The following is a 57,671-nucleotide window of genomic DNA, read 5'->3' on the forward strand; positions in this document are numbered from 1 at the left end:
CTGTGGGACGCCCCGCTCAAGGCCCGACTGCACGAGCGGCAGGGGGCCGGCATCGACCTGCCGCCCGAGAAGCTCGACGCCGCGTCCCTGCGCGAAGCGGTCGTACGGGCCCTCACCGACCCCTCGATCACCGCGGCCGCGCACCGGCTGCGCGACGAGGCCCTCGCCGACCCCGCGCCGGCCGAACTCGTCCCGGCCCTCGAACGCCTCGCGGCCCGACGGGGCCAACCGCACACCGCACACCCTAGCCAAGGAGAGACGACGTGACCACCACCGAAGCCCCCGCGGACAGCGGCTACGCGGACGGCATAGCCCGCCTCTACGACCTGGTCCACCAGGGCAAGGGCAAGGACTACGCGAGTGAGGCGGCCGACCTGGCCGCCCTGATCACCTCCCGCGCGCCCGGCGCCCACAGCCTCCTCGACGTGGCCTGCGGCACCGGCCTCCACCTGGAACACCTCACCCGGGCTTTCGACACCGTCGAGGGCGTCGAGATCTCCGCGGACATGCGGGACATCGCCGTACGCCGCAACCCGGGCGTTCCCGTCCACCTCGGCGACATGCGCGACTTCGCGACCGGCACCACCTTCTCCGCCGTCACCTGCATGTTCAGCTCCATCGGCCACATGCGCGACCAGGCCGAACTCGACGCGGCCCTGGCCCGCTTCGCGGCCCACCTCGAACCGGGCGGCGTCGTCCTGGTCGAACCCTGGTGGACCCCCGCCACGTTCACCCCGGGCTTCGTCGGCGCGTCCATCACCGAGGCCGAGGGCAAGACCGTCTCCCGCGTCTCGCACTCCCGGCTGGAGGGCGACGCCACCCGCATCGACGTGCACTACCTGATCGCCGAGCCCGGCCGGGACATCGCACACCTCTCCGAGACCCACCTCATCACCCTCTTCACGCGCGAGGCCTACGAGCGGGCCTTCGTCCGGGCCGGCCTCACCGTCGAGTTCCAGGAGGGCGGCCCGTCCGGGCGGGGCCTCTTCATCGGCGGCCGGACCTGACGACCGCGTGATCGAGGAGATCCTCCCGCCCGGGACGGTCTCGGCCGACACCTACGGGGAGTTCCCGCCGGAACTGCTCTTCGCGGGGGAGCGGGCCCTGATCCGCGACGCCGTCGTGGAGCGGCGCCGCGAGTTCGCCACGGCCCGCGTGTGCGCCCACCGGGCGCTGGCCGCCCTCGGGCGGGCCGCCGGACCGGTGCTCACCGGCCGCCGCGGCGAACCCCTGTGGCCCGACGGCACGACCGGCTCCCTCACCCACTGCGAGGGATACCGGGGCGCCGCCGTGGCGCCCACAGAGCGCTGGCGGGCGCTGGGCATCGACGCGGAACCGCACCTGGCGCTGGAACCGGGCGTGACCCGGGCGGTCGCCTCGGCCGTCGAACGCGAGCAGCTGCGCGAACTCGCCCGCCGCCACCCCGGCACCCACTGGGGCCGGTTGCTGTTCAGCGCCAAGGAGTCCCTGTTCAAGGCGTGGTCCCCGCTCACCCACCGGACCCTGGACTTCGACTCCGCGGAGCTCGAACTCGACCCGTCGGCACGGACGTTCACCGCCCGGATGCGGATCCCCGGACCGGTGCTCGACGGCCGGGCCCTGACCGGGCTGACCGGCCGGTGGACGGTGGCGGACGGAATCGTCCTGACCGCCGTGGCCGTCCCGGCCCCGCCCGGCACCGCTCGTGATCCGTTCGCGCCACGAGGCAGAACGGCTCGCGATCCGGCGGAGTAACGCCCCGCCCGGTCCCGGAACATCCCGCCCGGCGGGCCCGCCCACCCCTCCCACGACCCCCGCTCCGCGGCGAACCTGCCAGCGTAGGAGGGGGCGCGCCGCTGCTCAAGGTGTCCGGAGCACACCCCGGCGCCCCGGCACGGCCCTCCCGCGGTGGCCCGGTCACCGGGCCCGCCGTCGGCCGGGCCGCCGGAAGCCGGTTGACGCTCCGTCGGCAGGCCGGTTACGTTCCCCGGGTCGTCAGGATCAGGCCGATTCATCCGCTGGGGGGCGTGGGATGACAGAGGAGGACTCGCAGACCGGGACCGAGGTCCTGCACATACTCGAACTGCTCGCGGAGGAGGCACCGGCCCACGCGTACGAGCAGCTCGTCGCACGGGCCCGCCGCTCCGGCGCCGCGCCCCGGCGGATCGACCAGCTGACCCGCGCCAAGGGCCTCGCCCTGGAGGTCAACGCCCTCTTCGACCGGCGCCGCCAGCGCGAGGCCGAACTCGCCGCGCTCGTCGGCACCGCCCTCGATCTCACCGCACCCTCCCGGCTCGACGCCACCCTCCGTCTGATCACCCGCCGCGCCCGGCTGCTGCTCAACACGGACCTCGCCTGCACCGCCCTGGCCGACGAGACCACCGGGGACCTGATCGTCGGCACCGCCGACGGTGCCGTCAGCGTCCGTACCGCCGGCCACCGCATACCTGCGGCCGCGCTCGCCGACGGCACCCTGGGTGAACTGCCCGGCCCCTTCTGGACCGCGGACCACCTGGCCGACGACCGGGCCGGTCACACGGACGCCCTCGAAGACCTCCTGCAGGCCGAGTCCCTCCACGCCGTGCTCGGCGTCCCGCTGCGCGCCGGCGACCGCTGCCTGGGCTTCCTCTACGTCGCCGAGCGCAGGACACGGCACTTCACCCCCGACGACGTGTCGCTCATGTGCTCCCTCGCCGACCTGTCCGCCGTCGCCATCGAGACCGCCCGCCTGCTGGAGACCGTGCAGGCCGCCAACACCATCCTGGAGGACGCCGGGACCAGGGCCCGCGCCGGACTCAGCGACGCCCTGCAGGCCAAGAACATCCAGGACGACCTGGTCCGGCTCGTCCTTGAGGGCATCAGCATGGACGAACTCCTGGCCCGCGCCGCAGCCGAGCTCGGCGGCGGCCTCTCCGTCTGGGGCCAGGGCGGCGAACGCCTCGCCGGGCACGGCCACACCCCCCGCCCCGACAGTGCCGAACTGGAGCGGGTACGGCTCAACGCCGCGGCCACCGGCATCGCCTGCCCCCTGACCGGCGGCACCCTGCTCGTGCCGCTCTCCGTCCGTTCGGAGGACGTCGGCTCGCTCCTCTTCCACCCTGCGGAGCCGGCCACCGGCACCGACGCCTGGCCCGGCGAACAGGTCCTCTCCTACGCGCGCACCGTGTCCCTGCTGCTCGTCATGCAGCGCTCCACGGACGTCGGGGGACGGGCCGACGACGACCTCCTGGAGGACCTCGTCACCTGGGACGGGCCCGCCGAGGGCCTGGAGCGGCGCGCCCGCCGGCTGGCGGCCCGTCTGGAACGCCCCCACGTCATGGTCGTCGCCCGCCCCCGCAACGCGGCCGCCGAACTCGTCGAGAGCTGGGCCGCAGGGCACGCCCGCCGCCACCGGGGCATGAAGACCGTCCAGGGCGACCGGCTGGCCCTGCTGCTGCCCGGGGACGACCCGGCCGCCTGCGCCGCCCAGGTCCGCGCGGAACTGGCCGAAGCCACCGGCGCCCCCGTCACGGCCGGGGCGGCCCGGGTCGCCCGGGGCCCGGACGCGGTCCGCCGTGCCCACCAGGAGGCCGCCCGCTGCCTGGACGCCCTCACCGCGCTCGGCGGCGCCGGGCGCTCGGCCGCCGCCCGCGACCTCGGGTTCATCGGCATGCTGCTCGGCGAGGAGCACGACGCCCCCGGGTTCGTGGAACGCACCCTCGGCCCGCTCCTCGACCACGACGCCGAGCGGTTCGGCAACCTCGTCGAGACCCTCGACGGCTGGTTCACCGCCGCCGGCAGCCCCACCCGGGCCGGCGAGATCCTCTACGTACACCCCAACACGGTCTCCCGCCGCCTGGAGCGCATCACCCAGCTGCTCGGCCCGGACTGGCAGCAACCGGAACGTTCGCTGGAACTTCAGCTCGCCCTGCGCCTGCAGCGGGCGCGAATCTTCCAGAGTCCCGCACCCGACGGCCCCCGGTCATGGGAACCGGCGTGAGCGCACCGCGGCTGCGGCGCGCCTGCTGCGCCTCCGGGCCCAGCAGCCGCACCGCGTGCGCCAGCGACACCAGCGTCACGTGCCGGTGCCAGCCGTGGTACGAGCGCCCCTCGAAGTCCAGCGCCCCCACCGGCAGGCTCGTGCCCGTGAAATCGGCGTCGGCCCGTCCGATCAGCCTGCCAAGACCCAGCAGCGTGCTGCGGCTCGCACCGGCCAGGTTCGTCAGCCACAACTCCGATGCCGCACGGCTGTTCGGCGACCACACCCCCACCAGCGTCAGCGGCGCCTCCGCCGACGGCACCCCGCCGAACGCCTGACGCGGCCCCGGCAGCCGTACCGGCAGCAGGGACACCAGCGAGGTCTTCGGCAGCCCGTTACCCGCCGGCTCGAACCATTCCACCGGCCGGCGCTGGGAGCGCGCCAGCTCCGCGAGGTGCCCTGCGGAGGCCGACACGGAACGGCTCCCCCCGCCGGACAGGGCGGGGGCCAGCAGGCCCGTACTGCCGCCGATCCGCAGCAGGAAGGGCAGCCCGGCCCGGGAGAAGGCCCGCACCATCGACGGCACTGCCTCCTCGCGGGCGTCCGTCACCACGGGCAGCCGGGTGACCCCCCAGCCGGCCGTCTCCAGCGCCATGTCCAGGACGAGTCCCTCCGCGGAACCGGCGTCCACCGAGTCGGGTATCGCGGCCCGTTGGCGCATCTCGGTGTCCTCCAGCCAGTCGCCGGACAGCGACAGCCGCCAGTTCACCGGGGCCGAGGCGGCCCCGGAGGCCAGCCAGAGCCCGTACCCGTGCTGGCTGTTGACCACCTGCCCGAGCTGCGGGACGAACCGGCGCCCCACGCCCACCGAGTGCCGGCCCGTCTTCGGAATGACCAGCGGGCGCACCACCCATGCCTTGGGCGCGAGCAGTTGGTCCATCCGGGCCGCCAGCTCCGCCCGCAGCGGGGACCAGTCCCAGGTCGAGCAGCTGATGAAGTGGTGCAGGCTCTGCTCCGCCGAGCGTTCGTCGGTGCTCGCGGCCAGATTGCGCATGGTCTTGCGGCCCGGGGCGTGCAGGAGCCCGTTCACATACAGCTCGCCCTTGTGCCGCTGGTCGCGGCGGCGCAGCGAGGACAGTACCGATGCGACCAGGGCCCGTGGCGCGCCCGTCGCCGGACCGGGCGGCAGGCTCGGGGCTTCCACCGTTTGGAGAGTGGCACTCATGACGCTCCTCAAGGTCTCGGCGCCCGGAATCCGCCGGGCCCGGGGCTGCGATCGCTGGGACCCCTTAACCGTCCCCGGCGGCCCGGCCGCGGCCCAGGTCGGTCGGAAACACACTTTCCGGCCCGCCCCGCCCCGAGCCCCCTCGCGCCGGGGCGTACGCCCCGTACCGGCGGCGGGTGGTGGCCTCGCCACCACGTTCCGGCCCACGGGCCCCGCCGCCGTCCCTCCAGCGCCCCGGCCTCGCCGGGCTCAAGCGATCCTTGAGCGCCGGAGCCCCTGTGGCACGGAGAAAAAACCCCGAACTCCGTAGAGTGTGACGGGCCGACCTCGTCTCCCGCGGCCCGTTCCGTGAGCGTGGAGACACGCGCACCACGCGCGCGCACCCCTTGCCACGAGTGGCTGGGACCGCCCCTCGCCGGACATCCGCATCACCGGCCTTCCTCGCCCCCTGACCCCCACCCCAGTGAGAGGAAACGCATGACCGCGACAGATCACGAGTCCAACTCCGCCGCCGGCGGCCGCATCGCCGCCGCCGACGCCATCGACACCACCCAGGACACCGGCATGCGCCATGTCGCGGCCCTGTCCACCGAACTCCGGGACGTCGTCGAGGTCGAGCAGCGCAAGGTCCGCCTGGAGCGCGTGGTGCTCGTCGGCGTGTGGACCTCCGGCACGGTCGCGGAGGCCGAGAGCTCCCTCGCCGAGCTCGCCGCCCTCGCCGAGACCGCGGGCGCCCTGGTCCTCGACGGTGTCATCCAGCGCCGCGACAAGCCGGACCCGGCCACGTACATCGGCTCGGGCAAGGCCGGGGAGCTGCGCGATCTCGTCGAAGCCACCGGTGCGGACACCGTGGTCTGCGACGGCGAGCTGAGCCCCGCCCAGCTCGTCCGGCTGGAGGAGTTCGTCAAGGTCAAGGTGGTCGACCGGACCGCTCTGATCCTCGACATCTTCGCCCAGCGCGCCTCCTCCCGCGAGGGCAAGGCGCAGGTCGCACTCGCGCAGATGCAGTACATGCTGCCGAGGCTGCGCGGCTGGGGCGCCTCGCTGTCCCGGCAGATGGGCGGCGGTGGTGGCGCGGGCGGCGGCATGGCCACCCGCGGACCCGGCGAGACGAAGATCGAGACGGACCGGCGCCGGCTGCGCGACAAGATGGCCAAGATGCGCCGGGACATCGAGGAGATGAAGACCTCCCGCGACCTCAAGCGGCAGGAACGCCGCCGCAACCAGGTCCCGTCGGTCGCCCTCGCGGGTTACACCAACGCGGGCAAGTCCTCGCTCCTCAACCGCCTCACCGGCGCCGATGTCCACGTCCAGAACGCGCTGTTCGCCACCCTCGACCCGACCGTGCGCCGCAGCGAGACGCCCGGCGGGCGGGCCTACACCCTGGCCGACACCGTCGGCTTCGTGCGGCACCTGCCGCACCAGCTCGTCGACGCGTTCCGCTCCACCCTGGAAGAGGTCGCGGAGGCGGACCTCATCCTGCACGTGGTCGACGGCTCGCACCCCGACCCGGAGTCCCAGATCGAGGCCGTGCGCACGGTCATCGGCGAGATCGGTGGAGAGGGCGTGCCGGAGCTCGTCGTCATCAACAAGGCGGACGCGGCACCGGCCGACACGCTCGCGCGGCTCAAGCTCGCGGAGCCGACGGCGATCGCGGTGTCGGCCCGCACCGGCGAGGGCATCGAAGACCTCCTGTCCCGCATCGTGGATGAACTCCCGCACCCCGACATCGAGGTGGAGGTGCTCGTCCCCTACACGGAGGGGCAGCTGGTGGCCCGCGTCCATGACTCGGGGGAGGTGCTGGAGGAGTCGCACGAGGAGAACGGCACCCGGCTGAAGGCGAATGTCGACGCCCCCCTCGCCGCCGACCTGGAGGCCTACACCGCCTGACACGTCCGAAAGGCCGGCCCCCTCCCCTCGGTACCCGGGGAGGGGGCCGGCCCTTCGGCGTGACCCGGTGGGTCAGTGGGCGCGGGTGGTGAAGTCGCGGACCGAGGAGAGGACGTACTCGATCATCTCCTCCGTGATGCCCGGGTAGACGCCGATCCAGAACGTCTGGTCCGTGATCAGATCGCTGTTGGTCAGCGGCTCCGCGATCCGGTGCGGCCGCTCGGCGTACGCGGGGTGGCGGGTCAGGTTGCCCGCGAAGAAGCGGCGCGTGTGGATGCGCCGCGACTCCAGGAAGTCCACCAGCGCGGCCCGGGTGTAGGCCGCGTCCGGGTCCACCGTGATCAGGAAGCCGAACCAGCTCGGGTCGCTGTCCGGGGTCGGCTCCGGGAGCAGCAGACCCGGCAGCCCGTCGAGACCGGCGCGCAGCAGGGCCCAGTTGCGACGCCGGGCGGCGCTGAACTCCTCGATGCGGCCCAGCTGGCTCAGGCCCAGGGACGCCTGGAGGTCGGTCGCCTTCAGGTTGTACCCCACGTGGGAGAAGATGTACTTGTGGTCGTAGCCCTGCGGCAGCTTCCCCATCTGCTGGTCGAAGCGCTTCATGCAGCGGTTGTCCTCGCCCGGCTCGCACCAGCAGTCCCGGCCCCAGTCGCGGAACGACTCCACGATCCGCGCCAGCACCAGATTGCTCGTCAGTACGCAGCCGCCCTCGCCCATCGCGATGTGGTGCGCCGGGTAGAAGCTGGTGGTCGCCAGGTCACCGAAGGAGCCGGTGCGCTTGCCCCGGTAGGTGGAGTCGACCGCGTCGCAGTTGTCCTCGACGAAGAACAGGCCGTGCTGCTCCGCCAGTTGGGCGATCTCCTCGACCTGGAACGGGTTGCCCAGGGAGTGCGCGATCATGATCGCGCGGGTCTTCGGCCCGATGGCCGCGGCGATCCGCTCGGGGGTCGTGTTGTACGTCCCCAGCTCGACGTCCACGAAGACCGGCACCAGGCCGTTGTGCAGGATCGGGCTGACCGTGGTCGGGAAGCCCGCCGCCACGGTGATGACCTCGTCGCCCGGCTTCAGACGCTGCTCCTCCAGCTGCGGGGAGGTCAGTGAGCTCAGCGCCAGCAGGTTCGCGGAGGAGCCGGAGTTCGTCAGGTGGGCCTTGCGGGTGCCGATGAAGCGGGCGAAGTCCCGCTCGAAGCGCCGGGAGCTGACGCCGGCGGCGATCCGCATGTCGAGCGCCGCGGAGACCAGCGCCAGCCGGTCCTCCGCGCTGAGCACGGCGCCGGAGACCTGTACCGGGGAGATACCGGGCTCGAAGGGACCGGGAGCCTGCTCCTGGTGGTACTCACGGACGAGCTCCGCGATCCGGTCCTTGGTCTCGCCCATGGTCGTTCCCTTCCGATGGCACCGCTGACGGAACCGTGAGCCTAGGCCGGAATGCCCTTCGAATCGGCAGGGCTCCGGATGACTTCATCAGGTCGGGGAGGGAATACCGGCGAGTGGCGAAAAATATTCCATCGAGAGAGCAGGGGGCTCGCGGGTCGGCCGTTCGGATGGCACACTAAAACCGCTCTGGAACATGCTCAGGAGGTAATGCATGACTGATACGCCGGAAACCGAAGCGGCCGAGAACAACGCAGCTGAAATCGATGCCGTTGAAACCAGTGCGGTCGAGACCAATGCCGCCGAGACCGACGCCAAGCGCAAGTTCCAGGAGGCTCTGGAGCGCAAGTCCCGCAACGCCAGGTCCCAGCAGGCGCACCACGAGGCGCGGCTGAAGATCAATGGCGCCAGTGGTCTCAACCGCCAGCACCGGAATTTCCGGCGCAAGGCCGGCTGACTCCGGGCGGGATTTTCCGAAGGTCGCCGCGATTCCCCCTGGGGATCGCGGCGACCTTATTTATTGCACTCGGGAATCCCTCTTCTGCAATCCGGTCGGAGTTTCCCTGGAGTCTCGGTCGAGAACCACTCGAATATTTCCAGGAATGAGCTCTGCATTCAGCCGAAATGTGTTCCGCCGGGCATGCGGCGACGGTCTCTCACGCGAGCGCGTGAGAGACCGTCGGACGGGCTGTGGTGCGGTGCGGACCTCGCCGTGGAGGCGTACGCGGTGAAAGGGAGCGCGGGCCCGCGCTACGCGGCCAGCGCGGCCCGGTCCAGCTTGCCGTTGTGCGTCACCGGCAGCCGGTCCAGATAGCGGATCCGCTGCGGCAGCATGTGGGCCGGCAGCCGCGCCGCGAGCGCCCCGCGGACGGCGCTCGCCGGGACGGCCTCCCGTTCCGCCACGATGTACGCGGTGAGGGACTGGTCCCCATGAGGGCTCTCCGTCACCAGACAGGCCGCGCCCGAGACACCCGGCACCGCGCGCAGCGCCGACTCGATCTCGCCCAGCTCGATGCGGAAGCCCCGCAGTTTGACCTGGCCGTCCTGACGGCCCGCGTAGTACAGCAGTCCGTTTCCGTCGGCCACGGCCCAGTCACCGCTGCGGTAGTGCCGGCCGGAGCCGTCGCCCGGGTCGACGAAGCGCTGCTCCGTCAGTTCCGGGCGCCCCATGTAGCCGTTGCCGACGCCGCTCCCGCCGACCCACATCTCGCCGTGCTCCCCGGCCGGAACGGGCCGGCCCTCGGCGTCGCGCAGCGAGACCGACAGGTGCGGCAGCGGACGCCCGAGCGGTGTACGACCGGGCGCCGCGCCCTCCAGAACGGCGGGGGTGAGCGGGCAGTACGTGACATGGACCGTGGTCTCGGTGATCCCGTACATGTTGATCAGCTCGGCGTCCGGGGCGATCCCGGCCGCCCACCAGCGCCTCACATCGGCGGGGACCAGCGACTCGCCGCCGAAGACGACCCGGCGCAGCGCGGGCAGCTGGACCTTCTCCGCGATGGCCTCCGCGGTCAGGTTGTGGAAGGCGGAGGGCACCTGGTTGAGGACGGTGACGCACCGGCTCGCGAGCAGACGTGCGAACTCCAGGGGTTCCGTGGCGGTCTCACGGTCGACGACGACCGTGTGGCCGCCGTGCAGCAGCGGTCCCCACAGCTCCCACACACTGAAGTCGAAGCTGAGCGAGTGGAACAGCGTCCACACGTCGTCCGGGCCCGTGCCCAGCAGTGGCACGGCCGCATCCAGCAGGGCCAGCACCTGACCGTGTCCGACGACGCAGCCCTTGGGGGCACCGGTGGAACCGGACGTGTGGATGACGTACGCGGTGTCGTCCGGAACCCGCCGGCCGGCCGGTGCTCCGCCGGTCCCGGACACGGTCCGGGTCGCCAGGACGAACGGGCCCGCCTTCGCGACCGGGACCTCCCCGTCCAGCAGCCCGCTGTCGGAAACGACCAGTTCGCACCCCGAATCCTCCAAGAGGTACTCCTGGCGGGCGGCCGGGTAGCCGGGGTCGACGGGCACGTACGCGGCGCCGGAACGCAGAATGCCGAGGACGGCGCCGGGGGCGTAACGGGTCCGGGCGGCACGCAGCGCGACCAGCCGGCCGGGCCCGGTACGGCCCGCCAGCCGTTGCGCGACGGCGTCGGCCAGCCAGTCCAGTTCCAGGTAACTCACCTCGCCCCCGGCGTCGGACACGGCGGTACGGGCGGCGTTGCGGGCGGCCACCGAGGCGAAACGGGTGTCGATGCGGTCCGGGGCGGCGATGGTCATCGGACGTCCTGCAGAACAGCGGCGGAGACGGCGGCGGCCGGTGCCAGGGCGTGCACCAGGTAGCTGGCGACATCACCCGGCGTGGTGCCGCGGCCGAAGACCCGGTCCGCGCCCAGCGTCGCCGCCGCGTCCGGATCGAAGCGGGGACCGCCGACCACCAGCAGCGGCCGTTCGTGCTCGGCGAACTCGGCGCGCAGTTCTGCGCTGAGTTCCCGGACGTTGGTGAGGTGGGCGTCCCGCTGGGTGACGGCCTGCGAGACCAGGACGGCGTCGGCACGCTCGGAGCGGGCCCGGCGCACCAGATCACCGACCGGTACCTGCGCGCCCAGGTTCAGGACCCGCATCTGCTTGTAGTACTCCAGGCCCTTCTCGCCGGCGAAGCCCTTGATGTTGAGGATCGCGTCGATCCCCACGGTGTGCGCGTCCGTGCCGATGCAGGCGCCGAGGACCACGAGTCTGCGGCCGAGCCTGTCCCGTACCGCCGCGTCGGCGTCCTTGGCCGCCAGCAGGGGGTAGCCGCGCTCGGTGATCACGATCTGGTCGAGGTCCACGGCGTGCGTCACGGCCCCGTACACGACGAAGAAGCTGAAATCGGTGCCGCCGACCGCCTTGCTGTGCACGACCATCGGGCGCTCCATGCCCATACGCCGGGCCAGTTGCAGCGCGGCCCCCTCGGCGAGCGGGCCGTGCGGCAGCGGCAGGGTGTAGGACAGCTGCACCATGCCGTCGTCGGTGGTGTCGCCGTACGGGCGGACCTCGCCGCCGGGCCGCGTGTCGCCGTACGGGGGAGCGGTGTTGCTGGATTCGATGCTCATCCGCCCTTGTTTCCTTCCAGGAGATCGGCGGCCGGATTGCGGTAGCCGGGTGCGCGCCTCACGACGCCGTCGGAGCCCCGGCCGCCGTCCGAGGGGCGCCGCATCCCGCCGAACGTGCCCTGACCGATGGCGTGCAGCAGCCCCCGGTCGCAGATGTTCTCCAGCAGCTCCACGGCCTCGTCGAGCACCTGGTGGGCCCGCCCCGCGATGAACCCGCCCGGCGCGGGCCGGAAGTCCTCCGCCAGCGCACCCGCGGAGCCCAGGACGTAGCGGACGTTGCGCAACGCCAGGTCGCGGTCGGACAGGAACGGTGTGACGACGGCCTCGGTCATCATCCCGACCAGCAGGATGTTCTGCCCGGTCAGCGCGCCCGCGAGGTTGAAGAAGCCGTTGAGGAGATAGCCGCGGAAGACGTCACCGGTCATGTGCCTGGTCGGCGGCATCCACTTCAGCGGTGCGTCGGGGAACAGCTCCCGGGCCAGCATCGCGTGCGCCAGCTCCAGGCGGAACGAGTCCGGGCGGTCCGGGTCGATCTCGAAGGCGTGACCGAGACCGAGCTGCCCGTCCGGCAGCCCCGCCTCCTTGGCGAAGTACTCGTTGAGGAGCTGGCTCGCCGTCACCGTGTGGGCGGCGTCCACGGCGTCCGCGGTCGTGAGGTAGTTGTCCTCGCCGGTGTTGATGACGATCCCGGCACGGGCGTGCAGCTGCCGGGAGAAGCGCTGGTCGACGAAGGTGCGCACCGGATTGATGTCGCGGAACAGGATTCCGTACATCGAGTCGTTCAGCATCATGTCGAGGCGTTCGAGACCGGCCAGCGCGGCGATCTCCGGCATGCACAGGCCGGAGGCGTAGTTCGTGAGCCGGATGTAGCGGCCGAGCTCGGCCGACACCTCGTCGAGCGCGGCCCGCATCAGCCGGAAGTTCTCCTGGGTGGCGTACGTACCGGCGTAGCCCTCGCGGGTCGCGCCCTGCGGCACGTAGTCCAGGAGCGACTGACCCGTCGAGCGGATCACCGCGATCACATCGGCGCCGCCACGGGCCGCCGCCTGGGCCTGCCGGATGTCCTCGTAGATGTCGCCGGTCGCCACGATCAGATAGAGCCAGGGAGAGGGCGGGTCACTCAGTTCGCCGACCAGCCGCTCCCGCTCGGCGCGTTGGGCGTCGATGGCGGCCAGGCCCCGGGCGACCGCGTCGTGTGCCGCCTGGGCGGCCAGCTCGGCGTCCTCGCCCTCGGGAACGCGGAACCGCACGGTACGGGCGGTGGCGTGGGCCGCCAGGCCGGTCAGGTCGTGGTACGGCCCGGTGCGCAGCGCGTCCCAGACCGGCAGGCAGACGCCGTGTTCCAGACCGACGGAGTCGGCCACGGTGTCGACGAGCCGGTTGACCCAGGGGATGCCCTCGGAGTCGGCGCCGTTGAGTCCGGCCAGGCGCAGGGTGGCGCGCTCGACGGAGACGGTGGTGTGGGAGCGGGCGAGCTCGACGACGGGGCGGCCGACCCGGGCGGCCAGCGCGCGGGCGCGGGCGACGGTGCCCGGATCGAGGCTCAGTTTGCCTTCGGCGGTCCGTACGGGGGCGCTCACCGTTCGGCTCCGTCGCCCGCGGGGACCAGCACCCGGTCGAACAGGGCGCGCACGCCCGGCTCCTCGCGTACGAGCCCGAGGGCCAGGGCGCTGTGACCGGGCTGGTATCCGTTGCCGATCAGCAGAGTGACATCGCGGGCCAGCCCCTCGGCGCCGAGCGCGGCGGTGCTGAAGGACGTCGCCATCGAGAAGAACGCCACGGTGCCGCCGTCCCGGGTGGCCAGGATCGCGGCGTGCTCGCACCCCGCCACGTCGGTGCAGACGATCGTCACGTCGGCGGGGCCGCCGCGGCTCTCGATCAGCGCGTGCAGGGCGACGGCGTCCCGGGCGTCCGCCCGTATCACCGCGTCGGCGAGGCCGGCGGCGGTCAGGGCCGCCTCCTCGGCGGAGCCGGGCACCACGCCGGTGATCCGGCCGGCCCCGGCGCGGCGGGCGGCGGCGAGCGACAGGGAACCTGACTTGCCGCCGGCGCCGAGCACCAGCACCGAGGGAGCGGTCCCACGGTGCGCGTACGAGGCGACGAGGCGCTCGGTCAGCGCCGGGGCGCCGCACACGTCCAGCACCGACAGGGCCAGTTCGTCGGGGAGGTCGTCCGGCAGCGGGGCTGCGACGGAGCGGCCGAACAGGATGGCGTGACCGCGCGCCGGGACCCGTTCGCTCAGCCCGTCCCAGTCGCGCAGGCCGTCCGTGATCTCCAGCGGGGTCAGGGTCAGCGACACCAGGGTCGCCACCCGGTCGCCGGGGCGCAGACCCAGCGGTGAGGCGGGCCCGACCTCGGCGACGGTACCGATCAGCATGCCGCCGGAGCCGGTCACCGGGTTGTGCATCTTGCCCCGGTCGCGCACGAGCGCGCACACCGCCGCCCGCACGGCGTCGCCGTCCCCGCCGTGCTCCTCGCGCAGCTGCCGGAAGGAAGCGGCGTCCAGATTCAGACAGCTGACGTCGATACGGACCTCGTCCGGAGCGAGCCGCGGATCGGTGTCGAGCCGGCGGGCGGCCTGCGGCAGCACACCCTTGGGCTCGCGCACCCGGTGCAGCCCCAGCGCGGACGCGGTGTCCACGGCCGCGGCCGTCATGACGCCCCGCCGATCAGTGCCTGTGCGCTCGTCCACCACTCCCGGCCCTGCTGGGGCAGCGTGTGCACCGGGTCGTAGTAGTGGTGCACCCGGTCGAGCGCCGCCGGGTCGTCGTGGTCGACGGTCGTGCGGTAGTTCTTCGTCCAGGACGATATGCCGCGCTCCCGGTCGTAGCCGTCCACCTGGTCCACCCAGCGCTTGCCGACGTACGGCACGTCGCAGACCAGCCGAGGCGTCGCGAACCCGGGCAGGTAACCCATCAGCGAGTGCTGGAGTTCCTGGGCGCGGGCCAGCGGCAGCCGCCAGTGCTCGGCGCCGGGGATCATGTCGCAGAGGTAGAAGTAGTAGGGCATGACCCCGGCGGAGTCGAGCAGGGCGAAGCACAGGTCGAGCAGCCCCTCCGTCGTGCCGTTGACCCCGTCGAGCAGTACGCCCTGGTTGCGTATGTCGCGCAGGCCCGCGTCGAGCAGGGACCGGGACGCCTCCGCGACCAGCGGGGTGACCTGCTGGGCGGCGTTGGCGTGGGTGTGCAGGGCCAGCGACACCCCCCGCGCGCGGGCGTCGGCGGACAGTTTCGCGACACCGTCGAGGACCTGCGGGGCGAGCCAGTGCTGCGGCAGCCCGATCAGGCCCTTGCTGGCCAGCCGGATGTCCCGGATCGAATCGATCTCCAGGAGCCTGCCGACGAACGACGCGAGCCTGGGCCAGGGCACGTTGGCCACGTCGCCGCCCGAGACGACGACGTCCCGCACCGTCGGGGTGGCCCGCAGGTAGTCGATCATGCGGTCCAGCCGGTCGGCGGGGCGCATCACGAAGCGGTACTTGGTGATCTGCGGCGTGGAGGTGCCGACGAGATCCATCCGGGTGCAGTGCCCGCAGTACTGCGGGCACGTGCTCACCAGTTCGGCGAGCACCTTGGTCGGATACCGGTGGGTCAGCCCCTCCACCGCCCACATCTCCGCCTCGTGCAGTGAGTCGCGGGAGGCGAGCGGGTGGCTCGGCCACAGCGGGTGCCGGTCGGAGGCGACCGGCAGCATGTAGCGGCGTACCGGGTCCTCGTACCAGGCGGCGGTCTCCACCTCGGTGTGCGGGGCGATCGTGTTCAGTACGTGCGGCGGCAGCAGGATCGACATCGTCGCGTGGTCGCGCTGGTCCGCCTCGACGTCGTCGTAGAACGCGTCGTCGAGACCGGGGCCCGCCACCGTACGCAGCTGGCTTACCCCCTTGACGCAGTGCGAGCGCTGCCACTGGGGGTCGCGCCATTCCTGCTCGGTGACATCGCGCCAGCCGGGGAAGCGGCGCCAGTCGGGTTCCACCGCCTCATGACGGCGGTAGGCGTAGGGCTGCGGGAGAGTCTCGGCGGGGCTGTCCGCAAGGGCGGCCTCGGCACGGAGTGAACGGGACACCATGCTCCTCGGAATTCCTCGGGCGGACTGGCTGACAACCGGTCAGCGGGTGAGCCGGTAGACGAGCAGACCTTCTTGGTCGCGCTCGGGCTGAAGCTCGAAGCCCGCGCGTTCCATGACGCGCTGCGACGTGACGTTGTCCTGCGTGGTCGTGGCGACGACCGTGCCGATCCCGCTCTGCCGCAGCGTCCAGGCGGCGAGCTCGCCCAGTGCCTCTGTGGCGTAACCCTGGCCCCTGGCCTGCTCGGAGAGGTCGAAGCCGATCTCCGCCGAGCCGTCGGCGGGCGGACCGTGGAAGCCCATCGCGCCGACCACCACGACATCCTCCGCCCGGAGCAGCAGGTACATGCCCCAGCCGGGCACATGCGCCCCGGCGCCGGCGGCGCGGGTGAGCATCTTCGCCGCGATCCGGGTCTCCGCGCTGGGCGTGGAGCCCAGCCATTCGAGCCCGGCCGTGCCGCCCTCCGTGATCTGCCCGGCCTCCTCCGGCAGTACCTCGCGCAGCCACAGCCGAGGGGTCACCAGCAGCTGTACGGCGGGACGGGCGGCGTCCTCGGCGACGGCCCGGCGCACCGCGGCGGGGCGGCCGTCCTTCCACAGCTCGGAGATCCGGTCCAGACAGGCCTGCTCGCCGCCGGTCCAGCCGGTGGCGAGCCAGCCGTCGGGCAGACCGGTACCGGTCGGCCACAGCGCGTACTGCTGCCGGTCGTTGACGATGACTGCGTGCGTCACAGAGTTCTCCATGGGGGTGTACGGCCCGTCAGCCGACAGGGTCGATCAGGTCGAGGGCGTCCATCAGCCGCACCAGATCCTTGGCGGATCCGAGGGAGACCCGCAGATATCCGGCACATCCGAAACGTCCGGCGTCGCGGACGAGAATGTCATGGTCCCGCTCCAGCAGCCGTTCGGCCTCGGCCGAGTCGGAGACCGAGATGGCCACGAAGTTCGTCGCCGAGGGCAGCGACCGCCGCCCCCTGCGCTCCAGTTCGCCGCGGAACCAGGCCCGTTGCAGCGCGTTCTGCCGGCGCACCTCGTCCAGATGGCCGCGGTCCGCGAGCGCGGCCACGGCGGCGGCCTGGGCGACGGCGTTCGCGCTGAACGGCATCGTGCCCTGGACCTCGCGCAGCCGGGCGACGAGCTCCGGGCTGCCCACGGCGTAACCGATCCGCAGGGCGGCCAGCCCGTACGCCTTGGAGAACGTCCGCAGCGACAGCAGCGGGGCACCGCTGCCCAGGTAGTCGCGCAGCCGGGGAGTGCCCGCCGGGGCGAACTCCAGGTACGCCTCGTCGACCACCAGGGGAGTGCCGGTGACGGCGGCCCGCTCGACCAGCAGCTCCATGCGGTCGCGGTCCAGAACGGCGCCGGTCGGGTTGTGCGGGTGACAGATGTAGACGATGCCCGCCCGCTCCATCGCGGCGGCGACGGCTCCGGCGTCCACCCGGACGCCGTCGAGCGGGATCTCCTCGCAGCCGCGCCCCACGGCCTCCAGGCAGACGCGGTAGCCGGGGAAGGTACCCGCGGTGGTGACGCCGGGACGGGCGCGGTCACCGAGCGCGAGCGCGGACAGCAGCACCAGTTCGTCGCTGCCGTTGGCGACGGCGATCTGGTGCTCCCCGACGCCGAGCCGCTCGGCGATGGCCCGTACGGGCGCCGAGCGGGCCGGATCGGGGTAGACGGCGGCCGGGTCGAGGGCATCGTGCGCGGCCAGCAGCGCCAGCGGGCTGGCGCCGTGGGCGTTCTCGCTGAGATGCAACCGGGCCGGCCCGGTACGCACGGCGGCAACCGTCATGCGGCGTCTCCCAGCAGGATGCCGAAGCAGTAACTTCCCGGCTCCGCCTCCAGCGTGACGAAGCGGTGCTCGGCGCCGGCCGGCACCCGCAGCAGCGCGGGGGAGGACAACTCGTGTGTCTCGTCCTCGACGGTCACCTCGATGCGGGCGCCGCCCGGGTTGGGCGAGACGAGGAAGTAGATCTCGGCCACATCGTGCCGGTGCGGATCGGCGACGGGCTTGCCCACCAGATGATCGACGGGCCCGCCCGCGACCTGGACCGGCACACCGCCGAACATGTCCGCGGTGAGATAGAAGGGGGCCGGCTGGTGGTGGCCAGCCACCGGCAGGAACTGTGGGATGTCAGTGCGGATCTCAGCGGTTGCCACGCAGGCCACTCCCTCTTCCGGCTCCGGTCCGTGGACGGTGACCAGAGTGGACGACGCCACTTGAGCGGTGCTGGAGCACCACGTGCGGCAGCCCTCAGGCGGCGCTCCCCGCGGGCACCGGGGCACCGAGGCTCTCCGGGGTCACGGTGCGGTGCTCGCCGTCCGGGTCCGCGATCGTGAACGAGAGGAGCGAGAAGACCCGCTCGATCACCCGCTGCATCGACGCGTGGTCCGCGGCCGTGCCCTCCACCCAGGCGAGTTCGCCGCTCTGCACGCCGACGGGCAGCCGGCCTCCGGGCAGGTGAGGGATGACGATCCTCTCCACACCGTCCACGGCGAGCGCGTCGCGCACCCCTTGCACGCCGACATAGCTGCCGCCGCCGGGCGGCAGGGGCACCACCCGGGCGAACACCACCCGCCGGTCCCCGGCCCGCACCTGTGAGACGTCCTCACCGAGCGCCACCCGCCCGGCGAGCGTGACCGCGTCGAAGTCACCGGAAAGACTGGCGAGCTGGGGCTGGAAGCCGCCGAGCCGTCCGTTGACCTCGATGATCCTCGGGCCGTCGGCGGTCAGCTTCAGCTCGGTGTGGGTGATGCCGGTGGTGATGTCCAGCGCGTGCAGGGCCGCGGTCACCACATCCAGCGCCGCCGCACGCTCCGCCGCCGCCAGCGGCGCCGGGCGCAGATGCCCCACCTCGCGGAACGGCGGCTCCAGCGGGAACTTCCCGGTCACCGCCCAGTGCGAGACCCGGCCCCCGGTCACCGCCGACTCCACGGAGATGTGGTCACCCAGCGGCCCGCAGTCCCGGCCCCGCAGATACTCCTCCAGCACCAGCGCGTCCTCCCCGCCCGCCCCGGACAGGAGCTCCGCGACCAGGGCGGCGCCCCGGTCCGCGTCCTCGACCAGATGGGTGCTGCGGCTGCTCTCACCGCACATCGGCTTGAGCACGGCGGGCAGCCCGACGGCCGCCAGCGCCTCCGCCCAGTCGCCCGGACGGCGCACCGCGAACGAGCGTACGGAGTCGGCGCCCCGCTCCCGCAGCCGGCGGCGCTGCGCGTACTTGTCGCGCAGCAGCTCCACCGTGGCCGGTGAGTGGTACGGCAGGCCGAGCCGCCCGGCGAGCTCGGCGGTGACCGACAGCCTGGACTCGCTGAAGGTCAAGATGGCGTCCGGCGCGTGGGCGGCGAGCAGCCGGGCCGAGGCGTCGTGATCCGTGGCGTCCAGCCGGACGACCGGGGCCAGCTCCCTGGCCAGCGGCTCCACCTCGTCGGCATGGTCGCCGGGCCACAGGGCCAGGACGGGATCGCCCAAGGAGGCCAGCCCTTCCACGATGTCGAGGAGGAAGGCGGAGCCCCGGTCGTAGACGACGGCGATGACGGGATGCTCAGACATGGGTCACGTCCTTGGGGGCAGGGTCGCGGTCAGGCGGCGGACTGGTCGGATTCTTCGGCGTACCGCACTCCGGAGAGCACGCTCGCCACGGGGGCGGCGGGGACGGTGGCCGTACTCCGGGCGGCGACCGGGCCCGCCACACCGAACAGCGGCAGCGCGGCGGCGGTTCCGCCCACCTCCGCCTCGATGGCGCGGTGGGCCGACCAGCGCTGCCGGGAGAGCCGGAACCGGTCGCTGACCACCTGTTCGCCGCGGACCGCGTTGATCTGGCTGCCGTCGGGCTCGAAGCCGAACTTGGCGCACACGGCCTGCGAGGCGTCGTTGCCGCGCCGCACGACGGAGAACGCCTGGTCGGCGCCGAGCCCGGTGAAGGCCAGCTCCAGGGCGGCCGCCCTGGCGTGTCCGCCGAGGCCCTCGCCCTGCCGGCCCAGCGTCAGCCACGACGTCAGCAGTACCTCCCGGGTGATGCCGAAGTCCCGGGCGCCCAGGCTCTGCGAACCGACCACCTCACCGTCGGCGACGACGACCAGGAAGAGCGTCCAGTCCTCCGGTGTCCAGGTGGCCATGGCGTGCCAGTGGCGCTGGAGGACGCGGCGGGCGACCACCTCGCGGGTGCCGTCCGTCCACTGCGAGAAGAACGGCATGAAGCCGGGGGCGTGCACCCCCTCGGTCGCCCGGTCCGCGAGCGCGTCGAGATCCCCGGGCGTGGGCCAGCGCAGCTCGACGCGCGATGTGCGCACGCTGATCCCGGTAAGCGGCCAGTTGTTCATGATGGTCAGCACCTCGTCTGCTTCGTATCGGGAGTCCGGTCGGTCCGGACCGTCACACGGAGGCCGTGGCCGATTCGGCGGCCGTCTCGTGCGGGGCGGCGACGGGATCCGGCGCGGACGGCGCGGTGGCCGCGGGAACGCCTGCCGCTTCGGACGCCTGCTCCTGCGGCACCGGCAGGTCCACCTGCAGGCCCAGCACCGTACGCAGCCGCACCGCCACGGCGACGACCGCCAGACAGCCGGCCAGCAGCGCCGCCATCAGGCCGAGGCCGTCCGCCCACGGCAGCAGGGCGCCGGCGAGCGCCGGTCCGGCCACGGAACCGGTCGAGATGGCGACCGAGAGCAGGGCGTTGACCCGGCCCCTGATGTGCTCGGCCGCCAGGTCGTTCAGCAGCGACGTCACCACCGGGAAGACCAGCGCCTCGCCCACCGAGAGCAGCACCACCCCGGCCATGGCCAGGACCAGCGCGCTGCCACCGTGCCGCAGCCCCGCGGCCAGGACCAGCGCCCAGGCCACGGCCCACACCGCGCCGGAGACGGCGAACACCGTGCTGCGGCGAATCCGCTGAATCCGGTCGGCCAGCAGTACCTGGGCACCGACCGCGACCAGGATGTTGACCGCGAAGGCACCGGAGATGCCTTCGGGCCCGAGCGCCCCGCCCTGCGTCAGATAGCCCGGCAGACCCGAGCGGAACTGTCCGTACGAGACCAGCGAGCAGACCGCCAGCGCGCCCAGCAGCACCCCGATGTGACGCTGGGTCAGTACCTCGCGGTAGCCGGCCCGGCGCCTGTCGGCGGCGCCCTCCCCGTCCTTCTTTCCGGCCGCCTTGACCACCTTCGGCAGCAGCCAGAACAGCGCCGTGCCGGCCAGCAGGAACGTGGCCCCGTCCGCCAGGTAGAGCACGGTGAACCGGACCGCGCGCGAGCCCACGTCCATGGAGGCCACCAGACCGCCGACGAGCACCCCGAGCCCGGTCATGGCGTTGAACACCGCGTAGTCGGCGGAGTAGGCCAGGCTTCGCTCCCGCGCGGAGGCGGCCCCCGCGTACAGGAAGCGCAGCACCGTGCCGACGCCGCTGATTCCGAAGCCGTATACCAGGGCCGCGGCCAGCGCGGTGTACACACCGGTCGCCTGCGCGTACAGCGCCGTGCCGATGCCCGCGACGGCCATCACCACGGGCACCGTGGTGCGCGGCGGGAACCGGTCGAGCAGCGAGCCCCACAACAGCCCGCCGACGACGGCCGTGGCTGCCTGCACCGCGAGGGTCACGGCGGGCACCCAGGCGGGCAGACCGCGCACCTCACTGAGATAGATCCACAGGAACGGCAGGACGAGGCCGCCGCCGAACGAGTTGAGCGCGTTGACGGAGAGGACGACACGGGTGCGCGGGGAGAACTCCCGCAGCGTCGCGAGGGGACTGGCCATCAGTGGGCCTCCAGCACGTACAGCCACGAGTGCGGGGTGCCGAACGGCACGACGCGGCGCGGAACCAGACCGGCTCCGGCGAACAGCTCCTCGTACGTCTCCTTGGTGTGCAGCGGAACCCCCATGAGGGCGTGGGCCAGTTCGAAGCCGAGGGAGAAGACGGGCAGGGCCGGCGAGTCCTCGGAGTCCGGCCGCAGCATCGTGTCCGCGAAGACGAACGTGCGGGCCGCCGGGAACGCCTCACGCAGCCGGGTGAAGGTGTGCGGCCGGGTCTCGGGGTCCGCCAGCAGGTCGTGCAGCAGGAAGAAGCTCATCACCGTGTCGACCTCGGCGAGGCTCTCGCGGTGCGCGGCCCGGTGGCACACGTCCAGCACGTCTGTCCGGATCGCCCGGACCCGGTCGGTCAGGCCCGCCTCCGCGATCGTGCGGTGGCCGAGCTCTGTGGCCGGACCGCTGATGTCCAGGCCCAGTCCCCGGGTGCCGGGGCGCTCGCCGACCACGCGCGAGACCCGCGCGGAGATGCCGCTGCCGAGGTCTGCGAGGACGGAGAAGTCCACGTCGGCCAGGACCGAGTCGAGTGTGCCGGCCATGAAGGAGCGGTCGTTCTGACCGGAGCCGAGCGCCACCATCGCCTCGTCGCGCAGCACGTCCGTGCCGAACTGGGCCTCGCCGGCCACGATGCGGTGGGCCTGCGCGAACACCTCGTTGTAACCGCCGACGCCCCAGGTGAAGTACCCGCGCATGCGGATGACCTCCTGGCCGGCGGTGGTCAGCAGCGCGGTGTGGCCGTCGTTCTGGAGCCGGACCCAGCCACAGGTCGCCGCGGCCCGGACGATCTCGCGCAGCTCCCGCTCGCGGACGGCGGGGCCGAGTTCGGCGGCGAGGACGCGCAGGTCGAGCAGCGGATCGGCGGCCAGCCGGTCCCAGACCCCGAGCCGGTCGAGGGCGTTGATGACGGTGCCTGCGACATAGCCGTTGAAGGCCTGGTCCACGCCGATCGGCGCGGGTGCGGCCCCGGCCCAGTCGGCTGGAACGGGCACCGCGGCGGTGAGGTCCTGGGCGGTGTTCATAGCGGTTCCTTTCGGAAGTACGAGTACGGGAGAGGGGACGGGGGTTCAGCGATCAGGTATCAGGCGTGCGCGGCAGCCGGCCGCAGCGGTGTCCCGGCGAGTTCGCACCATTCGGCGAGCAGTTCGTCAGCGGTCGAGGAACCGGCGACCGGGGCGTAGACGGCCAGCGCCACCGCCCAGCCGTCACCCGCCGGGGAGAGGGCACAGCGGATCAGCGGAACGTCCGCCGCGGCGAACGTGTCCTGCGCGGTGGCGGCCCGCACCCGGTCGGCCGGACCGGCACCGGTGTCCGGGGCGAGCACCGTCACCTCCACCGGCCGGCCGGAGACGCGGGCGAACCAGCGGCCGCCGCTCCTGGTGAAGACGGTGCGCAGGTCCGGGTGACGGTCCTGGAGCGCGGCCAGCGCGGCGTCGGCGGCCGGGGCGGCGGGCACCGGACCGGGCAGGACGGCCGCCGCGCACAGGGCGTGCTCGGCCGCGCTCCCCGAGCGCACCAGGTCGTGGAAGAGCCAGCGCTGCTCGTGCGGGGTGAGCGGGCGCAGTCCGGGCGGGATCGTGCCGGTGACGGAGCCGGAGCGCTGGAAGGGGTACCCGGGCAGCCGCACCCGGCGCCCGCCGCGCCCCAGCGTGCAGTCCACGTCGAAGCCCCGCTCCCACAGCGCGGCGAAGAGCCGCGCGTACGAGGCCGGATCGAGGGGGTCGAGGGACAGGACACCTGCTCCGGTGGCGCCGGTACCCAGCCGGACCACCAGTACCTTCCCCTCAGGAGCCTGTGCCGGCGGGGCCTCGGTGGCTGTCGCGGCCGCCCGCAGCGCGTCCGGGAGGGACAGTTCACCGCGGAGCGCCGACGCGGCGGCGGCAGCCGGCCCCCGGCCGAGAACCGTGTCCGGACGCAGCCCGTGTGCGGCCAGCCAGGACGCCGTGCCGTACAGCACCGCCGCCGTTGCGGCGGCCTGCCCCAGACCGAGGCCCTCCGCGGTGGCGGACGCCTCGACGGCCTGCGCCAGCGGGGGCGTGCCGGGCGGACCCGAGCCGTCACCGAGGTCGAGTACCAGGCCCGGCACCGGAGCGGCCCGGCGCGGGCGATCCGCCGACTCCCGCAGCGCGTACGCCAGTTCGGCGCCGGTCGTCCCCGTCACCGCGTGCCGGACGGCGAACCGCTCCCGCCCGTGCGCGAGGGTGAATGCCACGTCGTCGGGGTCCAGCGACGGGTCCGCCGCCAGCCGGTCCGCGAGCCGGACGGCCGCCGCCGCCGCGGTCCGCTCGTCCCGGGCGGACACCGCCAGGACCCGCGGTGCTTGTGGCCCTGCCGGAAACGTTGTCTCCATCGCGGTGCTCACACCCTCTCCCGTACGTGTTCCTGCACGACCACATGGGCGTTCGTGCCACCGACTCCGAACGAGCTGACCCCCGCCGTGCGCGGCTGTCCGGCCGGGGTGTCCCAGGCCCGGCCCTCCGTCAGCAGGGCGAACCGGCCGCCCTGCCCGGAGAGTTCGTCGATCGGTTCGCTCACATGGGGCGTCGCGGGGAGCACCCCGTGGTGCACGGCGAGCACCGTCTTGATGAGCCCGGCGATCCCCGCGGCCGTGTTGCAGTGCCCGATGGACGCCTTCACGGAGCCGACGGCCACCTGCGGGCCCGAGGTGCCCAGCGCCGAGCCGAGCGCGGTCGCCTCGATCGCGTCGCCGAGCCGGGTGCCGGTCCCGTGGGCCTCCACGTAACCGATGTCGGCCCCGGTGACCCCGGCGGCGGCGACGGCCCGGCGGATCACCCGGGCCTGCCCCTCGATCCCGGGGGCCGAGTAGCCGACGCGCTCGCGGCCGTCGTTGTTGACCGCGCTGCCCCGGATCACCGCGTGGATCGGGTCACCGTCCCGCTCGGCGTCGGAGAGCCGGCGCAGCAGCAGCGCCCCCGCCCCGAACCCGCCGACGGTGCCGGAGGCCCGCCGGTCGAAGGGGCGGCAGACCCCGTCGTCGGCGTACAGCAGTCCGGGCCGGTAGACGTACGAGCCGTCGGACTCGCCGTCGAGCGAGACCGCCCCGGCCAGCGCGTAGTCGCTCTCGTGGCGCAGCAGCGCCCGCGCGGCCAGATGCACGGCGTACAGCCCGGTGGAGCACGCGGTGTCGAGCAGCAGCGCCTCGCCCCACAGATCGTGCAGATACGCGAAGCGGGACGCCACGAACGTCGGGTCGACGCTGACCACGTCGTCGACGCGGGCCTCGCCGTCGGTCTGTGCGAGCCGGGGGCAGCCCGCGTACAGGCTGGTGCGGTGCGCGATGTCGGACAACCGCAGCGACGCGTCCTCGACGGCCGCCCACAGCACCTCGTGCAGCACACCGTGCTGGGGATCGCCCGATTCGACGTCGTCGGCGGTGAGCCCGAGCAGCCCGGCGTCGTACCCCGTGCCGTCGGCGAGCATCCCCCAGCGGGCCACGCGGCGGGTGCCGTCGCCCCGTTCGGTCACCAGAGGGCCGGGGCCCTCGGTGAAGCAGTCGCGGCCCGCCACCAGATTGTCCCAGTAGGCCGCCAGGTCGGGGGCGCCGGCGAACCGGGCGCCCATCCCGATCACGGCGATCGCGTCGTCCTCCTCGCGGACCGTCGCACGGGGTGCCCGGTCCCGCTCGGTGAGCTCCTCGTCGGCGCTCGTGCCGCCGATGAGCCGGGCCTGCGAGCGGACGCTCGTGAACCGCATCAGTTCGGAGACGGACGGGGCGGTGCCGGTGGTCTCCAGCAACGCGTCCTGGAGCTTGACCAGCAGCAGCGAATGGCCGCCCGCGTCGAAGAAGTTGGTCTCCCGGTCGAAGACCCGGCCCGGCAGCACCTTCCGCCAGGCCTTCAGCACCGCACCGACGACGCCACCCGCCGGCTCCTCCCGCGCGGCGACCGGCCCCGGTGCCGCGGACTCCGCGACCGGCGCGGGCGTCGTCGCGTCCGGGGGCGCGGGCAGCCGCTTACGGTCGATCTTGCCGTTCGGGGTCAGCGGCAGCTCACCCAGTGCCAGCAGATGCGAGGGCACGGCGAACTGGGGCAGCACGGCACGCAGATGGTTCCGTACGCTCTCCAGCGCCGAGGGACGGCCCAGGACCGCGTAACCGACGATCTCCTTCTCCCCGGCGTCGTTGATCCGGGTCGTGACAAACGCCCCCCGCACCTGCGGGTGCGCGCGCAGAGCCGCCTCGACCTCGCCCAGCTCGACCCGCTGACTACGGATCTTGACCTGGTTGTCGGCGCGGCCGATGAACTCCAGCTGCCCGTCGGCGGCCCACCGCACCCGGTCCCCGGTGCGGTACAGCCGCGCCCCCGGCTCGTCGCCGAAGGGATCGGGCACGAAACGCTCCGCGGTGCGGCGCGGATCACCGAGATAGCCCCGGGCCACGCCCGCACCGCCGAGCACCAGCTCACCGGGCACGTACACCGGCGCGGGGATCAGCGTGCCCTCCAGGACCACATGGAGCCGGGTGTCCGGCACCGCACGGCCGATCGGCACGGTGCGCGCGCCCTGCGGCACCTCCTCTATGGGGTGCCAGGAAGAGGTGAAGGAGTTCTCCGTCGGCCCGTAGCTGTGCAGCAGAGTGCCCGGACGCGCCCAGCGCAGGGCTTTGCGGATGTGCGGTACGGAGATGATCTCGCCGCCGAAGTAGACGCGGCGCAGCGACTGGAGCAGGTCGGGGGTGTCCTCGATCAGCCGGTTCAGCAGCGGAGTGGTGACCAGCAGGGTGGTCACCCCGTGCGCGCGGACCGCGGTGCGCAGCTCGCGTGGGCTGAGGACGAGTTCCTTGTCGAGCACGACCAGTTTCGCGCCGTGCGTCAGCGCGCCCCAGATCTCGTACGTCGCGCCGTCGAAGTTCAAGGGGGACAGGTGCGAGACGGTGTCGTCGGGGCCCAGCGGCACGAACTCGGGCCGGTGCATCATCCGCAGCACCCCGCCGTGCGGCAGCACGACCCCCTTCGGACGGCCGGTGGAGCCGGAGGTGTAGAGCACGTTGAAGGCCGTCTCCGGCCCGGCCGAGGTGGCCGGCGCAGAGACCGGCAGCGGCCTGGCCGCCGCCCGGATCGCCTCCGGGGTGTGCACGGGCAGCCCGGTGACTCGGTGCTCCTCGCCCGGCTCGGCGATCAGGAGCCGGGGGCGGGCGTCGGAGACCACCAGCTCCAGCTGGGCGTCGGGGTAGGCGGGGTCGAGCGGCAGGTACGCGGCCCCGGCCAGCCCCACCGCGAGCATGGCGGTGACGGTGGCCGGGCCCGGACGCAGCAGGAGCGCCACGACATCGTCGGTGCGCACCCCCTCGATGCGCAGCCAGTGCGCCATCCGCACGGCGTCCCGCACCAGCTTGCCGTAGCTCAGCCGGGTCCCGTTGTGCACGACGGCGGCGGAGCCGGGGGCGCGGCGCGCCTGCTCCAGCACCAGCTCCGGCACGGTGGCCGCGGTCACCGGCGCACTCGGGGCGCCAGTGGCGCCGGCGTCCGGCGCCGCCGCGAGGGAGGCCAGCAGCTCCCGGCAGGTGATGCCCGGCCGGGACGCCACCGCCAGCATCCGGTCGATCTGCTCCGCCATCAGCTCGGCCGTGGCGGGCGCGTAAAGGTCCTGGTCGTAGTCGATGCGCAGCACGAGCCGGTCCGGGGCCTCCACGGCCGCGAACGCCAGGTCGTACTTGGCTGCCGCGCTCTCCGGATGCAGCAGCCGCACCTCGGCACCCGGCACCTGCCAGCCCGAGGCGGGCTGCGGCTGGTGCATGAAGATCGCGGAGTGGACGGGGGCGCTGCCGGGAGGCAGGTCGCCCGACGTCGCGTGGGCCTCCATGGATTCGAGGACCTGCTCCCCGAGCGTGGCCGCGTAGTCCACGAAGGGGCGGGCCGCCTCGTGCACGGAACGGACGGGCAGGACCCGGGTGAACAGGCCGACGGCGTCGTCCTGGCCCGAATCGTGCCGCCCGGCGAACGGCATGCCGAGCAGCCCGTCGTCCTCCCCGGACCAGGCGTGCAGCAGCAGGCTCCACACCGCGAGCAGGACCATCGCCGGGCTGACACCCTCGCGGGCGGCGAGCGAACGCACCTCGGCGAGCCTGCCGCCGTCCAGCTCCCGCTCGGTCCAGCCCGCCGGGCCGCGCATCCTGTCCTCGGCACGCAACCGGTCCGGCAGCGGGGCCAGCCGCGCGGGCTCGCCGTCCAGCAGCGCCGTCCAGTACGGGTCGGGGGCCGTCGCCACGGGCAGCGGCTCGGGCACGGGCACCGGCACGAAGCGGGGGTCGCCGCCCGCGTGCCGGGCCCGGTAAGCGGTGATCAGGTCCCCGGCGAGCACCTCGGTGGACCGGCCGTCCGCCACGAGGTGATGCACCGTCATCGTGACCAGGGCCCCGTCGTCGAACCGGAGCGCCTCGACCCGCAGCAGCGGCGCGGTGCCCGGGTCCAGCGGGCGGGCCGCGGACCGGGCGGCGTCGGCGAGCGCCGCGTCGCGGTCGTACCCGCCGGGCCGCACGGTGATGTGCAGCGGCACCGCGACACCGGGCGCCGCGGTGTGGTGCAGCGTGCCCCGCACCGTTTCGAACCGCCCGGCCGGCGCGGGGTGGCGCTCCAGCACATCGGCCAGCGCCGCGCGCAGCGCCCGGTCGTCGAGGCCGCCGAGGAACTCCAGGCAGACGGCGATGTTGTAACGGCCGGACTCGGGCTCGCAGCGGTCGGCCAGCCAGATCTCCAGCTGTGCGGAGGAGGCCGCGGTCACGCCCCGGCCCCCGCACGCGTCCCGATGTCGCCGCTGACCGGGACGGCCCCGGCCCCGGCGAGGAAGACGGCCAGCTCGGTCACGGTCGGGTGCGCGAAGAACTGGCGTACCGTCAGGGACGTTCCCAGCTCCTGCTTGAGCGTGCGCACGATCCGCACCGCGCACATCGAGTGACCGCCGATCATGAAGAAGTTCTCGTCGTCGTGGAACTCGTCGTGGCCCAGGCTCTCGGTCCAGGCGGTGCGCACCAGCGACGCCAGCTCGCTCGTCGCACCGTCGGTGGGAAGCGCCGATGTCATGGGGAGACTCCTTACGTGGTCAGGACGCCGCGTCAGCGGGGACGGGAGGGACGAAACGGCGGTAGGTGGCATCCACGGCGTCCCAGAGCTGGGGGAAGAGGGTGCGCTCGGACATCCGGACGAGGCTGACGGTGGACTCCCCGCGCAGACTCGTGGGGGCCGCGGGGCAGCTCCCGCCGGCCACGGAGTGCGGCTCGGCCTCGGGATGCCCGCCCAACTGACCCCAGACCATGCGCAGATGGAGTTGCTTCCAGTCCGCGACGGCCCCGTCCAGCCGGATCAGCCCCTGCCGCACCAGCGCGAGATCGGCCGCGATCCGCTCGTCTTCGGCCGGCGCCGCGAGCCTGCCCTGCGCCGTGATCAGGTCCTCGGAGGTGAGACCGGCGCGCTCCAGCGCCCGGGTGAAGGCCCGCCACAGGGGCTGCGCCGCGCGGCGCAGATTGCGCGCCCCGGGGGAGTCCAGCCCCGTGGTGTTCTCGGGGAAGGTGTCACGCATGGTGAGCAGGCCGGTCTGCGGAAGGAACTCCACCAGGGTGTCCAGCGCCTGCACCGGTATGCGGCCCAGCGAGGCGGCACGCTCCAGCACCCGCGTGGCCAGCAGCGGATCGCCGTCGTCCAGCAGGGTCACCGCGCGGCCCATCTCGAAGTGCATCGCGGCCCACGCGTACTCGGTGATCAGGTGCACGGACTGGAACAGCCGCTGGTCGGGGTGGACCAGCTGGTCCTCCGGGAGGAGCGCGGACAGTGCCGTGGTGAGCCGGGTGTCCTGCTCGTAGTTGCTGCCCCGGTCGTACTCGTAGACGAGCTGCGGATCCGCGGCATCCGGGTTCAGTGCGCGGCGGGCGGTACCCGGCCGTCCGGTTGTGGCTCTCTTGCTCATGAGCTTCGGTGTCCTCCGGTTCGCTGATCGTGGTCAGCCGACGGCCGGCTGCTGTTCCATGGCGGGGAACAGCCGCTGGGAGATCACCGACGCCAGATAGGGCACGCCCTCGGTGGAGCCGGTGCCGCTCCTGGTGCCGATCATCCGTACGGCCAGCCGGTAGTGGGTCTGCTTCCACCGCTGGTGCACCCCCTCCAGCTGCAGGGCGGCAGCCCGCAGGACCGCGGCGTCCGGTTCGGAGAGCCAGCCGCTGGAGATCACGTTCTGCCAGGTGCCCTCGACGGTCTCCCGGCCGGCCAGCACTTCGCTGCGCACGTCAGGAACCGAGAGGAACGCGGATGAATCCAGCCTCGCTCGCGCCGGGGTGGAGCAGTACGACTCGAAGGTCTTGTAACCCTCGGACTGGATGGCGCTCGCGCCGTCGGTGAACTGCCGGAACACCTGGAACGACTCGGGCTGCATGGTGGCGAGCAAGGAGAACAGCGGCAGCGACTCGCGCAGTACGTCGGTGACCGCGGCGACCAACGCGGCCGCGTCGCCCGGCTGTTCGCCGCGCAGGGTGCGCACCGCCTCGTCCAGCGTGGCCGACATGAAGGCGAAGGTGGTCTCGAAGGACTGGAGCACGCGCAGGAACAGGTATTCGTCGTGCAGGACGTAGACGGGCTGAAGGCTGGTGCGCAGCATCAGCCGTTCCCCGGCGGTGGCGGTGGCCAGCACGGCGTCCGCGAGCTCGCCGGCCGGAGTGCGGCCCGGTGTCGCGGCGACGACGACGGGGTCGACGGCCCCGTCCAGCACACGCAGCGCGGCCGGTTCCATGACCCTGGTCGCGAGCCGCAGCCGCTTGTTCAGGAGGAGATCGCCCGGGAGCATCCCCTGCGGGTCGCGGGGGGTGCCCTCCAGTGCGTGGCGTTCGAAGCCGATCAGGTCGGCGAGCAGCATCAGCACCGTGCGGTCGCGGTGCCGGCGCAGCACCTCCCAGCCCGACCGGCTTCCGGGCGCGCCCCGGCGCAGCACCGCCAGCGCCGTGTAGCTGGGGTAGTCGTAGCGGCCGTCGAACTTGTCCAGGAGGACGTCGAGGAAAGGGCCGACGAAGGTGTCCGGGATGTCCTCGCCGCTGGAGGACGCCTCGGTGAACACGGTGCGGCACTCCGAGAGCAGCGTCAGGAGTTCCTCGTCGAGAAAGTGCTTGCCCACGGCACGGAGCCGGTCGATGACGCCGGCGTACGGGAAGTCCCCCGCCCCTCCGGAACGGCACCAGTCGGAGAGCTCGTGCGACAGCGGTGCGTCGGTTTCTTCCATCTCGATTCTCCTTGGGCCCGGCGATGGATGATTCGAGGCTCGCTGGAGGCCCTGGAAGAACGCTCAAGTTTCGCTCCACACCGGCTACTGGCACCGGCGCCGGACGCGACGGGCTGTCAGCGCGCCCGGTCGCGCCGCGGCTGCGTGTCTTTGAGACTCGTCGGAGTTCCCTCCGGGTCGAAGGAGCGCTGGAAGGTGAAGGCGTGCGGTGCTGAGTCGTGGGCGTGGAGGTGCTCCAGCCTCGAAACCCCGTCCTGCCACGTGGGTTTCACGCCGTCGGGCACCCACCAGAACACGTAACCCGGGTGTTCCGTCCGCTCGAACCAGTCGTAGCGCCTGTTCAGCGCCACCCGGTGCAGACCGGTGTAGAGGGCGTCGAAGACGGGTCGCAGATCGGTCCAGAGGGAGAGGGTCGCGGCCAGGGCGATGGTTTCCGGGGTACGGCCCCCGCCGTACCAGTCCGGCACGACGAACTTCCCCCATTCGCCCCATTCCAGCTCGAAGAGTGTGCCCTGGCCGCCCTCTGCCGCTTCGGCGCGGGCGAGGTATCCGGGGTGCTGTCCGATCTTCCGGTAGATGGCCTCACTGCTGTCGTGGAACTCGCGCGTCAGAGGTGCGGGATCGGCGAGGGGTGACTTCAGGGCGCCGAATGTGTAGAGAGCGAGATGGGGCATGGGCCTCTCCCTGGTTGGGTGCCTGGTGCGGAGTCGGTTCGGCGGCTGACGTGTGAGGTCAGGATTGGTGGAGCGTGACCGATCGTTCGCAATCGCCAAAGACCAGGTGAAGGTAGCTGCCTCGGTGAGAGATGTCGAAGTTGCTTTTTCCCCGACAAAGTGGCTTCTTGGGCGGGTCCTGGTGGGCATTGGGGCACCGGCCGGCCTGTTGCCAAGAGAATGCAATCGCACATATGTGCTGCACGGCGCAGGTGGGCCCCTCGCATCGAAGAGGGATTCGACGTCACGCGTTCAAGGAACGCATGACGGTCGCTAGAGCCCTGACGGAACAAGGTTGACTGGCTTCCACTGGATGTCGAAGCTTAAACAGCCCAATCGGATGACATCGCTATGGAAGGTCCCATGAGCCTGCCCGAACATTGGTGGAGTAAAAGTCAGAGTTATGTCTCCGAAATCCTTTCTCTGCTCGCAGCGGAACCGGATCGGGATGTCGCCTATTGGCGTGGTCAGGCCTTCTCCGGCAGTGATCTGATTCGGTCCGTGACTGAAATCTTCCGTGCGCTGCGCAATAGCGGAGTGGGCAAGGGGGATATGGTCGCGATTCTGGTCGCACCCAACAGCCCGGAGATGCTCACCGCGCGGTACGCGACGCATCTGCTCGGCGGCGCCGTGTCCTATCTGCGAACGACCAACCCCGGCACCAGGGCGACGGTCCTTCCGCTGGATCACCAGATCCAGATCCTGCGCGAGACCGAAGCCGTGGCCATCTATGCCGATGCCGAAGGCTCGGAGCGTGCGACGGAGCTCGCTGACGGCAGCGGGATCCCGGTCACGCGAATTGCGCACGGGGAGCGCGAAGGGGCCGGCCGAACCGATGTCGCCGATATCCCGGACGCCGTTTCGTGGGAGCCGAGCGCGCCGGCCTTCATCGGCTTCACCAGTGGCAGCACGGGACGGCCCAAGGGCATCCGGTTGTCGGGCGGTGCGTGGGAAGCCACCCTGAGCGCCTGGATGGAGCTCGGCCGTGAGGCCGACTGCGCGACGATCCTGGTGTCGACCCCGCTCAGCCATGGCGTCGCGCCTCTGGCGGACGCGGTCCTCGCGCTGGGCGGAGCGCTGTATCTCCACGAGAGTTTCGACCCCGAGAAGTTCGTGGACACCGTCTCGGAGTCGAAGGAGGTCTCGTGGACCTTCATGGCGTCGAACCACGTGTTCCAGCTCATCGACCACCTGAGCGAGCGGGGAATCCGCGATCCTGAGGCCGTAGCAGCCGCAGGCCTGGGTTCGCTGAAGCGGATTGTCTACGGCGGCAGTCCCGCGGCACCTGCGAGAATAGCGCAGGCCTTCCGGCTTTTCGGCCCTGTCCTGTGGCAGGGGTATGCCGCGACCGAATGCGGTCGAATTACGACCCTGATGCCTTCGGAGCACGGCGACCCGGATCTTTCGGCTACCGTCGGGCGGCCCTTCCCCTATGTGGAGATCGCCGTCTGCAACCCGGATACGGGTGCGCGACTGGCGACCGGAGAAACCGGCGAGGTGCACGTCCGATCCCCTCAGATGATGGACGGCTATCACGGGGACCCGGAATTGACGGCGCGAGTTCTTCGTGACGGCTGGTACTCCACCGGAGACATCGGCTTCATCGATGAGCGAGGCTATCTGACTCTCATGGGCCGGGTGGCCCATGTCATCAAGGTGGGTGGCGTCAAGGTGCATCCCATCGTCCTTGAGGCGGAAATCCTTTCCCATCAGGGTGTCCGGCATGCCGCCGTCTACAGCGTCCGGGACGAGGACGGAAGCGAGCACATCCACGCCGCGATCGAATGCGATCCGGCTGAGGTGGTCGAAGTGGAAGACATTCGCTCGGGAATTACCGAGGCACTCTCTCCGATCCACGTGCCGGAGAAGATACACGTCTTGAGCGTGCTGCCGATGAACAGCAACGGCAAGCCCGACAAGGAGCTCCTGAAGTCGCAGTTTTCCTAGTGCCCATCCCGGCACTGGCGACCTCGTGTGCAGGTCAGTCCAATCGCTACGTCGAGAAGGCGAGTAAATGAACGTTCACCTGGCGTCCTACCTGAATGGCAAAACCGCTGGAGATCTCGCTGAAAGCAAGCGTGAGTTCCTGGAGATCGGCCGTCGTTCCGGTCACTACCCCATGGCCTCCGCCCGGCGTGACGGGGTGGATTCGGAGGTCAATGTCTGGTGCAGCAACGACTATCTGGGCATGGGGCAGAACCGGCAGGTCATCGAGGCGATGCAGGCCGCGATAGAGACCCATGGCGCAGGCTCCGGAGGGTCCCGGAACATCGGTGGCACCAACCACCATCACGTCCGTCTGGAGAACGAACTGGCGGATCTGCACGGCAAGGAGACCGCGCTCCTCTTCACCTCGGGCTACACCGCCAACGAAGGCGCCCTCACCGTGCTGGCGGGGATGCCGAAGGACACCGTCGTGTTCTCCGATGCGAAGAACCACGCCTCGATCATCGACGGACTCCGGCACAGCGGCGCGCAGAAGCACGTCTTCAGGCACAACGACGTCGCCCACCTGGAAGAACTGATCGCGGCGGCTCCCGCCGACTGCCCGAAGTTCATCGTCGTGGAATCGGTCTACTCCATGTCGGGCAACGTCGCGCCGCTCGCCGAGATCGCCGACATCGCCGACAAGTACGGTGCCACGACCTTCATCGACGAGGTCCACGCGGTCGGCATGTACGGCCCGCAGGGCGCCGGCATCGCCGCGCGGGAAGGCATCGCCGACCGCTTCACGGTCGTGATGGGCACCTTGGCCAAGGGCTTCGGAACGGTCGGCGGCTACATCGCGGGCCCGGCGGCCCTCGTGGACGCGGTGCGGACCTACGCGCGCTCGTTCGTCTTCACCACCTCGCTGCCGCCGGCGGTCGCGGCCGCCGCGCTGGCGTCGGTTCAGTATCTGCGGTCCTCCGACGTCGAGCGGAAGGTCCTCTCGGAGAACGCGCGGCTTCTGCACAGCCTGCTGACCGAGGCCGACATCCCGTTCGTCTCGACGGACTCCCACATCGTCGCGGCCTTCGTCGGTGACGACGAGCTGTGCAAGCGGGCGTCCCAGCTGCTGTTCGACCGGCACGGGATCTACGTGCAGTCCATCAACGCCCCCAGCGTGCCCGCGGGTGAGGAGATCCTGCGGATCGCCCCGTCCGCCGTGCACAACCAGAACGACGTCGAGAACTTCGCCCGGGCCCTCCGGGGAATCTGGCAGGAACTGAACATTCCGACCGCGACTGCCCGGGACTGGTTCGAGTCCGAGCTCTGTGGCGCCGGCATCCGCACCGACGCGAAAGCCGGAGCACTGGTGTAATGACCATGTCAGTTGTCGGCGTACTGGCCGGCACGGCGGAGCGGCGACCCGAACACCCGGCCGTGATCCACGAGTCCGAGCGCTTCACGTACGGGTGGCTGTGGAACCAGGCTCGCCGCTACGCCGCCGTGCTGCGTGACAACGGGGTACGGCCGGGTGACCGGGTTGCCATGCTGCTGGCCGACACCCCGCAGTTCCCCGTCGTGTACTTCGGCGTGCTCGCGGCCGGTGCCGTCGTGATCCCGCTGAACGTCCTGGCGACGCCGGCGGAGATCGATCACGTACTGACCGATGCCGACGCCCGATTCCTGGTGTGCGCCGCCTCCTTGCTCGACCGGGCGAGCCAGGCGGTGGAGCGGCGCGGCACGCCGCTCCTCACCGTCGGATCGGGCCCCGCGGCCACGGTCGACCTGGAGCACGCGGCACAGGGTACGGCGCCGATCGACGAAGCCGCTGTGCCGGGGCCCGACGATGTCGCGGTCGTGTTCTACACATCCGGTACGACGGGTGAGCCGAAAGGCGTGATGCTCACCCACCGGAACATTCTGTACAACGTCGAGCGGATGGTCACCACGCCCTATGCGTTCCGGGGTGATGACGTCCTGCTCAGCTGCCTGCCGCTGGCGCATGCATTCGGGCAGATCTGCGGAATGCTCACCGGCTTCCGGGCCGGCATTTCCCTCGTCATGATGCCGAAGTTCTCCGGCCGGGAGGCCCTCGAACTGATGGCGGAGAACCGGTGCACGGTGTTCATGGGCGTGCCGACCATGTACTCCAAGCTGCTCGCCGCGGTGGATCGCGGAGAGCGGGTCCCCCGGCTCGACCGCGTGTACAGCGGGGGATCGGCGCTTTCCGTCAAGACCCTTGAGGCTGTCCGGAGCACGTTCGGCTGCCCTGTGTACGAGGGCTACGGAATGACCGAGACCTCCTGCAGCGTCGCCTACCACTATCCCGGTGTGACGTTTCGGCCCGGGACGGTAGGTGTTCCCATCACCGGCGTCACCGTCGGCATGGCCGGGCCGGACGCCGACGGGATCGACCTCCTGCCCGTCGGTGAGGTGGGCGAGATCGTGGTGCGGGGCCAGAACGTCATGGCCGGATATCTCGGCCGCCCGGACCTCACCGCCGAGGTGCTGGTCGACGGCTGGTTCCGCACCGGCGATCTCGGCAGGCTGGACGGTGACGGCTACCTCTCGGTCGTGGGCCGCAAGAAGGACCTCATCCTGCGCGGCGGTTACAACGTCTATCCGCGCGAGGTCGAAGAGGTCCTCGTCGGGCATCCGGCCGTGGCACAGGTGGCGGTCATCGGTGTTCCGCACCCCGTCCTCGGTGAGGAGGTCTGGGCGATTGTCGTGCCCGCCCGGACTGCGGGCGGCACACCCGGATCGGACGAGGAGATCATCGAATGGGGCAGACAGCGTCTCGCCGCATATAAATACCCTCGTCGAGTCGAATTCGTCGACGCTCTCCCGCTGGGGACCAGTGGAAAAGTTCTCAAGCGAACGCTCGTGGAGAAATACGAGAAACATTCTCCGCAGGCAGCGGCATGAATTGGCGTAGCACCCGCGGCACGGCTGCGGGTGCTACCCCTCCGTTCAAGCATCGAACGTAACAATAGGGGGCAGCTCCACCATGGCTGAATTCCAATCGGACACGTCAATACCGGCAGAGGCGATCGCCGTCGTCGGTATGTCCTGCCGACTGCCGCATGCGGAGAACCCCGCTCAGCTGTGGCAACTGCTGAGCGACGGCCGCAGTGCCATCGGCGCGCCTCCCGCGGGGCGCCCGGAACTGCCCCCTCGGCCGGGCGGCTACCTGGAGGACGTCAGCGGATTCGACGCCGGTTTCTTCGGCATCGGTCCGCGCGAGGCGTCGTCGATGGATCCGCAGCAGCGGCTGATGCTTGAACTCGCCTGGGAGGCCCTGGAGGACGCCAGGATCCGCCCGTCCGATCTCGCCGAGAGCCGGACCGGCGTCTTCGTCGGCGTCATCGCCGACGACTACGCCGCCCTCACGCACCAGTACGGGATCGAAGGCATCACCCGTCACACCCTGACCGGACTCAACCGAGGCGTCATCGCCAACCGGATCTCCTACACCCTGGGTCTGCACGGGCCGAGCGCCGCCGTGGACACCGGCCAGTCCTCCTCCCTGGTCGCTGTGCACCAGGCAGCCGAGAGCCTGCGCCGCGGCGAGTCCGCCATGGCCATCGCCGGCGGCGTCAACCTCAACCTGGTGCCGGACAGCACCGTCGGCGCGGAGCGGTTCGGCGCGCTGTCACCGGACGGCCGCAGCTTCACCTTCGACGCGAGGGCGAACGGATACGTACGCGGTGAGGGCGGCGCCTTCGTGGTGCTCAAGCCCCTGCATGCCGCCGTGGCGGACGGCGACCCGGTCTACTGCGTGCTGCACGGCAGCGCGATGAACAACGACGGCACGACCGAGGGTCTCACCGTGCCGAGTCCGGCCGGCCAGCGGGACGTCCTGCGGCAGGCGTACGAGCGCGCCGAGGTACCCGTCGAGCAGGTGCAGTACGTCGAGCTCCACGGCACGGGCACCAGGCTGGGCGACCCGATCGAGGCCTCGGCGCTGGGCGCGGTCCTCGGCGACGGCCGGGCGGACGGAGCCGGACTGCGGGTCGGATCGGTGAAGACCAACGTCGGACACCTTGAGGGTGCCGCCGGCATCGTCGGCCTGTTGAAGGCGGCGCTCTGCATCCGGCACCGCGAGCTCGTGCCGAGCCTGAACTTCGAAACCCCCAACCCGGACATCCCGCTCGACCGGTTGAAGCTCACCGTCCAGCGCGGCCGCGAGCCGTGGCCGAGGCCGGACGAGCCGCTCTACGCAGGTGTCAGCTCGTTCGGCATGGGCGGTACGAACTGCCACGTCGTGCTCTCCGACTGGCGCACCGAGCCGGCGGCGCGGGAGGAACCGCCCGTCGCCGGGACCGGTGCGGGCGTGGTGCCGTGGGTGGTCTCCGGCAGGTCGGCCGAGGCCGTGGCGGGACAGGCGGATCGCCTGGTGTCGTTCCTGGCGGAGCGTCCGGAGGCGGACGTCGCGGCGGTGGGCCGTTCGCTCGCCGTGACGCGTTCTCGTTTCGATCACCGCGCGGTGATCGTGGGGGAGACCCGCGAGGAGCTGCTGGCCGGAGCCCGCGCGCTGGCCGAGGGGATGCCCTCGGCCGGTGTCGTCACGGGTCGTGCGGCGCCGGACGGCGCCCTGGCGTTCCTGTTCTCCGGCCAGGGCAGCCAGCGCGTGGGGATGGGCCGTGAGCTGTACGCGGCTGAGCCGGTGTTCACGGCCGCGTTCGACGAGGTTGTCGCGGCGCTGGACGTCCACCTGGACCGTTCGCTCGCAGAGGTGATCGCGGGGGACGCGGAGCTGCTGGAGCGGACGGTGTTCACTCAGCCGGCGTTGTTCGCGGTCGAGGTGGCCCTGTTCCGGCTGCTGTCTCACTACGGGGTGACCCCGGACTACCTGGTGGGCCACTCGGTGGGTGAGCTGGCGGCGGCCCATGTGGCGGGCGTGCTGTCGCTCCAGGACGCGGCACGCCTGGTGTGCGCGCGGGCCCGGCTGATGGACGGCGTCGCCGAGGGCGGGGCGATGGTCGCCCTCAACGCGGGAGAAGAGCGCGTCGCGCAGTGGCTTGAGGGGCGTCCGGGCGTGGAAGTGGCGGGCGTCAACAGCCCCGTCAGCACGGTGATCTCGGGCGATGAAGCGGCTGTTCTCGACGTTCTGGAGCTGGCGCGCGGCGAGGGCGTGAAGGCGACCCGGCTGAAGGTGAGCCACGCCTTCCACACGGCGCATCTGGACGGGGTGCTGGCGGAGCTGACCGAGGTCGCCCGGACCCTGACCCATGCCCCCGCGCGGATTCCGGTCGTCTCGAATGTGACCGGTGAGCTGGTCGAGGAGTTCACCGCCGAGTACTGGGCCGTCCAGGCCCGCTCTGCGGTCCGTTTCTCCGACGGCATCACCACGCTCGACGGCCTCGGTGTGACGGCGTTCGTGGAGCTGGGCCCGGACGGAACGCTCGCGGGACTGGCGGGTGAGTGCCTGACGGATGCCGAGGGCATGGTCGTGGTACCGGTGCTGCGCAGGGACCGGGCGGAGAAGCGTTCCCTCCTCGCCGCCCTGGGCGCGGCGCACGCACACGGTGTGGACGTCGACTGGGAGCGGTCCCTGCGAGGTTCCGGTCTGGTCGAGCTGCCGACGTACGCCTTCCAGCGCCGGCGCTTCTGGCTGGACGGTTCGGCGAAGGACCCGGTCCGGCTCCCCGCCGACGCGCCGGGGCGGAGCGGTCCGAAGCAGGCCGCGCCGCGAGGCGACGCGCTGGAACTGGTGCGTGCGCACGCGGCAGCGGTGCTCGGCCACGGATCGGCCCGCGACGTGGGCACCGACACGACCTTCAAGGAACTGGGCTTCGACTCCCTCTCCGCCGTTGAACTGCGGAACGCGCTCAACGCGGCCACCGGGCTCTCGCTGCCCGCCGGCCTCCTCTTCGACTACCCGACCCCGGCCGCACTCGCCGGACACCTCGACGATCGGCTCCACGGCCCGAACCCGGGCCAGGGCCAGGACGACGCCGCGTACGAGGCCACCAGCCCCGACGAGCCGATCGCCATCGTGGGCATGGCGTGCCGGCTGCCGGGCTCAGTCGCCTCTCCGGAGGACCTGTGGCGCCTGGTCAGCAGCGAAGCCGACGCGGTCGGCGGATTCCCGGCCAACCGAGGCTGGGACCTCGATTCCCTCTTCACCACCGATCCGGCCGTACCCGGCAAGACCTACGCCACCCAAGGCGGCTTCCTGTACGACGCGGACCGGTTCGACGCCGAGTTCTTCGGCATCAGCCCCCGCGAGGCGGCGGCGATGGAACCCCAGCAGCGACTGCTCCTGGAGACGGCCTGGGAAGCCTTCGAACAGGCGGGCATGAACCCCGCCGCGCTGCGCGGCAGCCGTACCGGCGTGTACGTCGGCGCGACGGCGCAGGAGTACGGGCCGCGGCTGCACGAGCTGTCCGACGGACACGACGGCTACCTGCTGACGGGCAACTCCGCCAGTGTCGCCTCGGGCCGGCTGGCCTACACCTTCGGTCTCGAAGGCCCGGCGGTGACGGTCGACACCGCGTGCTCGTCCTCGCTCGTCGCCCTTCACCTCGCCGCGCAGTCGCTGCGCCGGGGCGAGTCCTCCGTGGCCCTCGCCGGCGGTGTGTCCATCATGGCCACACCCGGCATGTTCGTGGAGTTCTCCCGGCAGCGCGGGCTGTCGCCCGACGGGCGCTGCAAGGCGTTCTCCGCGTCGGCGGACGGCACCGGCTGGGCCGAGGGCGTGGGGCTGCTGGTGCTGGAGCGGCTGTCGGACGCACAGCGCAACGGGCACCAGGTGCTCGCGGTGATCCGCGGCTCCGCCGTGAACCAGGACGGCGCGAGCAACGGCCTGACGGCACCGAACGGGCCTTCGCAGGAGCGGGTCATCCGCGCCGCGCTCGCCGACGCCCGCCTGGCACCGTCCGAGGTGGACGCGGTCGAGGCGCACGGCACCGGCACCAAGCTCGGCGACCCGATCGAGGCACAGGCCCTGCTGGCCACCTACGGCCAGGACCGCGAGAAGCCGCTCCGCCTCGGCTCGCTGAAGTCGAACATCGGTCACGCACAGGCCGCGGCGGGCGTCGCGGGCGTCATCAAGATGGTCATGGCGATGCGTCACGGGGTTCTCCCCGCGACGCTGCACGTCGACGAGCCGACCCCGCACGTCGACGAGCCGACCCCGCACGTCGACGAGCCGACCCCGCACGTCGACTGGTCGGCCGGCGCGGTCGAGCTGCTGACACAGGCCCAGGAGTGGCCGGAGCTCGGCCGTCCGCGCCGGGCGGGCGTCTCGTCCTTCGGCATCAGCGGGACCAACGCACACCTCATCGTCGAGCAGGTCACGGAGACCGAAGCTCCGGTGGAGGAGGAGCCGGTACCGGGTCCGGTGCCGTGGGTGGTCTCCGGCAGGTCCGGGGCCGCGCTGGCGGAGCAGGCGAACCGGCTGGTGTCGTTCCTGGAGGACCGGCAGGAGCTCGACGCCGTGCGCGTGGGCCGCTCGCTGGCCGTATCGCGCGCCCGTTTCGACCACCGGGCCGTGCTCGTGGGCGAGACCCGCGAGGAACTCCTGGACGCGCTGCGAACGCTGACGCCGGGCGAGCCCGTCTCGACGGGTTCTCTCGCGTTCCTGTTCGCCGGCCAGGGCAGCCAGCGCCTGGGCATGGGTCGTGAGCTTTACGCGGCGGAGCCGGTCTTCGCGGCCGCCTTCGACGAGGTCGTCGCGGCGCTGGACGTCCACCTGGACCGGTCGCTCGCCGGGGTGATCCAGGGCGAGCCGGAGCTGCTCCGGCGCACGGCGTTCACTCAGCCGGCGTTGTTCGCGATCGAGGTGGCCCTGTTCCGGCTGCTGTCCCATCACGGAGTGACCCCGGACTATCTGGTGGGCCACTCGGTCGGTGAGCTGGCGGCGGCCCATGTGGCGGGCGTGCTGTCGCTCCAGGACGCGGCACGCCTGGTGTGCGCGCGGGCCCGGCTGATGGACGGCATCGCCGAGGGCGGGGCGATGGTCGCCCTGAACGCGGACGAGGCACGCGTCGCCGGGTGGCTAGAGGGCCGTTCCGGTGTGGCGGTGGCCGGGGTCAACAGCCCTGCCGCCACGGTGATCTCGGGCGACGAAGCGGCTGTTCTCGACGTTCTGGAGCTGGCGCGCGGCGAGGGCGTGAAGGCGACCCGGCTGAAGGTGAGCCACGCCTTCCACTCCGCGCACCTGGACGGAATGCTGGCGGAGCTCACCGAGGTCGCCCGGACCCTGACCCACGCGGCTCCCCGGATCCCGGTCGTCTCGAACGTCACCGGTGAGCTGGTCGAGGAGTTCACCGCCGAGTACTGGGCCGTCCAGGCCCGCTCTGCGGTCCGTTTCGCCGACGGCATCACCACGCTCGCCGGCCTCGGCGTGACGACGTTCCTGGAGCTGGGCCCCGACGGGACACTCGCGGGACTGACGGGCGAATGCCTGGCCGACACCGACGGCATCGTCGTGGCCGCGCTGCTGCGCAAGAACCGTGCCGAGAAGCGTTCCCTCCTCGACGCCCTGGGCACGGTCCACGCACACGGCGTGGGCGTGGACTGGGCGGGGTTCATCCCGGGCTCCACCGTGGTGGAGCTGCCCACGTACGCCTTCCAGCGCGAGCGCTTCTGGCTGGACGCGCCGCGTTCCGGTGACGCGGCGGGCCTGGGCCTGACGGCGGTGAACCACCCGATGCTGGCCGCGGCGATCACGGACCCCGACGGCGACGCGGTGCAGTTCTCCGCCTCGGTGTCGTTGTCCTCGCATCCGTGGCTGGCCGACCACGCGATCGGCGGGACGGTCCTGGTCCCGGGGACGGTGTTCCTGGAGCTCGCGGGAACCGCCGCCGAGCACCTGGGCCATGCCACCGTCGAGGAACTCACCCTCCAGGCACCCCTGATCCTCTCGGAGAGGCCGGGCGCCCAGCTGCGGCTGACCGTCGACCGGGCCGACGCGCGCGGCGACCGCCGGTTCACCGTGTACGCGCGGACCGGCGAAGAGCAGTGGACCGGCCACGCGGCCGGACTGCTCACCCCCACCGCCCCCGCGCCGGGCCTCTCCCTGGACCAGTGGCCCCCGGCCGAAGCCACCCCCATCCCCCTGGACGGCGTCTACGACCGCCTCGGCGACCTGGGCTACGGCTACGGGCCGGCCTTCCACGGCCTGCGCGCCGCCTGGCGCGCGGGCGACGACATCTTCGCCGAGGTCGCCCTGCCCGACCAGCTCCACACCGAAGCCGCGCGCTTCGGCACGCATCCCGCCCTCCTCGACGCGGTCCTGCACCCGCTCGTTCTCGAAGCCGCGGACTCGGCGCAGGACGACAGCACGATCCGGCTGCCGTTCTCGTTCTCGGGCTTCACACTGCACGCCGTCGGCGCCACCGCGCTGCGGGTCCGCTGGACCCGCACCGGCCAGGACACGGCCCGGCTCGCTCTGGCAGACGGCACCGGCGCCCCTGTGGCCACGATCGAGTCGGTCGCCCTGCGGCCGATCGCCCGCGACCAGCTCGCCGTCGCCGGTCCCGCCGTCGAGTCCCTCTACCGGATGGACTGGGAGGCCGTCCCGGCCGCCGAGCCGGTCAACGAGCAGCGGTGGGTCCGGCTCGGTGAGGCGCCCTACACCGACCTCGCCGCACTCGGCGCCGCCATCGACGCCGGTTCCACCGCACCGGAGTTCGTGGTCATCGGCGAGAAGCAGCTCACCGGGGACACCCCGGGCGATGAGCTCGCCCGGACCCACGCCACGGCGGCCCGCGGGCTCGAAACGGTCCGGGACTGGCTGGCCGCCCCGCAGTTGGCGGACAGCCGCCTCGTCCTCGTCGTACCGGACGGCGCGCTGCACACCGCCCCGCTCGTCGGCCTGATCCGTACCGCGCAGTCCGAGCAGCCGGGCCGGCTGGTCCTCGTCCACATGGACGAGGACGGTGCGGAGCTGCTCCCCGCCGCGCTCGCGTCCGTCGAGTCCGAGGTGGCGGTGCGCGACGGCGGGTTGTCCGTACCGCGTCTGACGCGCGCCACGGGTGCCCCGGCACCGGCGGCGAAGGGCCTGGACCCGGAGGGCACGGTCCTGGTGACCGGCGCTCTGGGCACGCTGGGCCGACTGGTGGCGCGCCGGCTGGTGACGCGTCACGGTGCCCGGCACCTGCTGCTGGTGTCGCGCCGGGGCGCCGAGACCCCGGGCGCCGCCGAGTTCGTGGCGGAGCTCGCGGAGTCGGGCGCCCGCGCCCGGGTCGCGGCGTGCGACGTGTCGGACTCCGAGGCGCTGGCGGGCCTGCTGGCCGAGGCCGCCGCCGAGCGTCCGCTGACCGCCGTGGTGCACACGGCCGGTGTCCTGGAGGACGCGACGGTCGCCTCGCTGTCGGCCGGTCAGCTGGAGCGGGTGATGCGCCCCAAGGTGGACGCGGCCTGGAACCTCCACCGCCTCACCGAGTCCCTCGACCTCACCTCGTTCGTCATGTTCTCGTCCATCGCGGGACTCATGGGCAACGCCGGACAGGCCAACTACGCGGCCGCGAACACCTTCCTCGACGCCCTCGCGCACCACCGCCGCGCCCGGAACCTGCCCGCGACCTCCCTCGCGTGGAGCCTGTGGGACAGCGCCGACGGCATGGCCGGAACCCTCGCGGACGCCGACGTCGCACGCTGGAAGCGCAGCGGCATCGTCCCGCTGACCCCGGAACTGGGACTCGATCTGTTCGACGCGGCGCTCGCCTCCACGGAGCCGCTGCTGGTCCCCGCCGAATTCGACCTGGGCGCCCTGCGTGCCCTGGGCGAGGAGAACGCGCTGCCCGAGCTGTTCACCGGCCTGGTCCGCGTCCGCCGCCGGCAGGCGGCAGCCACCACCACCGGCGCCGACTCCTCCTGGGGCCGGCGGATGAGCGCACTGCCCGCGCAGGAGCGGGCACAGGCCGTGCTCCAGACCGTACGGGAGACCGTCGGACTGGTCCTCGGGCACGGGGCCGACGCCGGCATCGACCCGGCCAAGGCGTTCAAGGAGACCGGCTTCGACTCCCTCACGGGTGTCGAACTGCGCAACCGGCTGGGCTCGGTGACCGGGCTGCGGCTGCCCACCACCCTCGTGTTCGACCACCCGTCGCCCCAGGCGGTGGCGGACTTCCTGCTCGACCGGCTCGACGCGACCACAACCGCCGCCGTCCCCTCGGTGACCGCCCACGCCCCCGGACTGGACGAGCCGATCGCCGTGGTCGGCATGGGCTGCCGCTACCCGGGCGGGGTCTCCTCCCCGGAGGACCTGTGGCGGCTCGTGGCAGAGGGCCGGGACGCGATCGGCGACTTCCCGTACGACCGCGGCTGGGACGTGGAGGGCCTCTTCGACCCGGACCCCGAGAAGACCGGCAAGTCCTACACGCGCAAGGGCGGATTCCTCTACGACGCCGCGGAGTTCGACGCCGAGTTCTTCGGCCTGAGCCCACGTGAGGCGACCGCGACCGACCCGCAGCAGCGTGTACTGCTGGAGGTCGTGTGGGAGGCGCTGGAGCGGGCCGGAATCGACCCCGCCGCGCTGCGCGGCACCTCGACCGGCGTCTACGCGGGTGTGATGTACAACGACTACGCCTCGCGGCTGGGGAGCGCCCCGGACGGCTTCGAGGGACACCTGCTGACAGGGTCGATCGCGAGCGTCCTGTCCGGCCGGGTGTCCTACACACTCGGACTCGAAGGGCCGGCGGTGACGCTGGACACGGCCTGCTCCTCGTCGCTCGTGGCGGTCCACCTGGCCGCTCAGGCGCTGCGCCAGGGCGAGTGCTCGATGGCACTCGCCGGCGGTGTCACCGTGATGTCCACGCCGACCACCTTCGTCGAGTTCTCACGTCAGCGCGGCCTGTCGCCGGACGGGACCTGCAAGTCGTTCGCCGCATCGGCGGACGGTACGGGCTGGGGCGAGGGCGCGGGCATGCTGGTACTGGAGCGTCTCTCGGACGCCCAGCGCCTCGGGCACCGCATCCTCGGTGTGATCCGTGGTTCCGCGGTCAACCAGGACGGCGCCAGCAACGGCCTCACCGCCCCCAACGGCCCCTCCCAGGAACGCGTCATCCGCCAGGCCCTCGCCAACGCCCGCCTCGCCCCGCACGAGGTGGACGCGGTCGAGGCGCACGGCACCGGCACCCGGCTCGGTGACCCGATCGAGGCCAACGCGCTGCTGGCCACCTACGGCCAGGACCGGGGCGAGCCGCTGCGGCTGGGATCGATCAAGTCGAACATCGGCCACACCCAGGCCGCCGCCGGTGTGGCGGGCATCATCAAGATGCTGATGGCGATGCGTCACGCGGAGCTCCCGGCGACGCTGCACGTGGACGAGCCGACACCGCACGTCGACTGGGCGTCCGGTGCGGTGGAGCTGGTCACCGAGCACCGGGCCTGGCCGGAGGTGGCGCGTCCGCGCCGCGCGGCCGTGTCCTCGTTCGGCATCAGCGGGACGAACGCGCACGTGGTCCTGGAACAGGGACCGGCGCCGGCCGCGACCGGCGAACCTGCGGTGGCGGGGCTTCCGCTGGTGGTCTCGGCGCAGAGCGCGCCGGCCCTGGCGGCACGGGCCGGCCAGCTGCGTGAGCTGCTGGCCGCTACGAGCACGGACCCGGCGCGGGTCGCGTCGGCTCTCGCCACCCGCGTCCCGCACCTCCCCTTCCGCGCGGCGGTCACGGGAGCCGGCCGGGACGAGCTGCTGGCGGGCCTCGACGCACTGGCCTCGGCCGGCACCGCGCCGAACCTGGTGCGGGGCACGGCAACGGGCGCGGGCAAGACGGTGTTCGTGTTCCCGGGACAGGGCTCCCAGTGGCAGGGCATGGCCCTGGAACTCTTCGACTCCTCCCCGGTGTTCGCCGCCCGGCTCATCGAGTGCGAGCGGGCGCTGGCACCGTTCACCGACTGGTCGCTGCTGGACGTCCTGCGCGGTGCGCAGGACGCGCCCGGATTCGACCGGGTGGACGTGGTGCAGCCGGCACTGTGGGCCGTCATGGTGTCCCTGGCCGCGCTGTGGCGTTCGGTGGGTATCGAGCCGGACGCGGTGATCGGCCACTCGCAGGGCGAGATCGCGGCGGCCGCGGTGTCCGGCGCGCTGTCGCTGGACGACGCGGCGAAGGTCGTGGCGCTGCGCAGCCGGGCGATCGTGAAGCTGGCGGGCACCGGCGGAATGGTCTCGGTGGCCCTGCCCGCGGACGAGGTCCGCGAACTCATCACCCGCTGGGACGGCGCCATCGACATCGCCGCCCACAACGGCCCGCGTTCCGTGGTGGTCGCCGGAGAGGTGACCGCCCTCGATGAGCTGGTCGCCCACTGCAAGGGCAACAAGATGCGCGCCAAGCGCATCCCGGTCGACTACGCCTCCCACTCCGCGCACGTCGAGAGCCTGCGGGACGAGCTCCTCGACGCCCTCTCCTCACTCACCCCGCGCACCGTCGAAGTGCCCTTCCTCTCCACTGTCACCGGGCAGCCGCTCAAGGGCACGGAGCTCGACGCCGACTACTGGTTCCGCAACCTCCGCAGGACCGTCCAGCTGGAGGAAGCCACCAGGACCCTGCTCGACCAGGGCCACCGCGTCTTCATCGAGGCCAGCGCCCACCCGGTGCTGACCATCGCGCTCCAGGAGACGATCGACGACACGTCCCACGACAGTGCCGTCACCGTGCCCTCGCTCCACCGGGACAGAGGCGGACTCGACGACTTCCTCGCCTCCGCGGCACAGGCCCACGTCTCGGGCGCTCCGCTCGACTGGACCGCCGTGCTCGGCGGCCCCGGCGCGGTCGTCGACCTGCCGACCTACCCCTTCCAGCGCCGCCGCCACTGGCTGGAGAGCCCGACGACGGCCGGGGACGCGAGCGGGCTCGGCATGGCCGCGGAACGGCACCCGCTCATCGGCGCCGCGCTCTGGCTGGCCGACGCGGACAAGCTGGTCCTGAGCAGCAGGATCGCCCTGAACACGCACCCCTGGCTGGCCGACCACGCCGTGGCCGGCACCGTGCTGCTCCCCGGCACCGCGTTCGTGGACCTCGCCATCCGGGCGGGTGACCACACGGGCCTGGACCAGCTCGACGAACTGACCCTCCAGGCACCGCTGGTGCTGTCCGGCCGGGGCGCGGTACAGCTCCAGGCCGTCGTCGACGCCCCGGACGAGGAGGGCCGGCGCGCCCTGTCGGTGCACTCCCGCCCGGAGCCCGACTCGGACGAAGACGCCCCGGTCCACCAGTGGACCCTCCACGCCACCGGCGTACTGGGCCACGCGGAAGGACCCGCAGAGGTACCGGCCGACACCGCCTGGCCCCCGGCCGGCGCCGAACCGGTCGACCTGACGGCGGTGTACGACACGCTTGCCGAACGGGGCTTCCAGTACGGGCCCGCCTTCCAGGGCCTGCGGGCGCTGTGGCGCACCGGCCGGGAGACGTTCGCCGAGGTCGCGCTCCCGGAGGGCGTCGCCCCTGGGGAGTTCGGGATCCACCCGGCCCTCCTCGACGCCGCCCTGCACCCGCTGGCGCTCGCGGAGAACGGCCGCCTGGTGCTGCCGTTCGCCTGGACCGGTGTCCGGCTGCACGCGGTGAACGCCGGCGTGCTGCGCGTACGGATCACCCCGGAAGGCTCGGGTGCCGCCCTGTCCCTCACCGACCCGGGCGGGGCGCCGATCGCCTCGGTGAAGACGCTCAGCCTGCGGGCCGTGGACCCGGCGCGGCTGACCGGCTCGGGCACGTCCCGCCGGCCGGTGCTCCAGGTGGAGTGGACGGCCGCCGCCAAGGCCGCCCCGGCCGCCGGGTGGGCCGTCCTCGACGACCGGGGCCACGGCCTGCCCGCCCCCGCCGGCAGCTATCCGGACCTCGCCGGAATCGTCGGGAACCCGCCGCTGGTCGTGGTCCCCGTCCCGGCCGAGGACGGCCCCGGCGCCGTGGCGCACCGGGCCCTGCGGCTGGCCCAGGAATGGCTCGCCGAGGACCGGTTCGCCGACTCGCGGCTGGTCTTCCTGACCCGTGACGCGACCACCGCCCGCACGGAGGCCGGACTCGCGTCGGCCCCCGTCTGGGGTCTCGTGCGTACCGCCATGACCGAGCACCCCGACCGGTTCGGCCTGCTGGACCTGACGGACCTGGACCTCACGGAGGCCGAGCTCGGCCGCGCACTGGGCGTACCGGAACCGCAGGTGAGCCTGCGGGACGGCACGCTGTTCGTACCGAGGCTGGTCACGTCGCCCGAGTCGGACGGCACCGTGCCCGCCCTGAACCCCGAGGGCACCGTCCTCATCACCGGCGCCACCGGCACCCTGGGCCAGCTCTTCGCCCGCCACCTCGTCGCCGAACACGGCGTACGGCATCTGCTGCTGGCGAGCCGCCGGGGCCGGGACGCGCAGGGCATGATCGAGCTGGAGGCCGAACTCACCGCCCACGGAACCCGCGTGACCGTGGTCGCCTGCGACACGGCAGACCGCACGTCGGTCGCCGCGATGCTGGACGCGATCCCCTCACCGCACCCGCTCACCGCGGTCCTGCACACCGCCGGCGTCCTCGACGACGGCACCCTGCACGCCCTCACGGCCGGGCAGCTCGACACCGTGCTGCGCCCCAAGGTCGACGCCGCACGGCACCTGCACGAGCTGACGGCAGACCTGGACCTGGACGCGTTCATCCTCTTCTCCTCACTGGCCGGTACGGTCGGCACCGCGGGCCAGGCCAACTACGCCGCGGCCAACACCTATCTGGACGCCCTCGCGCAGCACCGCCAGGCACTGGGCCTGCCAGGTACGTCCCTGGCCTGGGGCCTGTGGGCCGAGGGCAGCGGGATGACCGGTCACCTGACCGACGCCGACCTCGCCCGCATGTCCCGGGGCGGCATCGCCCCCATCGGCAGCGAGCAGGGCCTCGCACTGTTCGACGCGGCCCTCGCCACCCGCCGCCCGGTGCTCGTCCCGGCGCTCCTCGACTACACCGGACTGCGGGCCCGGAACGAGGACGGCACACTGCCCGCGCTCTTCCACGGGCTGGTCCGTCCGCGGCGGCGCGCCGCCGCGGACGCGCAGCCGAGCGCGAACCTCCTCGGTGAACGCCTGGCGCTCCTGGCCCCCCAGGACCAGCAGCGCGCGCTCCTCGAACTGGTCCGAGGCGTGGTGGCCTCCGTACTGGGCCACACCGACGCCGACCAGGTCGCGACCGACCGGGCCTTCAACGAGCTCGGCTTCGACTCCCTCAAGGCGGTGGAACTCCGCAACCGGCTGAACGCGGCCGTGGGCGTGAAGCTGCCCGCGACGCTGGTGTTCGACCACCCGAGCACCAGCGAACTGGCCCGCTTCCTCCACACCGAACTGCTGGGCTCCGCCCCGGCCACCGCGCCGGCCGAGGCCGAACCGGCCGTCGGCTCCTCCGACGAGCCGATCGCGATCGTCTCGATGGCCTGCCGCTACCCGGGCGAGGCCGGCTCCCCGGAGGAGCTGTGGGCCCTGCTGTCCGACGAGCGGGACGCCATCGGCCCGTTCCCGGCCGACCGGGGCTGGGATCTGGAGAACCTCTACCACACGGATCCCGACCACGCGGGCACCTCGTACACCCGGCACGGCGGATTCCTCTACGAGGCCCCGCAGTTCGACCCCGAACTCTTCGGGGTCAGCGCACGGGAGGCCACCGCCATCGACCCCCAGCAGCGACTCCTGCTGGAGATCTGCTGGGAGGCCTTCGAGCGCGCGGGCATCGACCCCACCTCCCTCAAGGGCACCCAGACCGGTGTGTTCGCCGGTGTCATGGCCAACGACTACGCGGCACGACTGAAGGACGCCCCCGAGGGGATGGAGGGCTACCTGTCGGTCGGCAGCACGGTCAGCGTCGCCTCCGGCCGCATCGCCTACACCTTCGGACTCCAGGGCCCGGCGATCACCGTCGACACCGCCTGCTCCTCCTCGCTCGTCTCCATCCACCTCGCCGCCCAGGCACTGCGCAACGGCGAATGCGGGCTGGCCCTGGCCGGCGGCGTGACCGTGCTGGCCGCGCCCACCATGTTCGTCGAGTTCAGCCGGCAGCGCGGCCTCGCACCGGACGGCCGGTGCAAGTCCTTCTCCGCGCAGGCGGACGGGGCGGCCTGGGCCGAAGGCGCCGGAGTCCTCCTGCTGGAGCGGCTCTCCGACGCCCGGCGCAACGGCCGCCGGATCCTCGGCGTGATCCGGGGCACCGCCGTCAACCAGGACGGCGCGAGCAACGGCCTCACCGCCCCCAACGGCCCCTCCCAGGAACGGGTGATCCGCCAGGCACTGACCAACGCGGGCCTGACCACCGCGGACGTCGACGCACTGGAGGCCCACGGCACCGGCACCACACTCGGCGACCCGATCGAGGCCAGGGCCGTACTCGCCACCTACGGGCAGGAGCGCACGTCCCCCCTCCTGATGGGCTCCCTGAAGTCCAACATCGGACACTCCCAGGCCGCCGCCGGAGTCGCCGGCATCATCAAGATGGTCAAGGCGATGGAGCACGGAGTGCTCCCCAGGAGCCTCCACATCGACGAGCCCAGCCCGCACGTGGACTGGTCCGCGGGCGAGGTGGAACTGCTCACGGAGACGGTGCCCTGGCCCGAGACCGAACGGCCGCGCCGGGCAGGCGTGTCCTCCTTCGGCATCAGCGGCACCAACGCCCACATCATCGTGGAGCAGCCGCCGGCCGAGGCAACGGCCCCGCCGGCCGAACCGATGCCGGTCGTCCCGCTGCTGCTGTCCGGGCACAACGACGCGGCCCTGCTGGCCCAGGCCGGCCAGCTGGGCACCGCGCTCGCCGACACCGCACCGCAGGACCTGGCACCGACGGGCCGGACCCTGGCCTTCGGACGAGCCGGCCTCCCGCACCGCGCCGTCGTGGTGGCCGCCACCACCGCAGAAGCAGTCGACGCACTCACGGCACCGACCGTGCGGGGAACACCCGTGGACGGCCGCACCGCCTTCCTCTTCACCGGCCAGGGCAGCCAGCGGCCCGGCATGGGCCGGGAGCTGTACACCGCCTACCCCGCCTACGCCCAGGCCCTGGACGCCGTCTGCGCGGAGCTCGACCCGCTGCTGGAAGAGCCGCTGCTCGACATCCTCTTCGGCGAGGACCCGGCGCTACTGGACCGGACCTGCTACGCGCAGCCCGCCCTGTTCGCCACCGAGGTCGCGCTCTTCCGGCTCCTCGAAGACTGGGGCGTGCGGCCGGACTTCCTCGCGGGCCACTCCATCGGCGAGCTGGCCGCCGCGCACGTCGCCGGCGTCCTCTCGCTGCCGGACGCGTCGCGGCTCGTCGCGGCCCGAGGCCGGCTGATGCAGGCGCTGCCCGACGGCGGCGCGATGCTCGCCGTACAGGCCGAGGAGCGGGAGGTGCTGCCGCTGCTCGCCGGACGGGAGGACCTGCTGGCCATCGCCGCCGTCAACGGCCCCACCTCCGTGGTGCTCTCGGGCGACGCACAAGCCGTCGAGGCCATCGGAGCCGAACTCACCGCCCAGGGGCGCAGGACCAAGCGGCTGCGCGTCAGCCACGCCTTCCACTCCCCGCACATGGACGCGATGCTCGACGAGTTCCGGATGGTCGCCAAGGGGATCACGTTCACCGCGCCCACCATCCCGATCGTCTCCACCCTGACCGGGCAGCCGGTCGGCGCCGAGGAACTGACCACGCCCGAGTACTGGGTCCGGCACGTCCGCCGGCCCGTACGCTTCCTGGACGCGGCACGCGCCCTGGAAGCCGAAGGCGTACGGACCTTCCTTGAACTCGGCCCCGACGGCGTGCTCAGCGCGATGGGACAGGACTTCCTCGACCCGGGATCGCTCCTGGTCCCGGTGTTGCGCGCCGGGCGCCACGAGCCGCACACCGCCGTCACCGCCCTGGCCCACGCCCACGTACGGGGCGTGCCGGTCAACTGGCCCGCACTGTTCGGCGAGAACACCGGACCCGCCACGGACCTGCCGACCTACCCCTTCCAGCGCCGGCGCTACTGGCTCACGGAAGGACCCGGCGGCGGCGACGTCACCTCGGCCGGACTCGACTCCACCCGGCACCCGCTGCTCGGGGCCGAAGTGCCGCTCGCGGACTCCGACGGCGTCCTGTTCACCGGCCGGATCTCGGCCCGCAGCCACCCCTGGTTCTCCGACCACACCGTCGCCGGCACCCTGCTGGTCCCCGGCACGGCCCTGGTGGAACTCACCCTCCACGCGGGCGCCGCACTCGGCTGCGAACACCTGGAGGAACTCGCCCTCCAGGCACCCCTGGTCCTCCCCGACGAGGGCGCTCTCCAGCTCCAGATCACCGTCGGCGGCCCCGACGAGGACGGCCGCAGGACCGTCACCGTCCACTCGCGCGGGGAGCAGGAGGACGACATCTGGATCCGGCACGCCACCGGCACTGTGGTCGCCGCCGGTCCCGCCGTGCCCGAACCCGGCCTCGCGTCCTGGCCCCCGGCAGGCGCGAAACCCCAGCCGGTCGAGGACCTGTACGACCGCCTCGCCGACCAGGGCTACGGCTACGGCCCCGCCTTCCAGGGCCTCCAGTCCGCATGGCGGTCGGGCGACGACCTCTACGCCGAGGTACGGCCGTCCGCCGAACCCGACGGATTCGCCCTGCACCCGGCACTGTTCGACGCCGCGCTGCACGCACTGCTCCTGGAGGAGTCGGCCGGACTCCGGCTGCCCTTCACCTTCGGCGGCGTACAGCTGACCGGGGCCCGGAGCGGCACCGGCACCCTGCGGGTCAAGCTGTCGGCCCGCCCGGACGGAACGGTCGCGGTCCACATCGCGGACGAGACGGGCGCGCCGGTCGCCACCGTCGCCTCGCTCGCCCTGCGGACCCTGCCGGCGGGAACCGCACTGACCCGCCCCTCCGACCAGCACATGTACGCGGTTGAGCGGGCCGGTGTGGACCTCACCGCCGACGGCGGCACGAGCATCGTGGTCCTCGGCGAGACCGACCCCGGACTCGCCGCCCAGCACTACGCCGACCTCACCGCACTGGCCGCCGCCACGGCCGGCGGCGCGGCCGCACCCGACGTGGTCGTCCTCCCGGTGCAACCGGCCTCGGTGCGGGAGACCGGCCGGGTCACCCAGGACGTACTGGCGGTCCTGCGGCAGTGGCTCGCCTCCGACACACCGGCCGGATCCCGGCTCGCCGTGGTCAGCACCGGGGAACTGGCGCACAGCGCGCTGTCCGGGCTGATGCGGACCGCCGAGTCGGAACACCCGGGACGCTTCCAGCACGTGATCACCGACGGCCTGCCGGCCGGCCGCGAGCTGCTGGCCGCGGCCCTGGCCGACCGCAGGCCACAGCTCGAACTGCACCAGGGACAGGCCTGCGTGACAAGGCTCGCCAAGATCCCGCACCCGGTGCGGACCCCGGACGAAGGCAACCCGATCGACCCGGAGCACACGGTGCTGATCACCGGCGGCACCGGCGCCCTCGGAGCCCAGGTCGCCCGGCACCTGGTCACCGGCAGAGGCGCCCGCCGCCTGCTGCTCACCAGTCGGCGGGGCGGGGCGCAGGACCTCATCGCCGAACTGACCGGGCTCGGTGCGGAGGTACGGGTCGCGGCATGCGACGCGGCCGACCGCGACGCTCTGGCCGCCCTGCTCGCCTCGATCCCGGACGAGCACCCGCTCACCGCGATCGTGCACGCGGCCGGAGTCGTCGAGGACACCACGCTGGAGGCCATGAGCCCGCAGAGCCTCTCCCGGGTCCTGCGGCCGAAGGTGGAAGCCGCCTGGAACCTGCACGAGCTGACCGCCGGGCTGGAGCTGACGGACTTCGTCCTCTTCTCCTCCGTCGCCGGCCTGGTGGGCAACGCCGGACAGTCCAACTACGCCGCCGGCAACTCCTTCCTGGACGCGCTCGCCGCCCACCGGCGCGCCGAGGGCCTGCCCGCCGTATCCCTCGCCTGGGGCATGTGGCAGGACGGCATGGCGAACGACCTCGACCGTACCGACCGGGCCAGGCTCGCCCGCAACGGGATCCTCCCGATGCCGGCGGAGCAGGCCCTCGCGGCCCTCGACACGGCCCTGGCCGGAGCCGGAGCGCCACCAACCGGCGACGACACGGTGACCGGTCCGGTCCTCGCCCCGGTGGCACTGGACCTCGCGGCACTGCGAAGCCTCGGGGACGCACTGCCCGAGCTGTACCGGGGCCTCGTACGCACCGAACGCCGGGCCGCCCGGCCCGCCCACACGCCGGCACCGGCCCCGCTGGCCCAGCGGCTCACCGGCCTCACCGGGGAGGAGCAGCAACAACTGCTGACCGACTTCGTCAGGGAACAGGTCGGCACCGTCCTCGCCCACCCGTCCCCCCGGACGATCGACGTCCAATGCGGACTGCTGGACCTCGGCCTGGACTCCCTCACCGCGGTCGAACTGCGCAACAGGCTCAACACCGCCACCGCACTGCGGCTGCCCAGCACGCTCGTCTTCGACCACCCGACCATCTCGGCCATCGCCGCATACCTGCGGGGCGAACTGGCCGGCGAAACACCGGACCCGGTCCAGGCGGCCCTGGACGCACTGGAGGCCGCCCTCCTGGCCGCCGGCCCCTCGGACGGAGACGGACCGGCAGGAACGTACGCCGCGCGGCTGCGCGGCCTGTCCCGGACGGTGGACGGCCGGGCGGCGGACGGCGGCCGCGACGACGCCGACCTCGATCTGGCGAGCGACGACGACCTCTTCGCAGCACTCGACAACGAATTCGGCAGGTAGACATGAGCAACGAGCAGAAACTCCGCGACTACCTCAAGCGGGCCACCGTCGACCTGCGGGAGAGCCGTCAGCGTGTGCAGGAACTGGAGGAGCGCGCACACGAGCCGATCGCGATCGTGGGCATGGCCTGCCGCCTTCCGGGCGGCGTCGCCTCCCCGGACGACCTGTGGGAGCTGCTGCGCGCCGAACGCGACGCGGTCGGCCCCTTCCCGGAGGGCCGCGGCTGGGACCTGGAGAACCTGTACCACCCCGACCCCGACCACCTCGGGACCTCGTACACCCGCGAAGGCGGCTTCCTGTACGAGGCGGACCGGTTCGACGCCGAGTTCTTCGGCATCAGCCCCCGCGAGGCGGCGGCGATGGATCCCCAGCAGCGGCTGCTCCTGGAGACGGCGTGGGAAGCCGTCGAGCACGCGGACATCGACCCGACCACGCTGCGGGGCACCCGCACCGGGGTGTACGCGGGCGTCATGTACGACGACTACGGCTCCCGGACCCCCCGTTCGCCGGAGGACTTCGAGGGCTACCTGCTGACCGGCAGCGCCGGCAGCATCGCGTCGGGCCGGCTGTCCTACACCTTCGGACTGGAGGGCCCGGCGGTCACGGTCGACACCGCGTGCTCGTCCTCGCTGGTCGCGCTGCACCTCGCGGCCCAGTCGCTGCGCCAGGGCGAATGCTCCATGGCGCTGGCCGGCGGTGTCACGGTGATGGCGACACCGGGCACGTTCGTGGAGTTCTCCCGGCAGCGCGGGCTGTCGCCGGACGGGCGCTGCAAGGCGTTCTCCTCCTCGGCGGACGGCACCGGCTGGGCCGAGGGCGTGGGCGTCCTGGTGCTGGAGCGGCTGTCGGACGCACAGCGCGCCGGGCACCGGGTGCTGGCGGTACTCCGCGGCTCCGCGGTGAACCAGGACGGTGCGAGCAGCCAGCTGACCGCACCGAACGGGCCCGCGCAGGAGCGGGTCATCCGGGCCGCGCTCGCCGACGCGCGGCTGTCGGCGTCCGAGGTGGACGCGGTGGAGGCGCACGGTACGGGCACCCGGCTGGGTGATCCCATCGAGGCGCGGGCGCTGCTGTCCGCCTATGGCCGGGGCCGTGGGGACGACAACCCGTTGTGGCTGGGCTCGGTCAAGTCGAACATCGGTCACACGCAGGCCGCGGCGGGTGTCGCGGGCGTGATCAAGATGGTCATGGCGATGCGGGAGGGCGTCATGCCCTCGACCCTGCACGTGGACGAGCCGACCCCGGAGGCCGACTGGTCGGCGGGCACCGTGCGACTGCTGACGCGGGCTCAGGAGTGGCCCGAGCTCGACCGCCCGCGCCGCACGGGCGTGTCGTCGTTCGGCATCAGCGGCACCAACGCGCACGTGATCCTCGAAGAGGCGCCGCACGACCGCGACGCCGTCGCACCGGAGCCGGCGCCGGGCCGGCCGGCACTGCCGGCGCCGTGGCTGCTCTCCGCCAAGTCGGAGCCCGCGCTCCGGGCGCAGGCGGACCGGCTGCTGGCCTGGCTCGACGGCCACCCAGAGGCCGAGGACGCCGATGTCGCCGCCGCCCTGACCACCGCCCGCGCCCAGCTGGGACGGCGCGGTGCGGTGCTCGGCGCCGACCGGGCCGGTCTCCTCGCCGGCCTCACGGCCCTCGCCGCAGGCTCGGAATCCCCGCACGTGGTGTCGGGCGCCGCCACCGCCGGCGAGACGGCCTTCCTCTTCACCGGCCAGGGCGCGCAGCGCATCGGTATGGGCGCGGGGCTGGCCGCCGCGTTCCCCGTGTTCGCCGCCGCCATCGACGAGGTGTGCGCGAAACTCGACGCCCTGCTGGGAGTATCGCTGCGCGACGTCATGTCCGGCGCCGACACCGAGCACGCCGCCCTGCTGGACCGCACCGAATTCACGCAGCCCGCGCTGTTCGCGTTCGAGGTGGCGCTGTACCGCCTCCTGGAGTCGTTCGGCGTGACCCCGGACGTGGTGGCCGGGCACTCGATCGGCGAGCTGGCCGCCGCCCACGTGGCCGGGGTGTGGTCGCTGGCCGACGCCTGCCGGCTCGTCGCCGCCCGAGGCCGGCTGATGGGGGCCCTGCCGGCCGGCGGCGCCATGCTCGCCGCCGCGGTGCCGGAGGAACGGGCACGGGAACTCCTCACGGCCCAGGCGGTGTCGCTGGCGGCCGTGAACGCGCCCGAGGCGGTGGTGTTCTCCGGCGAGACGGCGGCGGTCCACGCGCTGGAGGAGAAGCTGTCAGAAGAAGGGGTGAAGACCAAGCGACTGACGGTCAGCCATGCCTTCCACTCGGCCCTGATGGAGCCGATGCTCGCCGAGTACGAGCGGATCGCTGGTTCGGTGGAGTACCGGACACCACGCATCAGCGTGTGTTCCACGGTGACCGGCGGGCCGGCCGGACCCGAGCTGCTGACGCCGCAGTACTGGGTGCGGCAGGTACGCGAGGCCGTACGGTTCGCGCCCGCGGTGCGCTCACTCGCCGATGCGGGCGTGCGCCGGTTCGTCGAGGTCGGTCCTGACGCGGTGCTGACGGCCCTGACCCGCCAGGTACTCAGCGACGAGGAGTCCTCCCGCTCGCTGGTCACGGCGGCGGCACGGCGCGGCACCGACGAGGCCGGCCAGTTCCTGCGGCTGCTCGCCGCCGCACACTGCTCGGGGACCGTCATCGACTGGTCGCCGCTGATACCGCAAGGGCCGGCCCGCCACCTCGGCCTGCCCGTCTACGCCTTCCAGCACCGCCGCTACTGGGTACAGCCCGACGACGACGCGCTCGGCGACCTGAGCCGCGCCGGCCTGCACGCGCTCGACCACCCGATGCTGCGTG

General features: G+C 72.5%; 30 protein-coding genes and 1 pseudogene (2 of these 31 cut by a window edge). 11 read left to right on the forward strand and 20 right to left on the reverse strand.

Annotation, left to right across the window (positions count from 1 at the left end; genetic code table 11):
- From ACZ601_RS35885 to ACZ601_RS35900, 4 genes and pseudogenes are all read left to right on the forward strand, one after another.
- A protein-coding gene (locus ACZ601_RS35885) for an activator-dependent family glycosyltransferase (RefSeq protein WP_469545750.1) crosses the window boundary here: on the forward strand, positions 1-267 show its final stretch. Its footprint begins 1,041 nt before the window's first position; only the last 267 of its 1,308 coding nucleotides appear in the window; its start codon lies beyond the left edge, outside the window; the stop codon is at positions 265-267.
- Positions 264-1,007 carry a class I SAM-dependent DNA methyltransferase gene (locus tag ACZ601_RS35890; protein ID WP_469545753.1) on the forward strand — a complete coding sequence of 248 codons (744 nt, stop codon included), beginning with the start codon at positions 264-266 and terminating at the stop codon, positions 1,005-1,007. The genes ACZ601_RS35885 and ACZ601_RS35890 overlap by 4 nt, the downstream gene beginning before the upstream one ends.
- 7 nt (positions 1,008-1,014) lie before the next feature.
- The gene (locus ACZ601_RS35895) at positions 1,015-1,734 is read left to right on the forward strand and encodes a 4'-phosphopantetheinyl transferase family protein (RefSeq protein WP_469545756.1); all 720 of its coding nucleotides are present in this window, start codon (positions 1,015-1,017) and stop codon (positions 1,732-1,734) included.
- 277 nt (positions 1,735-2,011) lie between these two features.
- A pseudogene (locus ACZ601_RS35900) lies at positions 2,012-3,835 on the forward strand (helix-turn-helix domain-containing protein); the annotation flags it as partial.
- Here ACZ601_RS35900 and ACZ601_RS35905 read toward each other — a convergent pair.
- Positions 3,825-5,162, reverse strand: coding sequence for an IS701 family transposase (locus tag ACZ601_RS35905; protein ID WP_469545759.1), 1,338 nt, complete (start codon positions 5,160-5,162; stop codon positions 3,825-3,827). The pseudogene ACZ601_RS35900 and the gene ACZ601_RS35905 overlap by 11 nt on opposite strands.
- 477 nt (positions 5,163-5,639) lie before the next feature.
- On the opposite strand from ACZ601_RS35905, the gene hflX reads away from it, so the two are divergent.
- Entirely contained in the window at positions 5,640-7,052 is a 1,413-nt protein-coding gene (hflX, locus tag ACZ601_RS35910; RefSeq protein WP_469545761.1) for a GTPase HflX, read from the forward strand.
- 72 nt (positions 7,053-7,124) lie between these two features.
- Here the strand turns inward: hflX and rfbH are convergent, their stop codons facing one another.
- Positions 7,125-8,426, reverse strand: coding sequence for a lipopolysaccharide biosynthesis protein RfbH (rfbH, locus tag ACZ601_RS35915; RefSeq protein ID WP_469545763.1), 1,302 nt, complete (start codon positions 8,424-8,426; stop codon positions 7,125-7,127).
- A gap of 211 nt (positions 8,427-8,637) precedes the next feature.
- On the opposite strand from rfbH, the gene ACZ601_RS35920 reads away from it, so the two are divergent.
- The gene (locus tag ACZ601_RS35920; RefSeq protein ID WP_440574026.1) at positions 8,638-8,880 is read left to right on the forward strand and encodes a DUF5302 domain-containing protein; all 243 of its coding nucleotides are present in this window, start codon (positions 8,638-8,640) and stop codon (positions 8,878-8,880) included.
- A 293-nt stretch (positions 8,881-9,173) separates the two neighbouring features.
- Here ACZ601_RS35920 and ACZ601_RS35925 read toward each other — a convergent pair whose 3' ends face one another.
- The 18 genes from ACZ601_RS35925 to ACZ601_RS36010 form a co-directional block, all read right to left on the reverse strand.
- Entirely contained in the window at positions 9,174-10,691 is a 1,518-nt protein-coding gene (locus ACZ601_RS35925; protein ID WP_469545765.1) for an amino acid adenylation domain-containing protein, read from the reverse strand.
- Positions 10,688-11,506 (reverse strand): lysine 5,6-aminomutase subunit beta, encoded by an 819-nt coding sequence (kamE, locus tag ACZ601_RS35930; protein WP_469545767.1) that lies wholly within the window; start codon positions 11,504-11,506, stop codon positions 10,688-10,690. Before kamE ends, ACZ601_RS35925 begins: the two co-directional genes overlap by 4 nt.
- Positions 11,503-13,086, reverse strand: a complete 1,584-nt coding sequence (kamD, locus tag ACZ601_RS35935) for a lysine 5,6-aminomutase subunit alpha (RefSeq protein ID WP_469545769.1) — start codon at positions 13,084-13,086, stop codon at positions 11,503-11,505. Before kamD ends, kamE begins: the two co-directional genes overlap by 4 nt.
- Positions 13,083-14,162, reverse strand: coding sequence for an L-erythro-3,5-diaminohexanoate dehydrogenase (gene kdd / locus ACZ601_RS35940; RefSeq protein WP_469545771.1), 1,080 nt, complete (start codon positions 14,160-14,162; stop codon positions 13,083-13,085). Before kdd ends, kamD begins: the two co-directional genes overlap by 4 nt.
- Entirely contained in the window at positions 14,159-15,571 is a 1,413-nt protein-coding gene (locus ACZ601_RS35945; protein WP_469545773.1) for a KamA family radical SAM protein, read from the reverse strand. The genes kdd and ACZ601_RS35945 overlap by 4 nt, the downstream gene beginning before the upstream one ends.
- Before the next feature lie 39 nt (positions 15,572-15,610).
- Complete coding sequence (locus ACZ601_RS35950; RefSeq protein ID WP_440574020.1) at positions 15,611-16,300, reverse strand: GNAT family N-acetyltransferase; 690 nt, start codon at positions 16,298-16,300, stop codon at positions 15,611-15,613.
- 28 nt (positions 16,301-16,328) lie between these two features.
- Positions 16,329-17,357 carry a pyridoxal phosphate-dependent aminotransferase gene (locus tag ACZ601_RS35955; RefSeq protein WP_469545777.1) on the reverse strand — a complete coding sequence of 343 codons (1,029 nt, stop codon included), beginning with the start codon at positions 17,355-17,357 and terminating at the stop codon, positions 16,329-16,331.
- Complete coding sequence (locus ACZ601_RS35960) at positions 17,354-17,725, reverse strand: cupin domain-containing protein (protein ID WP_469545779.1); 372 nt, start codon at positions 17,723-17,725, stop codon at positions 17,354-17,356. The genes ACZ601_RS35955 and ACZ601_RS35960 overlap by 4 nt, the downstream gene beginning before the upstream one ends.
- 94 nt (positions 17,726-17,819) lie before the next feature.
- Positions 17,820-19,118, reverse strand: coding sequence for an ATP-grasp domain-containing protein (locus ACZ601_RS35965; RefSeq protein WP_469545781.1), 1,299 nt, complete (start codon positions 19,116-19,118; stop codon positions 17,820-17,822).
- Positions 19,119-19,147: 29 nt separating this feature from the next.
- On the reverse strand, positions 19,148-19,888 hold the full coding sequence (locus ACZ601_RS35970; RefSeq protein ID WP_469545782.1) for a GNAT family N-acetyltransferase: 741 nt from the start codon (positions 19,886-19,888) through the stop codon (positions 19,148-19,150).
- A 52-nt stretch (positions 19,889-19,940) separates the two neighbouring features.
- A complete protein-coding gene (locus tag ACZ601_RS35975; protein ID WP_469545785.1) occupies positions 19,941-21,314 on the reverse strand; it encodes an MFS transporter in 1,374 nt (457 codons plus the stop codon).
- Entirely contained in the window at positions 21,314-22,384 is a 1,071-nt protein-coding gene (locus ACZ601_RS35980; RefSeq protein ID WP_469545787.1) for an SAM-dependent methyltransferase, read from the reverse strand. Before ACZ601_RS35980 ends, ACZ601_RS35975 begins: the two co-directional genes overlap by 1 nt.
- 59 nt (positions 22,385-22,443) lie before the next feature.
- A complete protein-coding gene (locus ACZ601_RS35985) occupies positions 22,444-23,724 on the reverse strand; it encodes a CurL C-terminal domain-containing protein (RefSeq protein WP_469545789.1) in 1,281 nt (426 codons plus the stop codon).
- Positions 23,721-28,100 (reverse strand): non-ribosomal peptide synthetase, encoded by a 4,380-nt coding sequence (locus tag ACZ601_RS35990; RefSeq protein ID WP_469545791.1) that lies wholly within the window; start codon positions 28,098-28,100, stop codon positions 23,721-23,723. The genes ACZ601_RS35985 and ACZ601_RS35990 overlap by 4 nt, the downstream gene beginning before the upstream one ends.
- Complete coding sequence (locus ACZ601_RS35995; protein ID WP_469545794.1) at positions 28,097-28,399, reverse strand: acyl carrier protein; 303 nt, start codon at positions 28,397-28,399, stop codon at positions 28,097-28,099. Before ACZ601_RS35995 ends, ACZ601_RS35990 begins: the two co-directional genes overlap by 4 nt.
- Before the next feature lie 19 nt (positions 28,400-28,418).
- A complete protein-coding gene (locus ACZ601_RS36000) occupies positions 28,419-29,279 on the reverse strand; it encodes a hypothetical protein (RefSeq protein ID WP_469545796.1) in 861 nt (286 codons plus the stop codon).
- A gap of 33 nt (positions 29,280-29,312) precedes the next feature.
- Complete coding sequence (locus tag ACZ601_RS36005; RefSeq protein ID WP_469545798.1) at positions 29,313-30,578, reverse strand: tryptophan 2,3-dioxygenase; 1,266 nt, start codon at positions 30,576-30,578, stop codon at positions 29,313-29,315.
- A 116-nt stretch (positions 30,579-30,694) separates the two neighbouring features.
- Positions 30,695-31,252 (reverse strand): DUF3291 domain-containing protein, encoded by a 558-nt coding sequence (locus ACZ601_RS36010; protein ID WP_469545800.1) that lies wholly within the window; start codon positions 31,250-31,252, stop codon positions 30,695-30,697.
- Positions 31,253-31,654: 402 nt separating this feature from the next.
- On the opposite strand from ACZ601_RS36010, the gene ACZ601_RS36015 reads away from it, so the two are divergent.
- The 5 genes from ACZ601_RS36015 to ACZ601_RS36035 form a co-directional block, all read left to right on the forward strand.
- Positions 31,655-33,238 (forward strand): class I adenylate-forming enzyme family protein, encoded by a 1,584-nt coding sequence (locus ACZ601_RS36015; protein ID WP_469545802.1) that lies wholly within the window; start codon positions 31,655-31,657, stop codon positions 33,236-33,238.
- Positions 33,239-33,305: 67 nt separating this feature from the next.
- The gene (gene hemA / locus ACZ601_RS36020) at positions 33,306-34,592 is read left to right on the forward strand and encodes a 5-aminolevulinate synthase (protein WP_469545805.1); all 1,287 of its coding nucleotides are present in this window, start codon (positions 33,306-33,308) and stop codon (positions 34,590-34,592) included.
- Positions 34,592-36,142: a long-chain-fatty-acid--CoA ligase gene (locus ACZ601_RS36025; RefSeq protein WP_469545809.1), complete on the forward strand. Its 1,551-nt coding sequence runs from the start codon at positions 34,592-34,594 to the stop codon at positions 36,140-36,142. Before hemA ends, ACZ601_RS36025 begins: the two co-directional genes overlap by 1 nt.
- A gap of 82 nt (positions 36,143-36,224) precedes the next feature.
- The gene (locus tag ACZ601_RS36030) at positions 36,225-54,854 is read left to right on the forward strand and encodes an SDR family NAD(P)-dependent oxidoreductase (RefSeq protein WP_469545812.1); all 18,630 of its coding nucleotides are present in this window, start codon (positions 36,225-36,227) and stop codon (positions 54,852-54,854) included.
- A gap of 2 nt (positions 54,855-54,856) precedes the next feature.
- Positions 54,857-57,671: the 5' portion of an SDR family NAD(P)-dependent oxidoreductase gene (locus ACZ601_RS36035; RefSeq protein WP_469545814.1), read on the forward strand. Its footprint extends 8,621 nt past the window's final position; only the first 2,815 of its 11,436 coding nucleotides appear in the window; it begins with the start codon at positions 54,857-54,859; its stop codon lies off the right edge, out of view.

Source organism: Streptomyces sp. NPDC104307, assembly GCF_055584045.1.

Bases quoted from the DNA above. Each gene is read 5' to 3' on its own strand.
- hemA (WP_469545805.1), top strand. From the start codon at position 33,306: ATGAACGTTCACCTGGCGTCCTACCTGAATGGCAAAACCGCTGGAGAT.
- ACZ601_RS35955 (WP_469545777.1), bottom strand. From the start codon at position 17,357: ATGACGGTTGCCGCCGTGCGTACCGGGCCGGCCCGGTTGCATCTCAGC.
- ACZ601_RS35975 (WP_469545785.1), bottom strand. From the start codon at position 21,314: ATGGCCAGTCCCCTCGCGACGCTGCGGGAGTTCTCCCCGCGCACCCGT.
- ACZ601_RS35925 (WP_469545765.1), bottom strand. From the start codon at position 10,691: ATGACCATCGCCGCCCCGGACCGCATCGACACCCGTTTCGCCTCGGTG.
- ACZ601_RS35965 (WP_469545781.1), bottom strand. From the start codon at position 19,118: ATGTCTGAGCATCCCGTCATCGCCGTCGTCTACGACCGGGGCTCCGCC.
- ACZ601_RS36010 (WP_469545800.1), bottom strand. From the start codon at position 31,252: ATGCCCCATCTCGCTCTCTACACATTCGGCGCCCTGAAGTCACCCCTC.
- ACZ601_RS35945 (WP_469545773.1), bottom strand. From the start codon at position 15,571: ATGGTGTCCCGTTCACTCCGTGCCGAGGCCGCCCTTGCGGACAGCCCC.
- rfbH (WP_469545763.1), bottom strand. From the start codon at position 8,426: ATGGGCGAGACCAAGGACCGGATCGCGGAGCTCGTCCGTGAGTACCAC.
- ACZ601_RS35995 (WP_469545794.1), bottom strand. From the start codon at position 28,399: ATGACATCGGCGCTTCCCACCGACGGTGCGACGAGCGAGCTGGCGTCG.
- ACZ601_RS35970 (WP_469545782.1), bottom strand. From the start codon at position 19,888: ATGAACAACTGGCCGCTTACCGGGATCAGCGTGCGCACATCGCGCGTC.
- ACZ601_RS36030 (WP_469545812.1), top strand. From the start codon at position 36,225: ATGGCTGAATTCCAATCGGACACGTCAATACCGGCAGAGGCGATCGCC.
- kdd (WP_469545771.1), bottom strand. From the start codon at position 14,162: ATGACGGCCGCGGCCGTGGACACCGCGTCCGCGCTGGGGCTGCACCGG.
- ACZ601_RS36005 (WP_469545798.1), bottom strand. From the start codon at position 30,578: ATGGAAGAAACCGACGCACCGCTGTCGCACGAGCTCTCCGACTGGTGC.
- ACZ601_RS35905 (WP_469545759.1), bottom strand. From the start codon at position 5,162: ATGAGTGCCACTCTCCAAACGGTGGAAGCCCCGAGCCTGCCGCCCGGT.
- ACZ601_RS35980 (WP_469545787.1), bottom strand. From the start codon at position 22,384: ATGAACACCGCCCAGGACCTCACCGCCGCGGTGCCCGTTCCAGCCGAC.
- ACZ601_RS36000 (WP_469545796.1), bottom strand. From the start codon at position 29,279: ATGAGCAAGAGAGCCACAACCGGACGGCCGGGTACCGCCCGCCGCGCA.
- ACZ601_RS36025 (WP_469545809.1), top strand. From the start codon at position 34,592: ATGACCATGTCAGTTGTCGGCGTACTGGCCGGCACGGCGGAGCGGCGA.
- kamE (WP_469545767.1), bottom strand. From the start codon at position 11,506: ATGAGCATCGAATCCAGCAACACCGCTCCCCCGTACGGCGACACGCGG.
- hflX (WP_469545761.1), top strand. From the start codon at position 5,640: ATGACCGCGACAGATCACGAGTCCAACTCCGCCGCCGGCGGCCGCATC.
- ACZ601_RS35920 (WP_440574026.1), top strand. From the start codon at position 8,638: ATGACTGATACGCCGGAAACCGAAGCGGCCGAGAACAACGCAGCTGAA.
- ACZ601_RS36015 (WP_469545802.1), top strand. From the start codon at position 31,655: ATGAGCCTGCCCGAACATTGGTGGAGTAAAAGTCAGAGTTATGTCTCC.